The organism is Blautia glucerasea (genome assembly GCF_013304385.1).
In the GTDB taxonomy this organism is placed as follows: domain Bacteria; phylum Bacillota; class Clostridia; order Lachnospirales; family Lachnospiraceae; genus Blautia_A; species Blautia_A ammoniilytica.
In genome coordinates this window covers 1-52,659 of sequence record NZ_JAAITU010000030.1, presented here as the reverse complement: position 1 = coordinate 52,659, position 52,659 = coordinate 1, and the positions used below count along the sequence as shown (strand labels likewise).

At 44.1% G+C, this 52,659-nt stretch carries 61 protein-coding genes and 4 pseudogenes; 60 read left to right on the top strand and 5 right to left on the bottom strand.

Annotated features, from left to right (window positions below; translation table 11 throughout):
- Window positions 1-236: 236 nt before the first annotated feature.
- The 6 genes from G5B11_RS12175 (at window position 237) to G5B11_RS12155 (ending at window position 4,432) form a co-directional block, all read left to right on the top strand.
- Entirely contained in the window at window positions 237-554 is a 318-nt protein-coding gene (locus G5B11_RS12175; protein ID WP_055149034.1) for a hypothetical protein, read from the top strand.
- Between the two features lie 30 nt (window positions 555-584).
- On the top strand, window positions 585-836 hold the full coding sequence (locus tag G5B11_RS12170) for a DUF4314 domain-containing protein (RefSeq protein WP_015513377.1): 252 nt from the start codon (window positions 585-587) through the stop codon (window positions 834-836).
- 23 nt (window positions 837-859) lie between these two features.
- Window positions 860-1,783, top strand: a complete 924-nt coding sequence (locus G5B11_RS19130) for a type IV secretory system conjugative DNA transfer family protein (protein WP_330603130.1) — start codon at window positions 860-862, stop codon at window positions 1,781-1,783.
- 72 nt (window positions 1,784-1,855) lie between these two features.
- Window positions 1,856-3,736, top strand: a complete 1,881-nt coding sequence (locus G5B11_RS12165) for a recombinase family protein (protein ID WP_148462893.1) — start codon at window positions 1,856-1,858, stop codon at window positions 3,734-3,736.
- 26 nt (window positions 3,737-3,762) lie between these two features.
- Window positions 3,763-4,116, top strand: coding sequence for a TnpV protein (locus G5B11_RS12160; protein ID WP_112091024.1), 354 nt, complete (start codon window positions 3,763-3,765; stop codon window positions 4,114-4,116).
- Window positions 4,117-4,132: 16 nt separating this feature from the next.
- Window positions 4,133-4,432 (top strand): hypothetical protein, encoded by a 300-nt coding sequence (locus tag G5B11_RS12155; protein WP_021650276.1) that lies wholly within the window; start codon window positions 4,133-4,135, stop codon window positions 4,430-4,432.
- Between the two features lie 27 nt (window positions 4,433-4,459).
- Here the strand turns inward: G5B11_RS12155 and G5B11_RS12150 are convergent, their stop codons facing one another.
- Window positions 4,460-4,828: a helix-turn-helix transcriptional regulator gene (locus G5B11_RS12150; RefSeq protein WP_021650277.1), complete on the bottom strand. Its 369-nt coding sequence runs from the start codon at window positions 4,826-4,828 to the stop codon at window positions 4,460-4,462.
- A 144-nt stretch (window positions 4,829-4,972) separates the two neighbouring features.
- On the opposite strand from G5B11_RS12150, the gene G5B11_RS12145 reads away from it, so the two are divergent.
- The 10 genes from G5B11_RS12145 (at window position 4,973) to mobQ (ending at window position 12,391) form a co-directional block, all read left to right on the top strand.
- Entirely contained in the window at window positions 4,973-5,152 is a 180-nt protein-coding gene (locus G5B11_RS12145) for a helix-turn-helix domain-containing protein (protein WP_118575730.1), read from the top strand.
- The gene (locus G5B11_RS12140) at window positions 5,145-5,810 is read left to right on the top strand and encodes a response regulator transcription factor (protein WP_014081151.1); all 666 of its coding nucleotides are present in this window, start codon (window positions 5,145-5,147) and stop codon (window positions 5,808-5,810) included. The genes G5B11_RS12145 and G5B11_RS12140 overlap by 8 nt, the downstream gene beginning before the upstream one ends.
- A gap of 84 nt (window positions 5,811-5,894) precedes the next feature.
- Window positions 5,895-6,815 (top strand): ATP-binding cassette domain-containing protein, encoded by a 921-nt coding sequence (locus G5B11_RS12135; RefSeq protein ID WP_015533989.1) that lies wholly within the window; start codon window positions 5,895-5,897, stop codon window positions 6,813-6,815.
- Window positions 6,808-7,614, top strand: a complete 807-nt coding sequence (locus G5B11_RS12130) for an ABC transporter permease (RefSeq protein ID WP_055057437.1) — start codon at window positions 6,808-6,810, stop codon at window positions 7,612-7,614. The genes G5B11_RS12135 and G5B11_RS12130 overlap by 8 nt, the downstream gene beginning before the upstream one ends.
- 14 nt (window positions 7,615-7,628) lie before the next feature.
- Window positions 7,629-8,543: a sensor histidine kinase gene (locus G5B11_RS12125; protein WP_014081148.1), complete on the top strand. Its 915-nt coding sequence runs from the start codon at window positions 7,629-7,631 to the stop codon at window positions 8,541-8,543.
- Between the two features lie 455 nt (window positions 8,544-8,998).
- Window positions 8,999-9,412: an RNA polymerase sigma factor gene (locus G5B11_RS12120; protein WP_014081146.1), complete on the top strand. Its 414-nt coding sequence runs from the start codon at window positions 8,999-9,001 to the stop codon at window positions 9,410-9,412.
- A 103-nt stretch (window positions 9,413-9,515) separates the two neighbouring features.
- Window positions 9,516-9,968 carry an RNA polymerase subunit sigma-24 gene (locus G5B11_RS12115; RefSeq protein WP_097792201.1) on the top strand — a complete coding sequence of 151 codons (453 nt, stop codon included), beginning with the start codon at window positions 9,516-9,518 and terminating at the stop codon, window positions 9,966-9,968.
- A 10-nt stretch (window positions 9,969-9,978) separates the two neighbouring features.
- Window positions 9,979-10,440 (top strand): RNA polymerase sigma factor, encoded by a 462-nt coding sequence (locus G5B11_RS12110; RefSeq protein ID WP_009296689.1) that lies wholly within the window; start codon window positions 9,979-9,981, stop codon window positions 10,438-10,440.
- Between the two features lie 28 nt (window positions 10,441-10,468).
- Window positions 10,469-10,759, top strand: coding sequence for a DUF3847 domain-containing protein (locus G5B11_RS12105; RefSeq protein ID WP_062808218.1), 291 nt, complete (start codon window positions 10,469-10,471; stop codon window positions 10,757-10,759).
- Window positions 10,760-10,945: 186 nt separating this feature from the next.
- Window positions 10,946-12,391: a MobQ family relaxase gene (gene mobQ, locus G5B11_RS12100; protein ID WP_148462896.1), complete on the top strand. Its 1,446-nt coding sequence runs from the start codon at window positions 10,946-10,948 to the stop codon at window positions 12,389-12,391.
- Window positions 12,392-12,497: 106 nt separating this feature from the next.
- Here mobQ and G5B11_RS12095 read toward each other — a convergent pair whose 3' ends face one another.
- Together G5B11_RS12095 and G5B11_RS12090 are read right to left on the bottom strand one after the other, a co-directional pair.
- On the bottom strand, window positions 12,498-12,788 hold the full coding sequence (locus G5B11_RS12095) for a type II toxin-antitoxin system YafQ family toxin (protein WP_003509355.1): 291 nt from the start codon (window positions 12,786-12,788) through the stop codon (window positions 12,498-12,500).
- Complete coding sequence (locus G5B11_RS12090; protein WP_014081141.1) at window positions 12,785-13,063, bottom strand: type II toxin-antitoxin system RelB/DinJ family antitoxin; 279 nt, start codon at window positions 13,061-13,063, stop codon at window positions 12,785-12,787. The genes G5B11_RS12095 and G5B11_RS12090 overlap by 4 nt, the downstream gene beginning before the upstream one ends.
- Window positions 13,064-13,189: 126 nt before the next feature.
- Between G5B11_RS12090 and G5B11_RS12085 the strand changes: the two genes are divergently transcribed.
- The 12 genes and pseudogenes from G5B11_RS12085 (at window position 13,190) to G5B11_RS12030 (ending at window position 23,403) form a co-directional block, all read left to right on the top strand.
- Complete coding sequence (locus tag G5B11_RS12085; protein ID WP_148462897.1) at window positions 13,190-13,588, top strand: cysteine-rich VLP domain-containing protein; 399 nt, start codon at window positions 13,190-13,192, stop codon at window positions 13,586-13,588.
- A gap of 113 nt (window positions 13,589-13,701) precedes the next feature.
- The gene (locus tag G5B11_RS12080; RefSeq protein WP_002596331.1) at window positions 13,702-14,436 is read left to right on the top strand and encodes a phage replisome organizer N-terminal domain-containing protein; all 735 of its coding nucleotides are present in this window, start codon (window positions 13,702-13,704) and stop codon (window positions 14,434-14,436) included.
- On the top strand, window positions 14,433-15,296 hold the full coding sequence (locus G5B11_RS12075) for an ATP-binding protein (protein WP_118575720.1): 864 nt from the start codon (window positions 14,433-14,435) through the stop codon (window positions 15,294-15,296). Before G5B11_RS12080 ends, G5B11_RS12075 begins: the two co-directional genes overlap by 4 nt.
- Window positions 15,297-15,360: 64 nt before the next feature.
- The gene (locus tag G5B11_RS12070; protein ID WP_008978040.1) at window positions 15,361-15,534 is read left to right on the top strand and encodes a transposon-encoded TnpW family protein; all 174 of its coding nucleotides are present in this window, start codon (window positions 15,361-15,363) and stop codon (window positions 15,532-15,534) included.
- A 77-nt stretch (window positions 15,535-15,611) separates the two neighbouring features.
- Window positions 15,612-15,977 carry a hypothetical protein gene (locus G5B11_RS12065; RefSeq protein ID WP_002596334.1) on the top strand — a complete coding sequence of 122 codons (366 nt, stop codon included), beginning with the start codon at window positions 15,612-15,614 and terminating at the stop codon, window positions 15,975-15,977.
- A gap of 84 nt (window positions 15,978-16,061) precedes the next feature.
- Window positions 16,062-16,895: pseudogene (locus tag G5B11_RS12060) on the top strand (VirD4-like conjugal transfer protein, CD1115 family); the annotation flags it as partial.
- A gap of 14 nt (window positions 16,896-16,909) precedes the next feature.
- Window positions 16,910-17,269 (top strand): hypothetical protein, encoded by a 360-nt coding sequence (locus G5B11_RS12055; RefSeq protein WP_019162186.1) that lies wholly within the window; start codon window positions 16,910-16,912, stop codon window positions 17,267-17,269.
- Between the two features lie 75 nt (window positions 17,270-17,344).
- Window positions 17,345-18,184, top strand: coding sequence for a hypothetical protein (locus G5B11_RS12050; RefSeq protein WP_019162185.1), 840 nt, complete (start codon window positions 17,345-17,347; stop codon window positions 18,182-18,184).
- A gap of 13 nt (window positions 18,185-18,197) precedes the next feature.
- Window positions 18,198-18,629, top strand: a complete 432-nt coding sequence (locus G5B11_RS12045; protein WP_055153545.1) for a DUF4313 domain-containing protein — start codon at window positions 18,198-18,200, stop codon at window positions 18,627-18,629.
- A gap of 8 nt (window positions 18,630-18,637) precedes the next feature.
- Window positions 18,638-19,072, top strand: a complete 435-nt coding sequence (locus G5B11_RS12040) for a PrgI family protein (protein WP_055155778.1) — start codon at window positions 18,638-18,640, stop codon at window positions 19,070-19,072.
- On the top strand, window positions 19,065-21,395 hold the full coding sequence (locus G5B11_RS12035; RefSeq protein WP_330603131.1) for a VirB4-like conjugal transfer ATPase, CD1110 family: 2,331 nt from the start codon (window positions 19,065-19,067) through the stop codon (window positions 21,393-21,395). The genes G5B11_RS12040 and G5B11_RS12035 overlap by 8 nt, the downstream gene beginning before the upstream one ends.
- A gap of 31 nt (window positions 21,396-21,426) precedes the next feature.
- The gene (locus G5B11_RS12030) at window positions 21,427-23,403 is read left to right on the top strand and encodes a lysozyme family protein (protein ID WP_055155780.1); all 1,977 of its coding nucleotides are present in this window, start codon (window positions 21,427-21,429) and stop codon (window positions 23,401-23,403) included.
- Window positions 23,404-23,542: 139 nt separating this feature from the next.
- On the opposite strand, the gene G5B11_RS12025 is transcribed toward G5B11_RS12030, so the two are convergent.
- On the bottom strand, window positions 23,543-23,899 hold the full coding sequence (locus tag G5B11_RS12025; protein ID WP_055155781.1) for a helix-turn-helix domain-containing protein: 357 nt from the start codon (window positions 23,897-23,899) through the stop codon (window positions 23,543-23,545).
- Window positions 23,900-24,183: 284 nt separating this feature from the next.
- Between G5B11_RS12025 and G5B11_RS12020 the strand changes: the two genes are divergently transcribed.
- The 32 genes and pseudogenes from G5B11_RS12020 to G5B11_RS11875 all read left to right on the top strand — a co-directional run bounded on the left by G5B11_RS12020 (window position 24,184) and on the right by G5B11_RS11875 (window position 52,240).
- Window positions 24,184-24,801 carry a TetR/AcrR family transcriptional regulator gene (locus G5B11_RS12020; RefSeq protein ID WP_055155782.1) on the top strand — a complete coding sequence of 206 codons (618 nt, stop codon included), beginning with the start codon at window positions 24,184-24,186 and terminating at the stop codon, window positions 24,799-24,801.
- On the top strand, window positions 24,749-25,033 hold the full coding sequence (locus tag G5B11_RS12015; protein ID WP_334291738.1) for a cysteine-rich KTR domain-containing protein: 285 nt from the start codon (window positions 24,749-24,751) through the stop codon (window positions 25,031-25,033). Before G5B11_RS12020 ends, G5B11_RS12015 begins: the two co-directional genes overlap by 53 nt.
- An 84-nt stretch (window positions 25,034-25,117) precedes the next feature.
- On the top strand, window positions 25,118-26,866 hold the full coding sequence (locus tag G5B11_RS12010) for an ABC transporter ATP-binding protein (RefSeq protein WP_009589173.1): 1,749 nt from the start codon (window positions 25,118-25,120) through the stop codon (window positions 26,864-26,866).
- Window positions 26,863-28,611, top strand: a complete 1,749-nt coding sequence (locus tag G5B11_RS12005; protein WP_035304106.1) for an ABC transporter ATP-binding protein — start codon at window positions 26,863-26,865, stop codon at window positions 28,609-28,611. The genes G5B11_RS12010 and G5B11_RS12005 overlap by 4 nt, the downstream gene beginning before the upstream one ends.
- 18 nt (window positions 28,612-28,629) lie before the next feature.
- Window positions 28,630-29,217, top strand: coding sequence for an MptD family putative ECF transporter S component (locus G5B11_RS12000; RefSeq protein WP_055155783.1), 588 nt, complete (start codon window positions 28,630-28,632; stop codon window positions 29,215-29,217).
- Entirely contained in the window at window positions 29,217-29,945 is a 729-nt protein-coding gene (locus tag G5B11_RS11995) for an energy-coupling factor transporter transmembrane component T (RefSeq protein WP_055155784.1), read from the top strand. The genes G5B11_RS12000 and G5B11_RS11995 overlap by 1 nt, the downstream gene beginning before the upstream one ends.
- Before the next feature lie 10 nt (window positions 29,946-29,955).
- Complete coding sequence (locus G5B11_RS11990; protein ID WP_055155785.1) at window positions 29,956-31,455, top strand: ABC transporter ATP-binding protein; 1,500 nt, start codon at window positions 29,956-29,958, stop codon at window positions 31,453-31,455.
- A gap of 2 nt (window positions 31,456-31,457) precedes the next feature.
- On the top strand, window positions 31,458-31,874 hold the full coding sequence (locus G5B11_RS11985) for a metal-dependent transcriptional regulator (protein ID WP_055155786.1): 417 nt from the start codon (window positions 31,458-31,460) through the stop codon (window positions 31,872-31,874).
- A gap of 30 nt (window positions 31,875-31,904) precedes the next feature.
- A complete protein-coding gene (locus G5B11_RS11980; protein ID WP_055155787.1) occupies window positions 31,905-32,624 on the top strand; it encodes a winged helix-turn-helix transcriptional regulator in 720 nt (239 codons plus the stop codon).
- Between the two features lie 328 nt (window positions 32,625-32,952).
- Complete coding sequence (locus tag G5B11_RS11975) at window positions 32,953-33,393, top strand: ECF-type sigma factor (RefSeq protein ID WP_008400020.1); 441 nt, start codon at window positions 32,953-32,955, stop codon at window positions 33,391-33,393.
- A 56-nt stretch (window positions 33,394-33,449) separates the two neighbouring features.
- Window positions 33,450-33,944, top strand: a complete 495-nt coding sequence (locus tag G5B11_RS11970) for a DUF3846 domain-containing protein (protein ID WP_055155788.1) — start codon at window positions 33,450-33,452, stop codon at window positions 33,942-33,944.
- Window positions 33,945-34,469: 525 nt separating this feature from the next.
- The gene (locus G5B11_RS11965; RefSeq protein WP_055155789.1) at window positions 34,470-35,195 is read left to right on the top strand and encodes a DUF4240 domain-containing protein; all 726 of its coding nucleotides are present in this window, start codon (window positions 34,470-34,472) and stop codon (window positions 35,193-35,195) included.
- Between the two features lie 21 nt (window positions 35,196-35,216).
- A complete protein-coding gene (locus G5B11_RS11960; protein ID WP_055155790.1) occupies window positions 35,217-37,193 on the top strand; it encodes an ATP-dependent DNA helicase in 1,977 nt (658 codons plus the stop codon).
- Between the two features lie 168 nt (window positions 37,194-37,361).
- Window positions 37,362-38,492 carry a tyrosine-type recombinase/integrase gene (locus tag G5B11_RS11955; protein ID WP_055155791.1) on the top strand — a complete coding sequence of 377 codons (1,131 nt, stop codon included), beginning with the start codon at window positions 37,362-37,364 and terminating at the stop codon, window positions 38,490-38,492.
- A 6-nt stretch (window positions 38,493-38,498) separates the two neighbouring features.
- Window positions 38,499-40,256 carry a tyrosine-type recombinase/integrase gene (locus G5B11_RS11950; protein WP_055155792.1) on the top strand — a complete coding sequence of 586 codons (1,758 nt, stop codon included), beginning with the start codon at window positions 38,499-38,501 and terminating at the stop codon, window positions 40,254-40,256.
- Window positions 40,246-41,769, top strand: a complete 1,524-nt coding sequence (locus G5B11_RS19470) for a tyrosine-type recombinase/integrase (protein WP_055155793.1) — start codon at window positions 40,246-40,248, stop codon at window positions 41,767-41,769. The genes G5B11_RS11950 and G5B11_RS19470 overlap by 11 nt, the downstream gene beginning before the upstream one ends.
- Entirely contained in the window at window positions 41,735-42,118 is a 384-nt protein-coding gene (locus tag G5B11_RS11940; protein ID WP_055155794.1) for a DUF6262 family protein, read from the top strand. The genes G5B11_RS19470 and G5B11_RS11940 overlap by 35 nt, the downstream gene beginning before the upstream one ends.
- A gap of 151 nt (window positions 42,119-42,269) precedes the next feature.
- Window positions 42,270-43,478, top strand: coding sequence for a hypothetical protein (locus G5B11_RS11935; RefSeq protein ID WP_055155795.1), 1,209 nt, complete (start codon window positions 42,270-42,272; stop codon window positions 43,476-43,478).
- Window positions 43,479-44,072: 594 nt separating this feature from the next.
- Window positions 44,073-44,465, top strand: a complete 393-nt coding sequence (locus G5B11_RS11930; RefSeq protein WP_117539884.1) for a pyridoxamine 5'-phosphate oxidase family protein — start codon at window positions 44,073-44,075, stop codon at window positions 44,463-44,465.
- A 12-nt stretch (window positions 44,466-44,477) separates the two neighbouring features.
- Entirely contained in the window at window positions 44,478-45,164 is a 687-nt protein-coding gene (locus G5B11_RS11925) for a PAS domain-containing protein (RefSeq protein ID WP_173728368.1), read from the top strand.
- Window positions 45,165-45,168: 4 nt separating this feature from the next.
- Window positions 45,169-45,537, top strand: a pseudogene (locus G5B11_RS11920) (DUF4186 domain-containing protein).
- An 81-nt stretch (window positions 45,538-45,618) separates the two neighbouring features.
- A pseudogene (locus G5B11_RS19605) lies at window positions 45,619-45,837 on the top strand (aspartate dehydrogenase).
- Between the two features lie 3 nt (window positions 45,838-45,840).
- Window positions 45,841-46,359, top strand: a complete 519-nt coding sequence (locus G5B11_RS11915; protein ID WP_173728366.1) for an O-acetyl-ADP-ribose deacetylase — start codon at window positions 45,841-45,843, stop codon at window positions 46,357-46,359.
- Between the two features lie 457 nt (window positions 46,360-46,816).
- The gene (locus G5B11_RS11910; RefSeq protein WP_173728364.1) at window positions 46,817-47,584 is read left to right on the top strand and encodes a zinc ribbon domain-containing protein; all 768 of its coding nucleotides are present in this window, start codon (window positions 46,817-46,819) and stop codon (window positions 47,582-47,584) included.
- A gap of 92 nt (window positions 47,585-47,676) precedes the next feature.
- Entirely contained in the window at window positions 47,677-48,267 is a 591-nt protein-coding gene (locus G5B11_RS11905; RefSeq protein WP_173728362.1) for a TetR/AcrR family transcriptional regulator, read from the top strand.
- Window positions 48,268-48,281: 14 nt separating this feature from the next.
- Window positions 48,282-48,905: a GNAT family N-acetyltransferase gene (locus G5B11_RS11900; RefSeq protein WP_191868104.1), complete on the top strand. Its 624-nt coding sequence runs from the start codon at window positions 48,282-48,284 to the stop codon at window positions 48,903-48,905.
- Between the two features lie 193 nt (window positions 48,906-49,098).
- Window positions 49,099-49,560 carry a LytTR family DNA-binding domain-containing protein gene (locus G5B11_RS11895; protein ID WP_173728360.1) on the top strand — a complete coding sequence of 154 codons (462 nt, stop codon included), beginning with the start codon at window positions 49,099-49,101 and terminating at the stop codon, window positions 49,558-49,560.
- Window positions 49,547-49,987 carry a hypothetical protein gene (locus G5B11_RS11890; RefSeq protein ID WP_173728358.1) on the top strand — a complete coding sequence of 147 codons (441 nt, stop codon included), beginning with the start codon at window positions 49,547-49,549 and terminating at the stop codon, window positions 49,985-49,987. Before G5B11_RS11895 ends, G5B11_RS11890 begins: the two co-directional genes overlap by 14 nt.
- Window positions 49,988-49,997: 10 nt before the next feature.
- Complete coding sequence (locus G5B11_RS11885; RefSeq protein ID WP_244093002.1) at window positions 49,998-50,342, top strand: DJ-1/PfpI family protein; 345 nt, start codon at window positions 49,998-50,000, stop codon at window positions 50,340-50,342.
- A 13-nt stretch (window positions 50,343-50,355) separates the two neighbouring features.
- On the top strand, window positions 50,356-50,799 hold the full coding sequence (locus G5B11_RS11880) for a GNAT family N-acetyltransferase (protein ID WP_173728355.1): 444 nt from the start codon (window positions 50,356-50,358) through the stop codon (window positions 50,797-50,799).
- A gap of 192 nt (window positions 50,800-50,991) precedes the next feature.
- Window positions 50,992-51,522, top strand: coding sequence for a hypothetical protein (locus G5B11_RS19115; protein WP_244093001.1), 531 nt, complete (start codon window positions 50,992-50,994; stop codon window positions 51,520-51,522).
- Entirely contained in the window at window positions 51,473-52,240 is a 768-nt protein-coding gene (locus G5B11_RS11875) for a transcriptional regulator (protein ID WP_244093000.1), read from the top strand. The genes G5B11_RS19115 and G5B11_RS11875 overlap by 50 nt, the downstream gene beginning before the upstream one ends.
- Window positions 52,241-52,328: 88 nt before the next feature.
- On the opposite strand, the pseudogene G5B11_RS19600 reads toward G5B11_RS11875, so the two are convergent.
- Window positions 52,329-52,553, bottom strand: a pseudogene (locus tag G5B11_RS19600) (helix-turn-helix domain-containing protein); the annotation flags it as partial.
- Between the last annotated feature and the right edge of the window lie 106 nt (window positions 52,554-52,659).

The window sequence follows — 52,659 nt, the reverse complement described above, 5'->3', positions numbered from 1 at the left end:
AAATGTAAAACGAATAGTAAGATTAGAAGAGCTGGCTATGGAGTAAGCCATAGCTTTTTTGTGCTTTTTCTAAAAAAAATTGAAAAAATATAAAAGAAAAACTTCCACTTAAGAAAAAATGGAAGTTTTTCAGTGCCCTTATAAAAGGGGTTTTTCCGGCTCTTTTGCAGTAGCTTTCCGGGAGGAAGTGTGGTATGTTGTGGTTGAGAAAAAAGAGGAAAAAAGGAGGCTCGCCTATGACAAGAATGCGATATGTAAAGATGGACCGGATCATGAACCATATGCTGATCCATGCCCTCCGGGAAGTGTTCCGGCAGGAAAAAGAACAGGGGCTTCCGGTGGATACCACACGGGATCTGGTTCTGAAGCTGGCAGAGCAGGAAGAAGGAAAGCTCTACCTGACAGAAGCTGAACACACCAAATCTGTAGAAGCTTTAAACAAGCTCCGGGACACATACCTGAAAAACGGACGCTATTCCGATGGGATCGACAGTGTCCTGTTAAAGATCATGAAATCCAGATACCGCCGCCCATACCGTGGACGGGGAAGATAAAGAAAGGATGTGGTACGAATATACAGAAATATGACACAAGAAAGAATAGAAGCCATGAGGAGAAGATATCCGCCGGGAACAGAGGTCACGCTTAACAGCATGGAGGGGGAGAGCCACATGCCACCCGGCTTAAAAGGTAAGGTGGATATGGTAGACGATGCAGGGCAGATCCACGTAAACTGGGAGAATGGAAGCAGCCTTGCCCTCGTTCCTGGAGTGGACAGCTTCCACATTACGGACCTGCCAAGAGCAGAGAGGCCAAAACAGCAGCCATCCCGGTAACAAACAGCCGGAAGTCAGACTGGGTGATCTGGCTTGCCGGACTGCCTGTCATCTGGTGGGCAGCGATCCTGATTGCGGATGCTATTCAGCCGGGCAGGAATCTTTTTGAGCTGATGGAGGTTCTAACGGAAAAACTGAACCACCCCTTCCAGCTTCATTATACGGAATATACCATCAAGTCGGTGCTGGTCTGCACGTTACTTTACGCAGCCGGGATCGGCATTTTTTATTCCAGCCAGAAGAACTACCGCAGAGGGGAAGAACATGGTTCCGCCAGATGGGGTGATGCCCGGCAGATCTGTAAGAAATACAGCCAGAAGCCGTACTCCCAGAACATCCTGCTGACGCAGAACTTCCGCATCAGCCTGGACACCCACGAGCACCGCAGATGTCTCAACATCCTCGTGGTGGGAGGCTCCGGTGCAGGAAAATCCAGAGGCTTTGCCCTGCCGAACATCATGCAGTGCTGCTGCTCGATGGTCATTACAGACCCCAAAGCCGAGCTGCTCCGAAAGACAGGCGGTCTGCTGGAAAAGAAAGGATATGAGGTGCGTGTCTTTGACCTCATCAATCCCGACACATCTTTTTGCTACAATCCATTCGAGTACGTCCACGATGACAAAGACGTACTCCGTCTCATTTCCAATCTGATACAAAACACCACACCCAAAGGTTCCCAGTCCTCCGATCCGTTCTGGGAGAAGAGCGAGACAGCACTGCTTCAGGCACTGATGCTGTATCTGCTCCATGAAGCTCCGCCGGAAGAACAGAACTTCGCCATGATCATGGAGATGTTAGGCTCGGCACAGGTAAAAGAAGAGGATGAGGACTACGAGTCCCCTCTGGACATTTTGTTTGACCGTCTGGAGATGCGGGACCCGGACAGCATTGCCGTCAAGCAGTACCACATTTACAAGCAGGCGGCAGGTGATATATGCTCTAAGTGACTTCTTAATCATGATTGTGTCATGGTTAGTGAAGCAATCACTTAGAGCATTTTTGTTTCAGGAGGTACAGCCATGAGAAATGAAAAAATTACCCCACTGTACGAGCGCCTGAGCCGGGACGATGAGTTACAGGGCGAGAGCAATTCCATATCCAACCAAAAACAGATGTTAGAGGATTTTGCCCGCCGGAATGGGCTGCCCAACCCTACGCACTTTACCGATGATGGTATCTCAGGCACCCGTTTTGACCGCCCCGGATTTTTGGCGATGATGGAGGAAGTGGAGGCAGGGCGTGTAGAGGCAATCGTCATCAAGGACATGAGCCGGTTAGGACGCGACTATCTGAAGGTCGGTCAAGTTATGGAGGTTTTGCGGCAGCGAGGCGTTCGTCTGATTGCCATCAACGACGGTGTGGACAGTCTGAAAGGCGATGACGATTTTACCCCGTTCCGCAACATCATGAATGAATTTTACGCCCGTGATACCAGCCGGAAAATCCGATCTGTGTTTAAGTCAAAAGGCATGAGTGGCAAGCACCTGACCGGCACTGTGATTTACGGCTACTTATGGGACGAAAAACGGGAGCATTGGCTGGTAGATGAGGAAGCTGCCGAAGTGGTACGCCGTATATTCTCCCTCACGCTGGAGGGATATGGGCCTTACCGGATCGCCTGCAAATTATCCGCAGACCGGATTGAAATTCCTGTCGTACACCTTGCCCGCTTCAACGAGGGTGTGAACCGTTCAAAGCCGGTCAAAGACCCCTATGGATGGGGATCATCTACCATCGTGAACATTTTGAAAAAACGAGAGTATTTAGGGCATACCATCAATTTCAAGACCCGCAAGCACTTTAAGGACAAGAAAAGCCACTATGTTTCTGAGGACGAATGGACGATCTTTGAGAATACCCATGAAGCCATTATCGACCAGCAGACCTTTGATTTGGCGCAGAAAATCCGCAGCAATGTACGGCGTTATCCAAACGGCTGGGGCGAAGCGGCTCCCCTCACAGGCTTACTCTATTGTGCCGATTGCGGCGGCAAGATGTATGTCCACCGCACCAACAATGGCAAGCGGATTTCTCAATATACCTGTTCCAATTATACCAAAGTTCCGTGTGGGACACTATGCCCTACACAACACCGTATCAATGAGAGTGCTGTCCTGACATTGGTTTCCGACACGCTCCGGGCTATCGCTGAATATTCGAGAAATGACCGGACGGAATTTATTCACACTGTTCAGGAGACGCAGGTTGCTCAACAGAGTGCCGATATATCGAAAAAGCGCAGGCGTCTGGCTGCTGCCCAAAAGAGAGCCGGAGAACTGGAAAAACTGATTTGCAAAATCTATGAGGACAATGCCCTCGGCAAGCTGCCGGATGCACGATATAGGGCGCTTGATGCACAGTATGCCAAAGAGCAGGACGCACTTGAGATTGAAATTGCGGAGCTGGAAAAGGCTGTTACCGGCTACGAGCAAAGCCAGAAATCAGCGGAGAAATTTATAGCCCTGATTGATAAGTACGAGAATTTTGACACGCTGACAAACACCATGCTCAATGAGTTTGTAGAGAAAATCCTTGTCCACGAACGCGCCAGAAAAGGTAGTCAGGACACCACGCAGGAAATTGAAATCTACTTCAATTTTTTAGGACGCTATATCCCACCATCCTTACAGCCGGTTCCTTTAACCCCGGAGGAACAGGAAGAACTGCGGAAAAAAGAAGAACGCAAGGACAGGCTTCATCAGAATTATTTGAAGCGGAAAGCCAGCGGCGCACAGAAACAGTATGAGGACAAAATCAAGGCGAAGAAAAAAGCGGAAATGGACGCTAAGAAAGCCCTGATCCGGGCTGAGGATATGAAAAAAGGTGTTTTTTCTACTATCGGTCAGCTACCAAAAGAAGAACCGCGCAAAGGCAGCATAGCAGCCAGCGCAGCAGTCTAATCATCACGAAGCAAAGGAGAATGAATATGAGTAAGTTGACTTACATTCGTTGTGGAGATTATGATATACCAAACCTAAAACTTTCTGAACAGCCGGAAACTTCTATCGGCAAGTACGGCAGAATGCGAAAATCCTACCTAAAGGAACATCGCCCCATTCTCTACAACCATCTGCTGATGAGCGAGAAGCTGTATCCACACCTGTTAGAGATTGAGCGGACAGCACAGGGGCGTGTGGAAACTATGTTGCCTCACATGATGGAGACTGCGGGTGTCACGGAAGAACTGAAAGCCTGTGACCCCATGCGTTGGGTGGGGCTGATGAACACATTAACGGCACAGATTGAGGAAATTTTAATCAGGGAACTGATTTGCAGCTGAATGGGAGGTGCGGGAAATGCTGACCTTTGAAAAGATTTTGAAAGTGTTTCAGGCATATCTGGATGATGATCCTCTGTATGAGGTGGTTCAGACCAGCCACGGTTATACATTGATGGCATGGGAACCCCACCGGAATGACTGGTACAGCGCTGAAATACAGAAAACCCCGGAGGATTTACGGAACGCTTTGTTGGGTACATACGCCAACTTTCTGGAAGATAAGATTACCGGAAATGACCGTGACCTGACTGTGACAGAAACCGGAGAAATCCAGCAGAGGTGCCGGGAACTTTTGGAAAAGTGCCGGGAAACATGATACAGAAACGCCAGAAGGAGGCCGCGATTATGCGTCCTCCTTCTGCTTCGCAGTCTGTTCCATTTTGAGCGCCCCGTCTATGGCACCTTCGATAATCGGCAGGTATTCTTCAGGGCAAAGCTTCAGCTTGTGGCTGACCCGTTGCCGCTGTTCGCTTTCTTCTCGTATAATCTCCGGGTTAAAATACCGTTCCACGGGAAGTCCGCAGACCTTAATCAACTGGATCATCACAGGCAGGCTCGGAATCGCACCTTGATTCTCAATGTTGGCAAGATACCGCCATTCAATCCCAACCATTTCTGCCAATGTTTTTCGTGCCAGACGCTTTGCCTCTCGTGCAGCTTTGACATCTGCACCGAAGGTTTCAAAACCGGGACAATCTTCAACTTTCGCCATATAACATCACCCAGTTACATTGTATAATTCATACTTCGCCCGTGGAATGTTGCTATATGCAGATTGGTTGAAGTTTATAATTCACATTTCGTTCCTTGCATTGTTCGAGAAAGAGAACTATAATGTACTCTGTGGAGGTGCGAAATGGACTATATGACATTGAAAGAGGCCGCCGAGAAGTGGGGCGTGACACCTCGTAGGGTAAATTATTATTGTGCTGGTGGGCGTATCCCCGGCGCTGTGAAGATGGCTGGTGTTTGGCTGATCCCAAAGAACGCAGAAAAGCCGACTGATAGACGCAGAAAGGAGTTTCAACATGAATAATGTTTTAATTATCGAAGATGATAAAGAAATTTGCGTTATGATAAAAGACCATCTGGAAAAGTACAATTATCAAGTCTTCTTCACACTTACTGGTGCAAATGCGATTGAACGTATAAAAGAATTATCCCCGGATTTAATTATTTTAGATTTAATGCTTCCTTTTATCAGTGGAGATGAGTTAATTAGAAATATCAGAAAATTTTCAGACGTACCTGTAATTGTTGTTTCTGCAAAAAGTTTAACATTCAACAAAGTCGAACTGCTACGCTTGGGTGCTGATGACTATTTAACAAAGCCGTTTGATTTGGACGAATTACTAGCGCGAATTGAACGCAATTTGCTAAGAAGTCAAAAAGATACTCCCAATCTTTGTTTGACCTTTGGAGAACTTTCCATTAATACATCTTCAAAAATAGTTACTGTTGCAGACGAAATTATTGTGCTTACAGCAAAAGAGTATCAACTCGTAGAACTACTGGCGAAATATCCTGATAAAGTCTTTTCTAAGCAAAATCTTTATGAAAGTATTTGGCAAGAACCATTTGCAAGGGATAATGATGTCATTAACACACATATAAGTAACTTACGAAAAAAATTAAAGGGCGAAGGCTGCCGAATTAAGACCATATGGGGCTTGGGTTACCGATTTGCAAAGTGAGCTTTAGATAATCTTTAGCTTTACCTTTAGATTATTCAAGGAATTGTCTGCGATACTAAATAACAAGAAAGGAGCTGTGAAAATATGAACGTAACAGTTTTTGAAGCTATCAACATCACAAAAAAGTATCGCAATACACTAGCCCTAAATCAAGTATCTATGTCTGTAATGCAAGGAGATATTTATGGGTTTATCGGAGAAAACGGTGCCGGTAAAACAACAATGATTCGTTTACTAACCGGACTGGCGGAACCTACTACTGGCAAAATTGCTTTATTCGGTGAAAGCAATAAGAAACTTGCAAAGCAGCGTGAGCGCATTGGCTGTATTATTGAGAGCCCTTCTCTTTATCTTGATATGACAGCCTATGAAAATTTGGAGGTACAACGTTTGCAACGCGGTATTCCAGGAAAAGGTTGCATTGATAATGCTTTAGCATTAGTTGGTTTGAAAGATACCGGAAAGAAAAAAGCAAAAGATTTCTCTTTGGGTATGCGGCAGAGACTAGCTCTCGCAATCGCTTTGCTTGGGAATCCTGAATTTCTCGTACTAGATGAACCAATTAACGGACTAGACCCTACTGGAATTATCGAATTAAGAAACTTACTCAAAAGACTAAATAAAGAACGTGGAATCACTATTTTGATTTCAAGTCACATTCTCACGGAACTTCATCAATTAGCAAATAGATATGGTATCTTACATGAGGGGAAACTTTTACAGGAAATTACCGCTACAGAGTTAGACAAACGCTGCAAAAAGCATTTGTTGTTGCAAGTGAATGATGTAGCTGCTGCTAGTGTTTTATTGGAAAGCAAACTGAATACTTCAAATTTTTCTGTTATGCCAGACAAAAGTATTCATCTATATGATTATGTTGAAAATGCCGGAAAAGTATCAGCGTTGCTAAGTGCAAATAATATTACGATTTATCAGTTAGCACAATCTGGAGATAGTCTTGAAACTTATTACACTAATTTGATAGGAGGGTGCCAAAATGATTAACCATTTTAAAGCTGAATTTTATAAATTGCGTCACTCAAAGATATTGATAACTATATTAGGCGTATGTGCGGCGGTTATAATGGTCTCTTTTGCACTTGGTGACATGACTTTTTTTGGAGCCGGAGATGGAACAGAAAGTGTAATCGGATTTCAAGCTAAGTGTTATCTATCTAGTGAAATACCAACGTTTCAAACTGTTGCCCGCTCATCTCTTGCATATACAGCCTTTTTCTGGATTATTGGCATTTTATTTGCAACCATATTTTTTACAAAAGAATATAATACGGGTACAATCAAATTATCTGTTGCATACGGCACTAAACGAACTATTCTCTACTACACCAAAGCGATTACAATATTGGTGGTGTCTCTGATAACGTATCTGATTTTTGTAGCTACATTTTTCGTTATTGAAATCATACAATCCGGTTACATTCCAACTGCGAGTGAAGTAATAAACCTTTTGGGATGGGCTCTTGCTTGCGGAACGGTTTTATTAGCATTAGAAAGCATTTCTATTTTTTTATGTGTCGTTATTCAAAATACAGGGATTGTAACAGGGATTTGCTGCTTATATGTATTCAGTGGAGCGTCTGTTTACTTAATGCTATGGAGTGATATGGAGACGGTTTCAATACCCTTAAAATTTTTTGTATATGGAAATCCTATGTACTATTGGATGAATTTCAGCTCTTGTCGCACAATGGGTATTATTGAGCATTTACCATTCTATTTCATAGGGTGCATTTCTCTTTTGATTGTTGGCGGTCTTATTATGATTAGAAAAGAAATCAAGTAAAAGGGAGGTAGAATATGGGTTGGGCGATTATGTTTCTTGTTCTGATAGCATTGGTCATTATCCTTTCAATTTCTTTAATTAACTGGAAAATACAGATATATAAAGTAATCGTCCAACTAAATGCTATTCTGAATAGAAAAACGAAAAAGTTAGTTACAGTGTCTTTATCTGATAGGCGGTTAGAGCATTTGGTTGAAATCATAAATCAGATTGTATCAAAAGATAATATTTATCTGGGCGAAATTCAAAAAAAGGAGAATGAATTAAAAGAGAATATTTCTTGCCTTTCTCATGATTTACGGACACCACTAACTTCCATTCGCGGATATTTGCAACTTCTATCAAGTGCGCCTGATGAAAAAAGAGCGGAATATATTTCAGCATTATCCGGAAAAGCATTGAGATTAGAACGTCTCATAGATGACTTTTATCAAATCTCTCTTTTAGAAGCAGGACAATATCCATTTTACTATGAAAAGGTTGAGCTATGCTCATTGCTTACTGAAATCCTGCTAGACAATTATTCGATTTTCAGCGTTAATGGAATTGAACCCCAAATAGAAATACCTAATATGGACATCTATCTTAATGCTGACAGAAAGGCGTGTATTCGCATTATACAAAATCTTATATTCAATGCGGTAACATCCACTACAAATAATGTTGTAATTCAACTAATTAATATTGCAGATTCTGTACAACTCTGTATTAAAAATCCTGTTGCATCTATTCCTACAGAAGAATATTCAAAACTGTTGGAACGCTTTTATGTAGCAGATGTTTCAAGAAGTAATGGTACGTCTGGACAAGGACTTTACATTGTGAAAAAGCTATTACTTATGATGAATTGTACAAATCCAATAATTGAAATACATGACCATAATTTTATGATTACGATTGATTTTTCGCCCTTACTCATAAAAAAATAATCTGCCGGACGACGGCAAAAGAAAAAAAGCCGTCGTAAAGCAGATCTATTAACGCGCCTATGCTATCTTCCGGCGGCTTTGAAAAAACAGAGCCGCCGTTTCTTTTTGCGAAAAGCAGAAACCCGACGACCTAACACCGTGTAAATCCACGGCGGCATATAGGAGGATTGCCGCCGTGTCTATGCTTGCCTTTTTTCACAGTACCCATGACCTGCACCAGCTAAAAAAAGTCTGTTCCCAGCAGCGGAGCAATGCGGTCAGAAGTATGCACTATACCATGTAACTAAACAGCAAAATATACTCTATTACGCTCGTATGGCTTTATGCCGTCCGGGCGCTTTTTTGTCCCTGTGGAGCCGGAACATCGGGTCAGCATGGCTCGAACTTTATCCCCGGTGCCGCTCCCCGCCGCCCCATTCAGATTTACCCAAAAAATCTGAATGGAGGAAAGGCAGATGGAAGTTACCATCAATTATAACGGACAAGCTGTGGCCGTGGAGGTTACGCTGGAAGTCTATGAATTTCTTGACCGGGCCGATCATAAAACGGAGAACCTGTTCCATGAACAGCGGCGGCATTGGGATGGCCGGGAGTTTGACGAGTACATCATTACCACCGAGGGCGTAGGGGGCTACGGCGAAACGCCGGAGGAATACCTTTGCCGCATGGAAACGCTGCATGAGCTGATGGCTGTTCTGGACACCTGTACCGAGGCCCAGCGCCGCCGGTTCCTGCTCTATGCGCTTGACGGGCTGAGCCTTGCAGAGATCGGTGTGCTGTGCGGCTGCTCCAAAGTGGCTGTGTATCAAAGTGTGGAGGCGGTCAGAAAAAAATTTATAAATTTCTTTGAGAACAGGCTTAACGAATGACCTGTTTTCTGGCTACCAAGTGAAAGGGATTATTTCCCTTATCTCAGCGAGGGGCGGACAGCGGACGAGCTGTCCGCCTCTCCGATTTTCAGGAGGTAAGCCTATGAAAACAATCAATCTGCGGTGGATGTATCCCCACTACCGGCATGACGAGTTTGTGGATGTTACGGACGAGGTATGGGCAGCGATGTATCAGGCCAAGCGGGAGATGGAGAACTATGAGCGTCGGAAAGTCTACCACCGCGCCTACTACTCTCTGGACGCATACAGCTGGCTGGAAAATTACGCACTGGAACACAGCAGATCGCCGGAAGATATTTTGCTGGAACGAGAAGAAATGACCACCCGCCTATACCTGATTGCAGCTCTGCCGGTGGCTCTGGCTCATGCCACTCCGACACAGGCCCGCCGTGTTCACGCCTACTACATTGCCGGTATCAAGCAGCCGGAAATCGCCCGGAGAGAGGGTATCCATAGCAGTAAGGTCAGCGTTGCCATCCACCGGGGGCTGCGGAATATGCGCCGTTGCTATGATGTCCTTTTTCAAACAGAGTGAGGGCGTGCCTATGCAGACCATCAATCTCAAACAATATTATCCATTTTGCAAAGAGGACATTTTTGTGGAGGTGTCCGATGAGATCGTCGAAGCGTTTCTTCTGGACAAGAGAGCCGAGGCCGCCAGAGATCGCAAGATGTTCCGGTATAAGGCGTTTTATTCCCTCGATTGTAACGATGGAATCGAAAATGCCGCCATCGGCTGGGCGCAGCCATCGCCGGAGGACTACCTGATAGAAAAAGAAGAATTGGCCGAATACGAAGAACTGATACGGCGATTGTATGAAGCCATTTCCTCCCTGCCGCCTATGCAGGCTCGCCGTGTCCATGCCCGCTATATGCTGGGTATGAAAGTGAAAGATATTGCCGCAATGGAGGGTATCACGCCATCACAGGCGGGAAAATCCATCCATGCCGCACTGCGGAGACTGCGCCGGTACTTTGCTCGACAGAAATGGACGGTCAATCTATGAGTATTTCCAAAGAAAAGAGGTGCCTGACATGAACGAAAAAATTACAGCCCACCCCCAAAAAGAAGAACGGGAGAAAGTCCTGAAGGAGATTCGGCAGCTTGAAAACCGAAAGAAGATTTTGGAGAACAAGCAGCGGAACGAAGAACGCAGGGTTCGCACCCGCCGCCTGATTGAGCGTGGAGCCGTTTTGGAGGGGATTTTCCCGTTGGCTCCCGACCTTTCCGGCGCAGAGGTCAAAGCATTTCTGATTACCCTGTCCCATCTTCCGGGGGCTGCGGAATTGACTGCAAACCTGCCAAAATCCGGGGACACGCCATAAGTCCCTTGTTTACAAGGGCGCACTTATACACCGTTGCCGGTGCTGTGCGCCCTGCCGGGGGCGTTGCGTACTTCGTCCGCGATGGGAAGCTACGCTCCCCAAACCCCTTGTGCGCTCTGCGCAGCCAAACACCCGCTTTGCGTTTGTCCGGCTCCACAGAGCCTGTTATCCCCTCACTGAAAGGAGGTGTTCCCCATAGATTTCTGTCATATCCCCGTCAGTATCATCAAGCGCAGCGCAGGCCGTTCTGCCGTTGCCGCAGCTGCTTACCGCAGCGGAACCAAGCTGACAAATGAATGGGACGGAATGACCCACGACTACACCCGGAAAGGCGGCATTGTCCATGCGGAGATCATGCTGCCTGCCCACGCGCCGCCGGAATTTGCAGACCGATCTATCCTCTGGAACAGCGTGGAGCAGATCGAGAAAGCCAGGGACAGCCAGCTTGCCCGCGAGATTGAAGCAGCCCTGCCCCGTGAACTGTCCGGCGAACAGCAGCTTGCCCTTGTGCGCGCCTATGTGAAGGACAACTTTGTAGACAAAGGAATGTGTGCCGACTTTGCTATCCATGACAAGGGAACTGGCAATCCTCATGTCCATATCATGCTGACGCTCCGGCCTTTGAAAGAAAATGGACAGTGGGGCGCAAAGTGCCGCAAGGCATACGATCTGGACGAGAATGGACAGCGTATCCCGGATGGGAAAGGCGGTTGGAAAAATCACAGAGAGGATACGACCGACTGGAACGATAAAGAAAATGTGGAGATTTGGCGGGCAGCGTGGGCGGCCTACACCAATCGGGCGTTGGAATCTGCCGGCAGACCGGAGCGCATTGACCATCGCAGCTACAAGCGGCAGGGCATTGATAAGATTCCCTCTGTCCATCTGGGGCCAGCCGCCAGCCAAATGGAAAAGCGCGGCATCCGCACCGACAAGGGCGAAGTAAACCGGCAGATCGTTGCCGACAACAAGCTGCTGAAAGAAATCAAAGCCCGCATTACCCGTCTTTATCGCTGGTCGAAAGCCGAAACGGAAAAACCACAAACACAGCAAAGCAGCTTGACAGCTTTGTGGGAGGCTCAGCAGCAGTTGAACGCTCCCCGCACCCGCACCGGCAAAATCCGGGCTTTGCAGGAAAGCGCTACACTATTCAGCTTTTTGCAGGCAAACGGCATCCAGTCTATGCAGCAGCTTCATGAAAAAATCGCTGATATGAACAGCCGTTACTATGACCTGCGGGGAAAGATCGTCAAGGCTGAGCGCCGGATCGCCATTCTTACCGAACGCGGGGAGATGTGGGAACAGTACAACCAGTACAAGTCCATCCACAAACAGCTTGCCAAAGTAAAGCCGGAAAAGCGGGAACAGTTTGAACAGCGCCACAGCCGGGAACTGATTCTGTATGACGCAGCGACCCGGTATCTGAAAGACTTGAAAGACAACGGCGAGGCAATCACCCCGAAGGCATGGCAGCGGGAGATCGACCAGCTGACCGCCGGAAAGCAGACGGACAGCATCGACATGAAAGCTATGCGGGAGGAGCTAAAAGCTGTGGAACGGCTCCGCAAGGCCGCCGACCAACTGGCCCGGCAGGAACGGGACAAGCCCCGCGACCGGGGGCCGGAGCGGTAAAGGGTACGGCGCTTTGCCGACCCCTTTCAGGTGCGTCGCGTTTCACGACACCCTTTTGCACACAGAAAAACCGCCGTACAGGTTTTCCCATACGGCGGCAGATGGTTTATTTGCCGAACAAGTCGCTGTGCGACCCGGTGCGGGCAAGCGTCAGCACCAGCACATCATCCTCGATACGGTAAATGAGCAGCCAGTCCGGGAGAATGTGACATTCCCGATGGCCCACCCAATCGCCGGACAAATCGTGATCGCGGTTTTTATCCGGCAGCGGTTCGCCCATCGACAGCAGCGCCACGACCTGTTCCAGCAATTCGATTTTCAGGCCGCGCTTGATTGCCCGCTTGTAGTCCTTTTTGAAAGCGGTCGTGTACTTGACGGTGTACTTTGTTTTCCTCATTTTTTCAGGTCGGCAAACAACTCGTCAAGGTCATTGTATCCCTTTACAGACGGGTCTTTTGCAATCCTTTCCGCTTCCAGCATGGCAGCAATCGTTTCCTTGTTGGGCTGTTCCAGCCTTACTTCAAAGGGAATGCCGCCTTCACGAAGCGACTGGCGCACAAAGATGTTAAACGCCGTAGTCAGGTTCATGCCAAGTTCAGTAAACAGTGCGTCCGCCTGCGCTTTCAAATCTGCGTCCATGCGGATACTGATGTTTGTGGTATTTCCAGCCATACGATCAACCCCTTTCTGCTGGCAATTATAGTATATGCCATTTGCACGAAGAAAACAATACTTTGCACGAATATTTAAAAATAAATTCATTCAAGGAGGTTAGCTACACTATGAAAGAAATCATTTATGAAGAACAATAAGTCTGAACCTATCCCTGTCATGGATTACCGCCAGTACCGCAGAGCGCGGAGGCTGGTGCATGAGTGCTGTAACTACATCGACGGAAACTGTATCGCCCTGGACGATGGGGAGGAATGTGTCTGTGTCCAGTCTATTTCCTACTCCCTGTTGTGCAGGTGGTTTCGGGCGGCGGTATTGCCGCAGGATAAGGAACTGGAAACGGCGCTGTTCCACCGGCTGAATGCTAAGAAATGCGCCGTATGTGGGGCGCTGTTTACCCCCGGTTCTAACAGGGCCAAATACTGCCCGGAATGTGCCGCACGCATGAAGCGGATCAACGCCGCAAAGCGCAAGCGGAAACAACGGGAGAAATGTCACGCTTTAGGGGCTGAAAAACCCTTGTAAATCAAGGATTTTTTCGAGGGTGTCAAAGGCAGGCTGATAGATTTATCCTCCGACCCCTAAAACGGCCTTAAAATGCGTACAGAATCCCAAGAGAAACCCCAAGGAGGAACCCTATGTCAGACAACCGAAAATATTATTACCTGAAACTCAAAGAAAACTATTTTGACGATGATTCCATCGTGCTGTTGGAAAGTATGCAGGACGGTGTGCTATATTCCAACATTCTGCTCAAGCTGTATCTGAAATCGCTGAAACATGGCGGGCGGCTCCAGCTTGACGAGGACATCCCCTACACGGCGCAGATGATCGCCACCATTACCCGCCAGCAGATCGGCACTGTGGAGAGAGCCTTGCAGATCTTTTTGAAGCTGGGTCTTGTGGAAGTGCTGGACAGCGGCACCTTCTACATGAGCAATATTGAACTGCTGATCGGCCAGTCCTCCACCGAGGCCGAGCGAAAGCGTGCGGCGAGGCTCCAAAACAAGGCTCTTTCCGCGCCCCGGACAAACGACGGACATTTGTCCGACATTCGTCCACCAGAGATAGAGATAGAGTTAGAGAAAGAGATAGAGATAAAGAGAGAGATAGAGAAGGGACGCTCCGCCCGCGCCTATGGCCGTTACCAGAATGTTTTCCTGACGGACGAGGAACTGGCAGACTTGCAGGCCAGTTTTCCCACTGTATGGGGCCAGTACATCGAAAAGCTGTCCGAATACATGGCCTCTACCGGTAAGCGGTATCAGAGCCATGCCGCCACCATCCGGCGCTGGGCCGGTGAGGACGCGAAGAAAGCAGCCCCGCCCACCCGCAACCGGGATTACAGCGTAAAGGAAGATGAAACCGTATGATTGAGATTACCGCAGAAATCCGGGCGCTGATCGACAAGGCAGCCGCCGGTGTGGAACTGGCCGGGGACGAGTACATAGACCCGGCAGACGGCCTCATTCACTGTAAGAAGTGCGGCGGCCAGAGGCAGACCGTTGTGCCATGCTTTGGAAAACCAGGCTACTTCATGCCCCGCTGCATCTGCCAGTGCCAGCAGGAGGCCGAGGAACAGCGCAAGGCTGCTGAAGAACGGCAGCGCCGCATGGAGCGTATCAAACGCCGAAAGGCACAGGGCTTGCAAGACCGCTATCTCTATGACTACACCTTTGCCAACGACAACGGCCAAAACCCATTGATGGACAAGGCCCGCGCCTATGTGGAGAACTGGAAAGAAGCATATAAGAGCAATATCGGGCTTTTGCTGTTTGGAGATGTGGGAACCGGCAAATCTTTTTTCGCCGGATGTATCGCCAATGCTCTACTTGACCGGGATGTGCCTGTGCTGATGACGAACTTTCCCACCATCCTGAACCGCCTGACAGGGATGTTCTCCGAAGACAGGGCCGACTTTATCGCCAGCTTTGACGAATACGACCTGCTTATCATTGACGATTTGGGTGTGGAGCGCAGTACCGAGTATGCGATGGAGCAGATGTTTTTCGTCATTGACAGCCGATACCGCAGCCGCAGGCCCATGATCATCACCACCAACCTGAAACTGGCCGAACTCAAGAACCCGCCTGACCTGGCCCACGCCCGTATCTATGACCGTATTCTGGAACGGTGTGCGCCGATTCTTTTTGACGGGAAGAATTTCCGGGAAGAAAATGCCGGTGCTACCCGACAGACAGCAAAAGAAATTGTAAACAGTAAGCAAGACTGATTTTTTACCGGGCGGCACAGACCCGTTCGGAGAAAGGAGCGCCATGAACAAAGAACCCCGTACTATGCAGGTGGCAGACGCCGTTACTGCGTCCAGAGCGCCGGAAAACACGCCAGCGATGGTAAAGAAAATCGGTAAGACAACCTACAAGGTTCATGTCCATTTCAGCAATACCAGCACAGAAACCATGAGCGATAAAATCAAGCGTATGCTCAAAAATGAAATTCAGCAGATGTGACAGACTGATAAACGAAGCCGCCTTGTGCTAAACTGATGATGGTACGCACCAAAATTTTTGTCAAGGAGGACACGAAAATGCTTTACACAGAAAAAGAGAAGCATGAAATTGAACGAGTAAAGGAGGTCTTTGAGGAACATCTGCGGCAAAGCCCTGATTTTGAACTGCTCTGGTCGGACAAGGTAGGCTATGTCTGGCTGGCGATTGGCGTAAATCCAGTCTATGTGGATACCGGTATCAGAATCGAATCTGCCGCCGATCTCTGTGGCAGGTGTTTGGACGATGTTGCTACGGATGTTTTGTATATGACGGGCAACGATCATGCACTGGAAGCAGCCGACCCGCTGGAATTAGCCGAAATCAAGCGGCGCTGGGAGCCATATATCAACCAGCTGCCAGACTATGCGTATCTCTGCAAAGACCTGCTGAACGGAAAAATGTAATCTATCAAACGAGGTGTCAGGAGCCATACGGTGCTTCTGGCACCTTTTTTGTGAATTTGATTAAAAAGTCCTTGACAATTCGTCTCTGGAAAGACCGCCAAGTCCATCCTGATCAGTGTTGGTGTCCGTCTGGCAGCCTTCAACCTGCCGCAGATCGCCAAGCTGACCAATACCGATGAACTGGATCTTTCCAGCATGGGCGAAAGAAAAGTTGCCCTTTTCTGCTGTATTCCGGATGCGGACACCTCTTTGAATTATCTGGTAGGTATGATCTACAGCCAGCTTTTCCAGACTCTTTATTATATGGCAGACCGTGTGCATGGCGGTGCCCTCCCGGTTCCGGTCAACTGTATCATGGATGAGTTTCCAAACGTATCCCTGCCAAATGAGTTTGAGAAGATCCTGGCAACCTGCCGTTCCCGTTCCATTTACTGCAGCATCATCATCCAGAACATGAGCCAGCTAAAGGCTCTGTTCAAGGACTCCTGGGAAAGTCTGGTGGGCAACTGCGATGAGTTTTTGTACCTGGGCGGCAATGAAAAAGAGACACACAAATATGTATCAGAATTACTGGGGAAAGAAACCATAGACACCAACACCTACGGGCAGACCAAAGGAAAATCCGGCAGCTACTCCACCAACTTCCAGCAGAGCGGAAGGGAGCTGTTACAGCCGGATGAAGTCCGTATGCTGGATAACCAGAATGCACTTCTGTTTATCCGCGGGGAACGGCCCATACTGGATGCCAAGTATGACCTGATGAAGCATCCCAACATCCGGTATACCGAAGACGGCGGTGCCGGCCCGTTCAACTATGCGAAAGCACCGCTGGCACATGACGATTTTACCTTTGACGAAACAAGATATAACGACTACGAACTGCTTCTGGATGAGGACATCATCGGGGAGCTTTTTTGATTGGAGGAATGCCGATGAATTTACTGAAAAATAAGAAACACACAGAAACAAAAAAAGAGACCACACCGCTGAAGATGAAGAGAGGGCAGAAGAAACTGTTTGCCCTGTATGCGGTGATGGTGCTGACTTTCTGCATTGGGGCAACTTGCGTTTACGCTGCAGGCGATCCGCTGGCAGTCGTCAATAACCTGTCCACGTTTATCTTTTCCCTGATCCGTGCCATTGGCCTGATCCTGCTTGGATTTGGTATCGTGCAGGTCGGCCTGTCCCTAAAGAGCCACGATCCGAGCCAGAGGGCAAACGGATTCCTGACACTGGCAGGCGGTATCATCATTACCTTTGCAAAAGAGATCCTGGATCTGATCATGGGTTAGGATCAGAGACCAGAAGGGGAGCCATGCGAAATGCGGGTTCCCCGCTCACTTTTGCAGGATGGGAGGTGAAACTGTTTGAGTGATAACTGGATCGTACAGAATCTGAATTCTGCCTTGCAGACCTGGAGTGACAAGCTGGCCGAGATCTGGACACTGCTGACGCAAAGCCCGGAGAATTTCAAGGGCGGTGCGATCTGGAGCGTGATGACGAACATCAACGGAGGGCTCCGAGCCATCGGGTACGGCCTGCTGGTCTTATTTTTTGCGGCAGGGCTGGTGAAAACCTGTGGGAGCTTCACGGATATGAAGAAGCCGGAACACGTAGTGAAAGCCTTTATCCGTTTCGCACTGGCACAGGGAGCCGTCATGTCCGGCATGGAGCTTCTGACGGCAATTTTTTCCATTGTGCAGGGAATCGTGGCAAATATTATGTCCCATTCCGGGATGGCAGGTGGAACGGTGACGGAACTGCCCTCAGAGATTGTGGACAAGATCGAAGCAGTCGGGATGCTGGAATCCATCCCTTTGTGGATCGTAACCCTGTTAGGCAGCTTGTTAATTACCGTGCTTTCCTTTGTGATGATCCTGACTGTATATGGAAGAATGTTCAAGCTGTATATGTACACAGCCATCGCACCGATCCCGCTGGCAACCTTTGCCGGGGAACCAACCCAGTCTGTAGGGAAGAACTTTATCCGTTCCTACGCCGGGGTATGTCTGGAAGGTGCCATCATCGCACTGGCCTGCATCATCTTTTCGGTGTTTGCGGCGAGTCCGCCGGCCGTCGGGGATACCAGTCTGTCTGCTGTGACGATTGTCTGGAACTACATCGGGGAGCTGGTCTTTAACTTACTGGTACTGGTCGGGGCAGTGAAGGCATCTGACCGGATCGTAAAAGAAATCATGGGATTATAGGAGGCAGAAAGGAATGGAAGAACCAAAGAAATTAATTTATGACAGTGGAGAGCAACCAGAGGAAGTATTCTTACGGGTCAGCGGCTACTTGGACAGAGACCGCCTGTATGTCGGGATTTACCAGATAGAATATGGCTACCCGGAACTTTTTTCCGACCTTACGGTGAACCTGCACCATGCTCCGCTGAACGGTGTGAACGAAGCCTATATCGACCACAATTTCAGCAAAGAGCATCTGCGTTTTATTCGGAAATACAAGCTGGGCAGGGTACTTCCGGAGACCGCAGTTTCCGGTTACTGCACCTTTCAGAAGGTCGCCTTTGACCTGAAGAAACTGGCAGAATATGATCCGCAGGGAACCAGAGAATTTATGGAAAGCCACGGCATCCAGATTGCGGATGCACCAAAGCAGAAACCAAAGAACAAATCACAGAGAGAAAGGTAGAAAACAACATGGAAGTGAAAATGAATAAAGAAATCCGAGACTATCAGGAGTCAATGTTCTGGGGCTTAAGTTTCCGGCAGTGCTTATTTTCGGTACTGGCGATCCTGGCAGCCCTTGGGATCTATTTCCTCACCCGGAAATATGCCTGGGAACAGGTAACCGGATGGCTGTGTGTGCTTGGGGCGGCTCCCTTTGCAGCCTGCGGTTTTTTCCGTTACCACGGCATGACGGCAGAACAGTTCGCATGGACAGTCATCAAATCCGAACTGCTGTACCCGAAACGGCTGGTATTCAAATCGGAGAACCTGTACTTTTCCTGCATGGAAGAGAGCCTGCGGCTGGGTGAAAAAATGATGGGAAACGGAGCGGAGCTTCTGGAGAAGAAGCGGACGAAACAGAAGAAACCAAAGAAGCCAAGAGGAAGGGGTGATGCCTTTGATTAAAACCCTGAGTCAGACACTGAAACAGGACAAAGAAAAATTTAAAGTACCGAGGTCTGTCCAGCAGGCAATCCCCATCCGCAAGATCTGGCCGGATGGGATTTTTCAGGTAGAGAGTAAATTTTCCCGGACATTCCGGTTTACGGATATCAATTATTCCATTGCCAGTAAAGCGGACAAGACAGAAATGTTCCTGGATTATTCCGAACTTTTAAATGCACTGGATTCCGGCTGTACTGCGAAGATTACCCTGAACAACCGTAAGATCAACAAAGAAGAGTTTGAACAGTCCCTGCTGATCCCAATGAAAGGGGACGGGCTCGATGAATACCGGAAGGAGTACAACGACATGCTCTTGTCCAAGATCTCCGGTACTAACAACAGCATCTACCAGGAACGCTACCTGACCGTCAGTGTCCACAAGAAGAACATCGATGAAGCCAGGACCTATTTCGCCCGTGTGGGAACGGATATCATCACCCATCTGGCCAAGCTGTCCTCCATCGGGGAAGAGCTGGATGCAGAGCAGAGGCTCCAGATCTTCCGGGACTTTTTCAAGGCAGATGTTCTGCAGAGTTTTCCATTTGACATGAAAGCCTTTGCGAAAAAAGGGCACAGCTTCAAAGACTGGATCTGCCCGGACACGATGGAATTCCACAACGATCATTTTAAACTGGGTGAGCAGTACGGAAGAGTCCTTTTCATGGAAGATTACGCCAGCTATGTGAAAGATGAGATGATCTCCGAACTGTGCAGCCTTGGCAGGAACCTGATGCTGTCCATTGACATCATCCCGGTGCCGACAGATGAAGCGGTGCGTGAGATCCAGAATCGACTGCTGGGTGTGGAGACAAACGTGACGAACTGGCAGAGACGCCAGAATGCAAATAATAACTTTTCTGCCGTAGTTCCCTATGACATGGAGCTGCAGAGAAAAGAGACCAAGGAGATGCTGGACGATCTGACCACCAGGGATCAGAGAATGATGTTCGGTATCCTGACAATGGTACATATGGCAGACAGCAAGAAACAGCTGGATTCCGATACGGAAACCCTGTATTCCATTGCAAGAAAACATCTCTGCCAGATGGCAACCCTGAAATGGCAACAAGTCGATGGGCTGAACACCGTCCTGCCGTATGGCCTGCGGAAGATCGATGCGGTGCGTACCCTTACCACAGAGTCCACCGCTGTATTGATTCCATTTCATACGCAGGAGATCATGCAGCCGGGCGGCATCTACTATGGGCAGAATGCAGTCAGCAAAAATATGCTGGTGGCAGACCGCCGGAAGCTGTTAAATGGAAATTCGTTCCGATTGGGAGTCAGCGGTTCCGGAAAGAGCTTCTCGGCAAAAGAAGAGATCGTAGACCTTGCCCTTTCCACGGAAGATGACATCCTCATCCTCGATCCGGAGTCGGAGTTTGCTTCTCTAGTGGAAGCCTTAAACGGAGAGGTCATCCGGATCTCGGCAACCTCGGATACCCATCTGAATGCACTGGATATGGATTCTGCCTATGGCAATGACCGAAATCCTCTGATTGAGAAGTCAGAATTTATCCTTTCCCTGTTTGAGCAGCTCGTAGGAGCCGGAAACCTTTCGGCAAAGGAGAAATCCATCCTTGACCGCTGCACCGCAGATGTGTACCGGGATTATATGAGGGGCGGTTACAAAGGGCAGGTGCCGACCTTAAAGAACCTGTACCGACAACTCATGCTCCAGCCGGAGGAAGAAGCCAGAGGGCTGGCTCTGTCTTCGGAACTGTTTATCAATGGCAGTCTGAACACCTTTGCCCAGGAAACCAATGTCAACACGAAGAGCCGTATCATCGACTATGACATCCGGGAGCTGGGCGAACAGCTGATGCCCCTTGGCATGCTGGTCACACTGGATTCGATTTTTAACCGTGTGATCCAGAACTGGAAGAAGGGAAAAACGACATGGATCTTTGCGGATGAGTTTTATCTGCTGTTCCGCTATGAATACAGTGCGGACTTTTTCTACCGCCTGTACAAGCGTATCCGTAAGTATTCCGGATTTGTAACCGGACTTACCCAGAACGTTGAGGAACTTCTGAAATCCGATACCGCCCGCCTGATGCTGGCGAACAGTGAGTTCCTGATCCTTTTGAATCAGGCTACCACCGACCGGGATGAGCTGGCGGCACTTCTGAATATTTCAGACAACCAGTTATCCTACATCACCAATGTGGGTGCCGGCCATGGTCTGATCCGCTGTTCCGGAAATCTGGTGCCGTTTGAAAATTCGTTTCCAAGAAATACAAAACTGTATCGCCTGATGACGACCAAGCCGGGCGAAGCGTAAGAGCGGGACAAGCCGGGACTGGAGGTGTGAGATGAAGGATATCAAAACCAAAGAAGTTACAACAAAACCAAAGACCAAAAATCCTGCCTCCAGAATCCCCAAGGAGCTGATGCGGACGGCCATACTGGAGAGCAAGGAAAAATCCCAGACCATCGCAAATGCCAGGGACAATGACATGGGAGAACAGTCCCTATCCGAATATGCCAGTGGGAAAGTCACATCCGCAGAGGAATGGGCTGCAAGAAAGACAGGCAGAACTGTAACCAGAGCCGGAAAGACAGCTGCACAGACTTCCTACGAGAAGATCAAACTGAGAGTTACTGGTAAAAAAGAAGCGCAGAAAGAAGCCGCCAGAGGAACAGGGGACACACAGGCTCCCGATCCGGTCAGTCGGGAAGCACCGAAGCAAAAAAAACGGGAACAGGGGGCATCCCGTGTGAAGGTCAAGGAACGGGAAAACCAGGAAGTCCAGATTCAGAAAGCCAAGCGGCAAAAGGCGATTTCAGATGCCGTCAAAACGAAAGAACAGAAGATCCGGGCAGCTAGGGAGACACCAAGAATCCAGAATGGACAGGAAATGTCGGAAGGTGGATCGCTTTCCATCAAAAGACAAAACCAGAAAAGCAAGGCCGAAGATACCGCAAGGCAGAATGCCATCCGCCAGAAACAGCCGGAAAGCATCCGGATCAAGGAAAAGCCACGGAAACGGTTGGAGCCGAAGACCATACAGCGGCGTACTATTAAGACCGCCCCTCCATCTGTGAAGATCAGCATCCAGCCAGAGCAGAAGCTCCGGGTGGCCAGTTCCAACGCCTTGACAGCCCGGATGCAGAAGCAGATGGAACGAAGGGCAGCGAAGCAGGCGGCGAAGAAAGCCGCCTTGCAGACTTCCGATGGAGTCCGCCGGATACAGAAAACGGCAAGGGCAGGAGAGAATACCTTCAAGGCAGCTAAGGCCGCTGTAGAAGCGGCAGCGAAAACGGTGCAGTCCATGATGGCTGCACTGGGAGCCGCCGGAGCGGTCATGGTTCTGCTTCTGGTTATCATGGTCGGGATCATTGGCGGTGCGGCATTCTCTGGAAGCTCAGAGAGCAACGAAGCACTCAGCCAGGAAGTACTTTCCTATACGGCAACCATCCAGAAATACGCCAACCAGTATGGAATCCCCGAATACGTTTCCGTGATACAGGCAATCATGATGCAGGAATCTGGCGGCCGGGGGACCGATCCCATGCAGAGCAGTGAGTGCCCATACAACACCCGGTATTCCAACAGCCCGAATGCCATCCAGGATGCGGACTACTCCATACAGGTAGGAATCCAGTATTATGCGGACTGCCTAAGAGAAGCCGGATGCACCAGCCCACAGGACATGGACAAGCTGAAGCTGTCCCTGCAAGGGTATAACTACGGAAACGGGTACATAACGTGGGCTCTCCGAAACTATGGGGGCTACAGTGCAGAAAACGCTTTGCAGTTTTCCAATGAACAGGCGGCTTCACATGGCTGGAGTGCCTATGGGGATCCAGAATATGTCCCTCACGTCCTGCGGTATTATTCTAGCGGCGGATTGTTTGCCGGCCTGTTTGGAGGCAACGGCCAGATTGTATCCGTGGCACTTACCCAGCTTGGAAATGAAGGTGGCCAGAAGTTCTGGTCGTGGTATGGATTTGACAGCCATGTAGCATGGTGTGCCTGCTTTGCCAGCTGGTGTGGAGATCAGGCAGGATTAATCGAAAACGGTAAGATGCCGAAGTTCTCTCTGTGTGATGACGGAATCGCATGGTTTCAGAACAAGGGAAAATGGAAGAGCCGAGGATACTCGCCAGCGCCCGGAACCCTAATCTTTTTTGACTGGAACGGAGATGGAACCTCAGACCATGTAGGAATCGTGGAGAAAACCGAGGGCAGTACCGTATACACCGTAGAGGGAAACTCCAGTGATGCCGTGAACCAGAGAAGCTACGATATCAATAACGGAACGATCATGGGATATGGTATACTTTGAAAATTAAAATAGAATATAAGTTATAACCTATGAAAAGAAATTTGATATGTGTAAGTTGACTTTTTTATTTGATTGAAATTTTAATTTTATATGAAATGAAAAGAACCAGTGAGAGAATCGTTAAATTTCACTCACTGGCTCAATTCGTTTCAAATTTCTCGGACAATTCTGTCAGTTCTTTCACCGTTTCCTGGGTGTGATGCAGAAAGGTGTCACGCATTTCTGACGGACAGCTGGAATAAAGCATTTTCATCTGATTGATACCTTTATCCTCCAGAGAAATATCTGGATTTATAAGCGTATCTAAAGAGATGTGCAAGATTTTTGCCAATGCTCTCAAAATCAAATAGGAAGGATTCATTTTTCCTTTTTCGATATTGGCGATTTGCTTTACAGAAACATGGCTCAGATCAGAAAGTTCTTGTTGTGTCAGTTCTTTATTCTTTCGGGCTTCCCGCATTTTCTGCCCTAAAGCAGTTAAATCATCAATCGGCATAATTGTTCACCTCAATAATATTGTATCGTTCCGGTTTATGCAAAGGAATAACCTTATTGTACCGATGAAAAGGTGCGATTATACCTATTTTGCCGTTGGAGTAATACTACAATTTGAAGCGGAGGTTTTGGATAGTCGATAAACAGTTTATATATCTATTTCAAGGTGTGTCAAGAAAGAGAAAAGTAGCCTCTTGACAAATAAATCTTCTCTGCTATAATTAAAACAGCGTTTTGAATACGATGTTTTGAAAACACCGTTTTAATAAGAAAGGTGGATGAGCGATGGCAAGTAGGATTGAAGGATTTGACGAGAAAATTCTTGCCTGTGCGAAAGAAGAATTTTTAGAAAAAGGCTATACGGATGCTTCGATACGGACGATTGCTCAAAATGCCGGTGTCAGCACCAGCACAATATATACGCGGTATTCAGATAAAGAGGGATTGTTCCGCTTTCTTGTGGAACCGGTGGCTAAAGGTCTGAAAGAGTTATTGCGGCAATCATTCAGTGATTTTTCTTCTTTGACGGGGCATGAGCAGAACGAAAAATTTATGGAATACTCAGATCGTGGTTTTGAAGCCGTGATTGCATATATCTATGAGTATTTTTCTGAATTTAAGCTGCTGATTACCGGAGCGCCGGGAAACTACTATCAGGAATTTTTAGAAGGGCTGGTACAACTGGATACGGACTGTACAAAGAAATTCTTGATTCAAGTGGGAAGTAAAGCCCTGGCGGAAGGACGAGTTACAGATGGATTCTTACACGTTGTTTCCAGTGCTTTTTATTCTGGTATATTTGAAGTAGTCATTCACGATATGCCGATGGAGGAAGCAAAAAATTATATCAATGAGCTGCGCACTTTTTATGGGAATGGCTGGAAAGAATATTACCGAAAATAGGAAAGAAGGTGCAAAGGAAATGCAAAAAACAGAAGAATTTTGTGTGGACGAAAGCGGATGGATACACTGTCCTTTTTGTAAATGCAGAACGCGGACAAAGATACGCGCAGACACTTCGTTGAAGAACTTTCCAATATTTTGTCCGAAATGCAAACAGGAATGTTTGATAGATGTTGACAATATGAAAATACGATTATCAGTAGTGCCAGACGCAAAGACGCAGAGCCGATAATTTGTTTGTGTAAATCACATGACAGATTATCGGCTTATTCTTTTGAATAAGAGTTAGTAAAATCTAACTAAAGGAGGGATTTATATGGATCAGTCGCAAGGCGGAAATCCATTTGGCAGACTTATTGAGTTTGCCAGGCCGCATAAGACTGGCTACATCGTTTCTGTTGTTCTTGCTGTGTTGGGAGTTGCCTTTGGTATCGTCCCCTATTTTGCAACAGCCAGAATGACGATTGAGTTACTCTCCGGGAATCGGGATTTATCATTTTACATGGTGTGGTGTCTGATTTCCGGCGGCTGCTTTGTCCTAAAAGCAATATTGATGGGGATTTCCACGAGGGCATCCCATGAAGCGACCTTTGAAGTGCTGTCCGAGGCAAGGCGAAAAATTGCTTCAAAACTTACCAGAGTGCCTATGGGCTATATTCTCAATACTCCGTCCGGGCAACTAAAAAATGGCATGGTGGAACGAATTGAACAGTTAGAGGTTCCCCTTGCTCATGTAATCCCGGAAATGACTTCAAATCTTCTCGTACCAATCGCAATCATCGTTTATTTGTTCGTTCTGGACTGGCGAATGGCGTTAGTATCGCTGATTACCATTCCTGTTGGAATGATGTGCTACATGGGAATGATGAAGGAATATCCCAAGAAGTATGGGGAAGTTGTAAAAGCTGGAAATCACATGAGCGCAACAACGGTAGAATACATCGGCGGCATTGAAGTCATTAAGGCGTTTAATCAGGCAGATAATTCCTATCAGAAATTTACAGATGCCGTCCATGCAAACGCAGACCTGATTTTAGACTGGATGAAAGATACACAAAAATATTCGGCGATTATGATGAGTGTATGGCCCGCGGCGTTGATTAGCGTACTTCCCGTCGGGTGCCTGTTTTACATGAGTGGTTCCCTGTCAGCCGCAACCTTTATTACGGTAACTGTCCTGTCGTTGGGAATTGCAGGCCCGCTTGTAGCCGCAATGTTCTTTACCGATGATATTGCAAAAATAGGCACCGTAATGGGTGAGATTGACGGTATATTAAACCAGCCGGAGCTTGTCCGGCCGGAGAGGAAATGTGATTTACAGAACCTTGATATTGCTCTGGAAAATGTCCATTTTGCATACGAGGAAAAAGAGGTCTTGAAAGGAATTGATCTGACAATTCCGCAGGGAAAAATTACAGCCTTTGTAGGGCCATCCGGCAGCGGAAAATCAACGATTGCAAAATTGATTGCGTCCTTTTGGGATGTGACCGGTGGGCTGATTACGATTGGCGATAAGAGCGTAAAAGAAATTTCTAACGACCAACTGAATGATTTGATTTCCTATGTATCGCAGGACAATTATCTATTTAACGATACGGTGCGCAACAATATCCGTATGGGCAAGCCAGAGGCAAGCGATTCCGAAGTGGAACAGATTGCAAAGGATTCTGGCTGCCATGAGTTTATTATGAACCTTGAGCATGGATATGAAACCGTGGTTGGCGGTGCCGGAGGGCATTTGTCTGGTGGAGAACGCCAGAGAATCGCGATTGCCAGAGCTATGCTGAAAAACGCCCCGATTGTAATCCTTGACGAAGCCACTTCCTATACTGATCCGGAAAATGAAGCGGTAATACAGGAGGCCATCAGCCGACTGACAAAGGGCAAAACATTGATTGTAATTGCTCACCGCCTGTCAACAATAACGGATTCCGACCAGATCGTTGTTGTGAAGGATGGAACAATCCAGGCAAAAGGAACGCACGAGGAACTATTAAAAGAGTGCAGCCTTTATCATACGATGTGGACAGCTCACATGGACGCGAAGGAGGTGAAAACAGCATGATACGTTCTTTTCGGAAATTCTTTGAATTTGCAGGCCGCCAAAGCCGGAATTGGTATTTGGGGCTCTTTTATGAAATCATACGCTGCATTTTAGAAGCTCTGCAATTTGCCGCACTTCTGGTAGTTTTGGATGGATTGGTTCGTGATAATATCACCGCACAAACCGCGCTCCTTGCCTTTGGCATTATGTTAGTCAGTGTGATCGGCACCATTATTTTCTGGTATCTGGCGCATGGTAAAGAAGGCGAAGGTAGCTATCGAATGTGTGAGGACAAGAGGATTCAAATTGGCAACCGCATGAAGTATATGCCGATGGGCTACTTCAACAGCCATAGTCTGGGAAATCTCACATCCGTTTCAACAGCGACCATGAGCGACCTCGAAAGTATGTCCTTTGCTATCATCGTGCGGACTTTGGTGGGTGTAATCCACGCCAGTATTTTTTCTGTTGCCATGTGCTACTTTAGCTGGAAAATCAGTTTGATCTTTTTGGCTGGCGTGATTTTGTTCATGGTAATCAACACAATGCTCCTGCGCTGCTCCAAAAGATTATCTCCCGTACGGTTAGAGACGCAGACGGAGTTCATGGATGCCGTACTGGAATACATACAGGGAATGGGCGTTGTGCGGGCGTTCCACATGGCAAAGCAGTCAAATACTACGCTGGAAAAATCCATTGATGAAACACAGAAGAAAAACCAGCTTATTGAAAGACAGCGGATTCCCTATATAGCTGCCGAACAGGTTGTCCTTCGGATTGCCAGTGCCGCCGCTGCTTTCTGCTCTATCGCACTTTTTATAAACGGTACGCTGGAATTAACATATTGTCTGATAATTTTAGTATCGGCGTTCATGATATATAGCCAGTTGGAGAGTGCGGGAGAAATGTTCTTTATGCTTTCAATGATCGATGCTTCTATTGATCGTGTGGAGGAAATCAACCAAAGTCCTCAGATTGACATTGATGGTAAAGAGCAAGCTCCAGACCGGCTGGATATTGAAATGCAGGATGTGAGTTTTTCCTACGGGGATAAAAAAGTGATCGACCATGTATCGCTCACGATTCCACAAGGAACCACAACGGCGATTGTCGGTCCGTCTGGTTCTGGAAAAACCACGCTGGTGAATCTGATTGCACGTTTTTGGGATGTTGACAGCGGAAGCGTCCGCATCGGCGGCATTGATGTAAAAGATTACAAGCTGGACAGCTTGATGAAGAATATCAGCATGGTATTCCAGAATGTGTATCTGTTCCCGGACACGATTGAAAACAATATTAAATTCGGTTCCCCAAACGCCACCCATGAAGATGTAGTGAAGGCAGCAAAGGCGGCAAGATGCCATGACTTCATTTCAGCATTGCCAGAGGGCTACCAGACGGTAATCGGAGAAAGCGGTGCGACCATTTCCGGCGGCGAAAAGCAGAGGATTTCTATTGCAAGAGCGATTATGAAAGATGCGCCCATCATTATTCTTGACGAGGCCACAGCAAATGTCGATCCCGAAAATGAAGCAGAGCTTCAGAAAGCGATTGAAGCGCTGACACAGGGGAAAACAATTATTATGATCGCCCATCGGTTGAAAACCGTAAAAAATGCGGATCAAATCATCGTTATCGACCGTGGTAAAATCTCTCAGCAAGGTACGCATGATGAGCTTATCAAGCAAGCAGGTATTTATGCGGATTTTGTTGGCATGAGAGAAAAAGCTATCGGTTGGAAAATCAAGGCAGACAGCCTTGCATAAAAGAAAGGAGTTCCTACAATGGACAAGAAAAAATTGAACGCAAAAGACTTTATCAACATTGGTATCTTTACTGTCATCTACTTTGTGATGTTCTTTATCACGGGTATGCTGGGTTACATTCCTATCTTTGCAGTTATCATTCCATTGGTGTTGGGAATACTGGGCGGCATCCCGTTCATGCTGTTTCTGACAAAGACAGGGAAATTCGGCGCGGCTACTATTATGGGTACGCTGGTCAGTGTCCTCTGCTTTCTGATGGGACAAAGCTGGATTTCAATTCCGTTTGGAATTGTATTCGGTTTCCTGGCTGATTTGATCTTCAAGGCAGGCGAATATAAAAGCTGGAAACATACTGTGCTGGGATATTGTGTGTTTACCGAATGGGTAATCGGCTCCATGCTGCCTATGTGGATTATGAGAGATACCTTTTTTGAGGCTTATAGAAGCAAGGGAGGTACGGATGAATACATCAATGCCGTTATGGGCCTTACCGCTAACTGGATGCTACCGGTAGTTATTGTTTTAGGCATCGTCGGCGGAGTGATCGGCGCTTATTTAGGCAAGGCAATTTTGAAGAAGCATTTTGTAAAGGCGGGCATTGTTTAATGAAACCAGAATTATTACTGTCGGTTGATTCTAAGCAGAGCTTTTGGATTGATCCGAGAACAAAGCTGTATATGTTAGTAATATTCAGCATTGTAATGATTGATGGAAAAACGGACGGTATTAGTTTCTGGTTAAAGCCGATTTTGGCATTGATACCTTTTTTCCTCCTGCTTTCGGGCAGGAGGAAAAAGATTGCTATCATTTATTTAATTGTTTTTATTGTTTCGTGGACGGTAAATGTGTTTCTTGTTCCGTATATGGGATTAATAGGAACAATTATAATATCGCTGTTGGCTCAATTTGGGACAAGATGGTTTCCAAGCGCCATGATGGGCTATTATCTTCTCTCGACTACAAAGGTTAGTGAATTTGTCCTTGCCATGCAGCGTATGCATATACCAGAAGCATTCATTATCCCGTTTTCTGTTATGTTCCGGTTCTTCCCTACAATTTCCGAAGAAGCGGGATCTATTGGAAACGCTATGCGTATGAGAGGAATCACGGGGAAAAATTTTTTCAAGAATCCACAAGCAGTATTAGAATATCGAATTGTCCCTCTTATGATGTCTGTAGTAACAATAGGGAATGACCTGTCTGCGGCAGCTTTGACAAGAGGGTTAGGAAACGGAAAAAAGCGTACAAGCATTTGTAAGATCGGTTTCCATTGGAAAGATTTTGCGCTTATGATTATTGTTACTGCTGCCCTGTTGGTGTTCCTGCTTTTTTAGGAGGGCTGAAATGATAGAGTTTAAGGATGTAGCCTTTCAATATGAGCAAGGCAGTTCAAAAGGAAAAATCGAAAATATAAATTTGACTATCCATGACGGAGAGGTTGTTTTGATCTGCGGAGAATCCGGCTGCGGAAAGACTACACTCACACGTTTAATAAATGGGCTTATCCCGCATTATTACGAAGGAACGCTTACCGGGCAGACGATTGTGGAAGGGATAGATGTAAAAAATGTATCCCTTTATGCTTTGTCTGGTGTGGTTGGTTCTGTTTTTCAAAATCCAAGGACACAATTTTTTACAGTGGATACTACCAGTGAAATTGCATTTGGATGTGAGAATTTGGCAATCGACGCAGACGAAATCAATTTGCGGATAGAAAAAACGGTAGGCGCGTTAAAAATCGAAGATTTACTGAATAGGAGTTTATTTGCACTGTCCGGTGGCGAAAAACAGAAAATTGCCTGTGCGTCCGTTTCCGCAATGGAACCGGATATATTTGTACTGGACGAGCCATCTTCCAATTTGGATATTAAATCAATCAGAGAATTAAAAGATGTATTGCGGAAATGGAAAGCACAGGGGAAAACGATTGTGATTGCGGAACATCGCCTGTATTACCTGATGGATATTGCAGATCGCGTTCTATATATGCAGGGCGGGCAAATAAAAGAAAACCTTTCCATCTCCGACTTCAAAAAGAAATCTACAGGCGAATTGCACGCGCTGGGTCTTAGAACTTTACAGTCTGAAGATTTTAGTAAAATGCAGAGCACAGTGTGTGCGACAAAGCAGCTATATATCAGGGACTTTGAAGTTTCTTATAAAAATGCTTCCGGAGGTAAGACGAAAAAGCGGAAGGTGCTGGATATATCAGATTTGATGATTCCGCAAGGTTCGGTGGTTGGAGTAGTCGGCAACAATGGAGCCGGGAAAACGACTTTTGCTAACAATTTATGCGGATTGCTCAAAACCGCAAAAGGCTGTATGAGCATGAATGGAAAAACTTATATGGCAAATCAGAGAATTAAGACCTGCTATATGGTTATGCAGGACGTAAACCACCAACTTTTTACGGAAAGTGTAATGGATGAAATCTTGCTTAGTCTGGATAATTCAGATGAAGAAAAAGCGGTGCATGAGGCAGAAAGTATTATGGAAAGTCTGCACATTTCAGAATTTAGAGACGCCCATCCTATGTCGTTGTCCGGCGGACAGAAACAGAGGGTAGCGATTGCCAGCGCGATTGCGTCTGATAAACAGGTTATTGTTTTTGACGAGCCTACAAGCGGATTGGATTATCGGCACATGAAAAAAGTGGCAGAGAATTTGCGAGAATTGAGTTCGTTGGGGAAAACCTTGTTTATTGTTACTCATGACCCGGAGCTGATTGCGGAGTGCTGCAATTACTTTGTCTTTATAGAAAACGGAAAAGTGCTATGGAGTGATGGATGGAACAGAATAAGCCGGGAACGGTTGCAAAAGTTCTTTGCCTTTGAGGATGACTAAAGATGAAGATTCATGCATCTGGGGAGGACTATCTGGAAGCTGTATTGGTACTTCAAAAGAAGCTCGGTATGGTGCGTTCGGTGGATGTTGCCCGGTACATGGAGGTTTCAAAACCCAGCGTATGTTACGCAGTAGGAACTTTGCGAGAGGGCGGTTTTTTGACAATGGATGAAAAGCATTATCTGCACCTGACAGAACTTGGCCGGGATATGGCTGAAAAAATTTACGAACGCCATTGTTTTTTTACTCATCAACTTATATCCGTTGGAGTTAATCCACAAATTGCAGAAGTTGATGCTTGTCGTATGGAACATGCAGTCAGTGATGAAAGTTTTCAAAAACTGAAAGAGCATGCGATGAGAGAGATTGCTTCACAAAAAATTGACAATATATTTGATGATTTTCCTGTGAAGAAGTAGAAAAGGTTGCTTTGCTAAAATAGATTAAATATGAAAGACACAAAATACAAGATATTAGCATATTTTGACAATCAATCATATCGAAAACTATTCAATGAGGTAAACTCAGATTATGCAGAAAATCTACAAATTTTACTGCATAATTTGAGTTTATTTTCTTATGATGTGCTTATAATAGGAGTGATCCTTTATAAAGAGAACATAAGTAATATTATATCTGCTATTAGAAAAATAACGCAGATACCAATTATTATTTTGGCGGATGCTTCTTCTTTATTGTGTATGTCATGGAAAAAAGAATCAATATACGCTGGTGCAGATTGTGTAATGGATATAAATAGCACTATAGAAGAAGTAGATCTGCAGATTTTTTCATTGGCACGACGAAACAATAAACAAAAAATAACTCAAAAGCAATCCGAAACGATGATTAATAAGGGAAAACTTGTAATGGATCATAAGAAACATAAAGTATTTTGGAATAGAGTAGCGTTACATTTAACACGACAAGAATATAATTTTTTATACTTATTAGCGGTGACACCGATGAGAGTATACACATTTGAACAGATTTACCAGCTTGTATGGAAAGATTATTCCGTTGGTGATATTAAAAATATCATTTGGTGTCTGGTAAAGCGATTAAGAAAAAAGCTGAATGCCGTTGAAGATGGTGCCGGGAATTGCATTGTCAGTGTGCGAGATATAGGCTACAAATTTGAATTGAATAAAGAAAACGAACAGCAGTAGTATCCGAAATACAGGTTAAAAATTTGAATTGAATAATGAAAATGAGCAACAGTAAGGCGAATGATCCGTAAAAAGATTGTCCGTCTTATTTTTATTTATTCTGGAAAGAAGGTGATAAAAACTGACCGTCAATTGACAGGTTTCTGACCGTTAGCTGACAGGTGCATCCGATACACTGTGCCTTTGTAAAGATATGATTACAAAGGAGATCCGTGTTTGCAGGGAGACAGCAGAGATGCCGGACATTCCTGTAGACAGGAAGAACGAGCCAGGTCACCGCCACACTCCGATTTGATTTCGCAAAAATTCAGATCGGAGGAAAACATAAGTGGCTTACAATAAAGCAAAAGAAGAATATAGATGGAACCAGTGGAAAGCAGAGGAAGAGAAGATCCTGCGTGAACAGGGCGTGGATGAAGAGACGATCCAGAAGCTTCGGGAGTATGACTGGGACGATTTCAATGCAGAGCGGAGATTCCGGGAACACCAGACCTCGCTTCTGGACTGTATGGAACTGCTCCTGGAAGAAAAAGAAACCAAAGAGTCCCAGCCGGAGAGCGTAGAAGCCCTGCTGGATACCGTGGAGAACGAAGAACTGCTTCAGATTCTGTTATCAACTGATAAGAAAACTCTTCAGATGATTGTCCTGAAGATGATGGGATATGCACCAAAAGAGATCAGTCATCACATGGAACTGCCGGAGCAGACGGTTTATACAAGACTGCGGAGATTAAGGGAAAAGATCAAAAAGTCCATGAAATTTGAATAAAACAAAAGGTTCTCATCGGCTGACTATTAGAACGAACAGACAGGAGGATTGATACGATGGATGAGAAAGAAGTGTCCGAAATGCAGGAAGAAATGATGACGGTACTGGTAGTCGAGCCGATGAAGGCCCCCTATGTCAAGCACATCCCAAATGAGCTGGAGGATCTGCAGCAGGCGGTAGGCGGTGACATTGAAATGACCTATCCGTTTGATGATGAAGTTGGAATCCTTTTAAACGGCAATGGAAAATTTGAGGGATTGCCACTGAACCGGGCGTTATATGATGATCATGGACAGGTCTATGATGCGATAGCCGGGACTTTCCTTGTAGTAGGGCTGACAGAAGATGATTTTACTTCGCTGACACCGGAACAGATTGAAAAGTTTAAAGAAAAATACCAGTCACCGGAAATTTTTACTCTGTTTAACGGAGAACTCCATGTGATGAAGATGCCGCCGGAAGAAGAAAAAGAACAGAAAGAAAGCCGGAAGAACGATGCAAAACAAAAGAATCCGGCAAAGAAGAAAAACAGATCCGGGGATGCAAGATAAAATATTTTTTTGTGAAGTGAATAAAAAAATACAATGCCATCGGCTAGTAAGCAGAGGGACATCCCTCGGCTGTTCTTTGGCAAGTGAATATCGGCACTACAGGTACGTTCCCAACCGTAGAAGCGTGACAGTATGAGCGCCATGATTAAGTATAGGGTAAAGATTCTTAGACTTGGAGCGAGAAAGCATAGCTGTGAATAAGGCGGTGGCAGCCTTTCGCCAGGATCACGGATGGGGGATAATGATACACGTTACCAGCCAGAGAGCGGAAGATGGACTCCGGGTTGTAATCAGAAAGACCCCTAGGACATCTGTGAGCGGCGGCAGGCCAGCCGCCCGCCTGTAGTGTCCCCTTTCCCAGAAGAAATACAGGAATAGTTCCGGGGGTGCGAGGTCAAATGCGGAACAGCAAGATAAAAAAGAAATCAATGAAGAAGTGTGTCGTTGATATCAGATACCATGCGGCTGTAGGAGACTACAGCCGTATTCTTGTGGTATTAACGTCACATCAAGGGGAGAGAACAGATGGAAGAAACAAAAAGAAGTGGAATGAGCAAGGATCAATTCTGGAATCTGATTGAAAAAGCAAAGGAAGTGTGCGGCACCGATCTGGATGCTTCGGTAGTGTGGATCAAGCAGCAGCTCTTCTATATGACACCGGAGGATGTCCTCCAATTCCACAATCTTGTTTACAGTTACCGGGATGCGGCTTATAAGTACGGCTTATGGACAGCGGCAGGTATTATGATGGAAGCAGGGTGCAGTGATGACAGTTTTTCCGATTTTCGGATGTGGCTGATCGCCCAGGGAAAAGAAGTTTATCTGAATGCCTTAAAAGATCCGGATTCCCTTTCCGGCGTGACTCCGTATGGGTACTGTAGTTTTGAAGCGTTGGGATACATCTCATCGCAGGTCTACAGTGCCATGAAAGGGAAAAATATCTATCAGGACAGTACGGCAAGAATGCAGATGGAATGTTATGAGCAGGTGATCCGGGATATTGTGTACCATCCCATGATCGAGTATCCGCTGGAATTACCGGAAGCAATGGTGGTATATCCGAAACTCTGTGAATGCCATTTGTCCGAGCAGGTAAGGAAAGCTCCTCAGAAAGTAAGGACATGGAATGTTTCCCGGACGGATATCCGAAGGATGATGGCAAGAGGGAATGCTGCCATAAAGAAAATGCAGGAACAGGAACAGAATACACCGGAAGCGACCAGACCCGTCCGTAAGGGTACGGTAAGATAAGCTTTCTGGCAAGGAGAAGTAATGTGTTATAAAAATGAATATCAGAAAAGGGCACATGGCGAAGTGGAACAGATCTTTCGGGAGCTTCTCCCGGAAGCCGGGCTTCATGTAAGGGAAGAACAGATCCGTCTCTGCCATGAAATGCTGGATGCCCTTATGAAAAATGAAATCACGCTCTGTGATGCAGGCGTCGGCATCGGAAAGACCTATGCCTATCTGACAGCCTGCATCCTGATGCGGAAATATAGTGTACTGCATTCCGGTTATTCGGGATGTGACAGGCGGTCTGTAGTGGTATCCACTTCCAGTATCGCCTTACAGAAAGCCATCATAGAGGAATATGTTCCTTTCTTATCGGATGTACTGTTAAAAGCAGATCTGCTTCAGGGAGAATTAAAAGCAGTCGTCCGCAAGGGAAAGGAACATTTTGTATGCGATTACAGGCTGGCCCAGAGATTAGAGGCAGTCCGGGACAAGAATAAAAATCAGGCACAGATGGAGGCATTGAAGTCCCTCCGGCATAACTTTGATTTAGATTCCGTACATAACCTGAGCGGTTTTGACCGCAGGCTGGTGTGCGTACCAAAATTCTGCCCTAGGGAGTGTCCGGGAAAAGTAGAATGCCGTTATCAGAAGCATCTGGATAGTTCCAGGAAAGAGGACATTTTTTTACAGATTTGCAATCACAATTATCTTCTGGCAGATGCCATGCACCGGGCAAATGGGTACCGGCCGCTTCTGGCAGATTACAGGGCGCTGGTTGTGGATGAGGCCCATAAACTCCCGGAAGCCGCCAGCCAGATGTATGGAAGAAGCATTGGAAGGGAAGATGTGCAGGAGATTGCTTACTTTTTAGGCAGAGAGCATAAAGGCACGGATGGAAAACGGCTGATGGAAGGGTTTTCTGCACTTCAGGCGGAGATCCGAAAGCATCGGAAAGATGGCACAGAGGACATGGCTGGAAAAGAAAGTTTTTATTTTCCGCCGGGAGCTGGCACAGCCTTAGCCCAGATGCAGGAAAGGCTTCAGCTTATGATCAAAAGGCTTGCCGGGAATATTCCTTACTGGATCTTTCGGCGGATGGAAGAGATGGAAGAGCTGTTCGGATGGTTTTTAAAGAACGACAAGCGATATATTTTGTTTTTACAGCAGGACAGCCGGGGACATTTAACCTTTATGGCAGTCAACCGGGAGATCCCGAAGTATCTGGATGCGACTTTATGGAGCCGGGGATTTCCGGCGATCTTAACCAGCGGCACCTTAAAAGCCGGGAACGGGTTTGCAAGAACCAGACAGATGACCGGGCTGGAAAAAGAAACGGGCGTCCGGGAGTGTGTGGCAGAATCCCCATTCTGTTACAAAGAGAACTGTCTGCTTTACATCCCGGAGCATTTAAGACCTATGAAAAAGGGAAGCAGGGAAGAGGCCGAGCAGCTTGCCGGGCAGATCCGTGATCTGGTGTGTTCCACTTACGGGCATACGCTGGTACTGTTCACATCTTATACCCTGATGGGAAATGTGCATCAGCTTTTGCGGGATCAGATCCCGTTCCCGATGGTGCAGGTATGGAGAAACTCCCAGGAAGAGATTGCACGGTTTAAGAAGATGGAGAATGCAGTGCTGTTCGCAGCCGGCTCCTGCTGGGAAGGTGTGGACTTTCCGGGGGACATGGTATCGTCTCTCATCATCGTAAAACTGCCATTTTCTGTTCCGGACCCCATCCATGAAGCACAAAAGGAGCAGTACCGATCCCTGGAATCCTATATCCAGACCATCGTAGTCCCGGATATGCAGAAGAAGCTGCGGCAGGGATTCGGCCGGGCAATCCGCACGGAGCAGGACACCTGCGTTGTGTCCATTTTGGATCACCGGACAGCAAAGAAAGGCAGGTATCGGAGTGATGTTCTGGAAGCACTGCCAAAGTGCCAGATGGCAGAACGGATCGAAGAAGTAGAAAATTTTATCCGAAGCCGGAAAGTGGAGCGGTACTATAGCTGAGAACATCCGTGGCGTTATTGGTTCTGCCCAGATCCGGGTAGCAGACAGGACAAAAAGTTTAGTGGTATTTCAGGGGCGGTTTGGAGCGAATTGGTGGTATTGGTGATAGCTTTATTGGCATGAGTTGGGTATACTGTGTATAGCGTTAGAGGAAAGGAGGCAGACAACATGAAGCGATATAAAGTGGAAATGCAGCGAGAAGGTTCCGTAAAATATTTCTTTATACGGGATATGGAAACACTGGAAATTGTGTTGCTGCCAAGCAAGTATCTAATGCATCAGGTGCGGGCAAACCGTTCCCCGAATACTATACGGAGAAATGCATTTGCCCTTGCCTACTACTGGGAATATCTGCTGGAAGAAGAACATGAAGCAGAAGATGTCTATGGAATGGATTACGAAACGCAATATGATTTTTTCGCAGAATATCTGAAATGGCTGAAAGCCGGGAAACATACCGACAATTTGGATAAAGAACCGCAGAATAAAACCTGTAACGCTTACTTAAAAGAAGTGTTCAGGTTTTATTCTTTTTTAGAAGTAGTCAGAAATAACGGTTCCTGCCTGTCGGTATTATCCTATAATCAGCCGATCACAAAGGCAAATGCCATCGGGGTCAGAAGAACCATCCGCTCCCGGTCATTTAAAGGATACTTAAAAGAAGAGGAACGAAACGTCCGGGCAGCCGAACGGAACGAAATCGTAACGATTTTAGAAGCCTGTACAAACTGCAGGGATCAGGTGTTGATCTTACTGACATCGGAACTGGGATTCCGCATCGGTGAAATTTTGGGAATTGATTATACCAAAGACATCGATTACGAAAACCATGAGATCCGGGTAGACTTCCGGGATGATAATGAAAACGATGCAAGAGCAAAAAATGCCGAAGAGCGAAGAGGACGGGTGAGCGATGATACCTTTGAATTCCTGCTTTATTATATCGGGGAATACTGGGACATCCTGCAAAAACAGGAATACCTGTTTATTAACATCAAAGGGGATACCATAGGGAAGCCGTTAAGAGTAGACAGCGTCTACGATATGTTTGAACGCATGGAGAAAAAGACTGGGATCAAGATCACACCGCACATGCTTCGAAGATATTATGCAAATACGAGGTGGGAAGCAGACTGGCCGCTGGAAATGATCAGCCAGGCACTGGGACACAAGCATCTCGATACAACCATACGATATCTGAATGTTTTAGATGACAAGCTGAAAACAGCAAGTCAGGAATTTTACCGCCGATATTCCAAACTTTACGGAGTAGAACAGTTTTTGGAAAGCAGGAGGTGAAGATAGATGCCGGCAAGAAGGGTGTTTGCTTGGGAGCCGGAAGAACAATGGACATCAAGTGAAGAACGGGAAAAGAAGATAGAAGAACTGAGCCGGGAATTAGATGAAAGCATGGACAGCAACTCTGGAAAAGGCTGTCTGAAAGCATACTTGGTAAAAAATGAAGTGTGGCATATAGCAGACATCGATTATGAGCTTAGAGTGGATTATAAGAAATATCTGAAAAGCACTTATTCTGATTCAGTAGTACGCAGCTATTTACGTGGAATGGATAAGGCAAAATTATATGCAATCAGAAAGCATGCCAATACGTTAAAAGGAAAACAGGAGATAGCAAAGAATACAGATTTAATCCAAGAACTGCTCTTTTTACCATATCACCCAAATCCGGCAATCGCAGAAAGATATGACTGCAAAGTTGCTATTGATAAATTAGTTTGGGATTTTCGTGTAAACGGCTCAGAACTATGCAAGCGTCAGCTTTTAGAAATTATCGAAGATGTCGTACTGCGTGACATAATGCTGAGAGAATGCACAATGCGGTTAAACGGTTTGAAGGTGGTATATCAATTTTGTATGCAGGAACATATTGAGGATTTAAGATATATTACACAGGTACAGGCCGATAAACTTGAAAAATATGCAGATACGGCATATGCAAAAGAGCTTGCAGAAAGAGAACTCCGAGAATGTCAGAAATATCTTTTCTGCCATGCCAAGAATATTTTATGGGATTCAACAGTCTGGTATTTGGAAAGACTGCATCTGGAACAATATAGAGTCAACCCATCCAATCCTGTGAAAAAATTTTCCTTTATGGGCATAGAAAAAAGAGAGAACCGGGAAATTTTGCAGGAATACATGAAATACTGTCTGGGTGTTACACATTTGGCAATGAGTGGCATACAAGCCGAATTCTACAGGATTCTGGCATTTGCCATGTGGATGGAAAAAGAAACCGCGATGGAGCTGAAACTTGCATCAGAAACCGAAATAAAAAAATATTTCCAGACAATTGAGTTAAAAGAAGCTTCTTATTTTAATGATATTGTTATAGCAATCTATCAGCTATATGAATATCTGCAGACGAAAGAAATCATAGACAGGATACCATTTCGTTATGAGTATTATTTGAAAAAAGAAATACATTGTCATAATAACCGAAGCGTAGAGATGGAAATATATGAGAGGATTCTGAGAGAATTAAAAAATTTCCCTGAAATTCCAAGATTGATCCTTTTACATTCTATGCTGATTGGACTAAGGATCAGTGAAGTATGCACCCTGAAAGGGGATGCTTATTCCTGGCAGGGAAGAGATGCGTGGATACAGGTTTATCAGATGAAAATGCGAACATACAAAAGAGTACCGATTCCAGATGTTCTTTATAAGATTATGAAAAGATATTTGGAAAAATATCATATTGGAAGTGAGGATTATGTTTTTCAAAACAAACGGGGAGGGGCATATCAGTATGGTTCGTTTAAGTGGCAAATGAAAGAACTGTTTAATAAGAGGCAGGATATTTTCAAAGGGTATGATTTTAAATCACATGATTTCCGCCATACGATAGCGACTCTGTTATATGATGACGAAGTCCCTCTTCAGAGTATCCGGGACTATCTGGGACATGATTATGAAGAGATGACACAGCAGTATGTGGATTTTATGCCAAAGAAAATTTCAGCAGCGAATCAGGAGTTTTTCAAGAAAGGAGAAAACAGCCTGGCATCAGGAATCAAGAAGTGCAAACGTGGAAAATAAATTTTACATAAAAAAATTGGACTCTTATGAGAAAGCAAGTGAAATTTCAAAAATACGAATGGGAACAGAACCTTCGTATGACCTTGATTTACTGCCGTCTGTACAGATGCAGAAAGAAATGAGGGAGTTCCTGAAATACAGAGGACAACAGCTTGGGGCGGAAAAATTTTATACTGAGAGAAGATTTTACCATCATTTATGTAAAATGCTGCAAACCAGAAGAGACAGACCGGAAAGTTTTTTGGACTGGGACAAAGAAAAATGGAAGCAGCAGATGAAAATATGGCTTTTACAGCAGAGATTGCCCCTGACAGAAATTGCAAAATCCCATTGTGGGAATGAAACGGTATCACAGGCAAAGACATTGCACTATATTGACCGATTAATAGATTATTTCCTTGATTTAAGAGATGCTGATGTAGATGAGATGACAAAGGATGTCTGGCAACTTGAAAAACTTGATATACAAGTGAAACAGGATTTGACGCGCACGACCAGAATTATAAATTTTAAGGAAATCTCCCAGCAGGATCTCAGAGAGGAAGTAAAAAAGGCAATTTATTTTCAACTGAAAACAGAAAGCATCGGTACTGTAAAAAAAGAAATGACTGCCATTCGAAGGTTTTCAAGATATCTGAAGGAAAACAATAAAGAAGTAGATTCCTGCTCAAAGCTGGACAGGAAAATCATGGAAGAGTATTTGATATACATGAAAACAGAAGATACCGGGACAAAAAGATATCGGGCGGAGCTGACGAGACTGCGGGCATTGCTGAATATGGTAGCTGACGTCTATCAATATCCGCAGGTAAAGGATTTAATTTTGAATCGGGATATTCCACCAGATATAAGGGGAGAAATCAAAATTTATTCCGATCAGGAATTAAAGCGATTTAATGCTTTCCTTACGAAAGTGGATGTGCAGACGGCGAGACTTATGCTTATTCATCAAATGCTTGGAACAAGAATGTCAGATACACTGACACTCAGGACAGACTGCCTGATTGAAAAAGACGGTGAAACCATAATACAGATTCACCAAATGAAAACACATTTTTATGAAAAACCGATTAGTCAGGAACTGGCTGTCTTAATAAAGGAAGCGATTCGATACAGAGAAAAGGAGCACGGAAAAGGTAAATACATTTTTACAAGTTTAAGTGATCCTTCAAAACCAATGAAATATGCTACAGTCCAGCAAAAAATTACAGATAAAATATATCAGGAAAATCTCCGAGATGATAAGGGAGAATATTTTGGATTCGGTTCTCACATGTATCGGCATATTTATGGCATGAAGCTTGCCGAGATGCATGTGGATGACTGGACAATCGCAAGACTACTGGGGCATAGAAGCCTGAGAAATGTAAAGTATTACAGAAAGATGAGCAACAAAATACTGGCAGATGATACACGAAAAACAAGAAACCGATTATCTAAGATGGTACTGGAATGTCTGGAAGGATGGGAGGAAGAATATGAACAAATACGATTCGATGATAGCCTGCAATAAAAAAGCCAGTGAAGAAAAAGTAAACAGGGCAGTGACAGAAATCAGGCAGATGCTGACAGAACGGGAAAAAGTGACGGTCCCAAAACTGACAAAGAGGACAGGATTGTCCAGAGGATTCTTTTATAAGAATGAAACGGTCAGAAAAGAAATGGATCGTGCTCTGGAGCAGCAGGCAGGAATGATAGACCCCAAAAGATACATAGGTGACATTGTACTGAAGAATCGGATCAATGTATTAGAAGAACAGATCCGGGAGCTGAAACGTGAAAAAGAGCAAATGGAAAAAGAAAATGTAAGATTGAGAAAAGCCTTAAACAAGAAAGACCTGAACGTATTAAAAACTTTATAATCTGAATTAGAAAATAATCTGCAACGACCGGGAAGAATTTCCCGGTTGTTGTGGTTGGAATATAAAAGTGTAGATAACAAAAGGTGTGCATAAATTGTATTTATGATATACTTATCGATAAGTTAAATTCGAAGAAAGAGGATGATAGAAGATGGAAAATCCGTTTGAATTTCATGAAGAAGATACAATTATTGCATGCGTAGGTGACAATGGGGGAACTACCGATGAGGATATAAGAAATGGGTTCAAGCGTACCGTTGAACTTCTGACGGAATCATTGAAAACAGGTTCCGAAGTTGAAGATCTGTTAGTATATCCTATCGTTTATAACGCCAGACACAGCATTGAGCTATCTTTGAAGATTGTCATAAAAATGTTATGGCGAATAGAGGAAAAGAAAGGGATATGTTATTCTGAGGAAGTCTTAAAGGAAAGAAAAAAAGAATTACACACGCATAGTATTGAATGCCTATATAAATTAGCATGTGATAAGAAGAATATTGACAGAAGAATTCCTGCATATTTTGAGAATATAGAAGATATGATTTACTTTTATTATTTCGATGAAGAGGGGGATGCCTTCAAATATGAACTAAATAAAGAAGATGAACCACATATGATAAAAAACAAAATTTCTCATGTAAGTATTGAATTGTTAGAAACAGAATTTAAGGAAGTAATGAAAAAATTTGATGATTTGATATATTTTCTGGATAATTGTATCTTTGAATATTCGCTAGGAACATTTACCAAGAGCTTGTCGAGAGCAGATATATGGGATATTTCGAAGCGGCTTCCTGTATATGAAGAATGGAGAACAGAGAAATTCAAAGAAGTCAAAGATGAGATTAAGCAAGAATATCATCTCGGAAGTAAAGAATTTTCAGATGCTGTAAATCTAATTAAGGAAAATAGAGAGTTTTCGGTAAATATTGGATGCGAGAAAGTATTCGGGTCAATTACAGAAAATGAATTAAAAGAATACGCTTCATTGGTTAGATACTATTCTGAGAAAAGTAAATCTGACAACAAGGGTAAAGAGATAGGGTTCGATTTACGCAAAATACAAAAGAATGGGGAGATTTTGAAAAAATATTTATCCAGCATTTCTATGAATACATTAAATACACTATTATGTTTTAGTGAGATGAGTAATAGTTTCTTAGCGGTTGAACATTTGGAAGAGGTTCATGATGACATAGTCTCTAAGGCGTTTGACGGAACATATCTCATAAGAAAACTAAAACAAAGAAATATATGTTTAAGAATCTTATATGGAATGAAAAAGTGTGGACAGGTGACTTATGCAAAACAGTTGAGTGCTGCACTGGAACAAGAAGGAGTAGAGCTAACGCTTTGAGAATAATAGTGAACACGATACACTCGTGTCTCTGACGTTAAAGCCAGTGTTTTAGAGGGCTGGGAGAGGGATGCCCAATTTTATCGATGAACCTACCAGTGGACTGGATTTTAGGCATATGTGTCAGGTGGAAAAATTGATGAAACGGCTGGCAGAAGAAAAATATATTATTATAGTTGTAGCACATGACTATGAGTTTTTGAATCGAGCTTGTAAGAGGTATATTAGAATAAATAGTTGACTTTTAGGAAAGGAAAACGGATTAAAGGAAGGAATTACTCATTCATGAACAGCTGAGATTATGAGAGAATCAATTAGGAAAAACAGGGAAAAGATAAGCCAGAGAGAATATGATCAGGATATAGGACGGTATAGTATAAGCAGAACAAGTCGGAGGTCGCAGATTACATGGTGACTTCCGGCTTTTTTGCGTGAGCAGTTACTGTGAAAGAAAAGTAACAAATCTCAATGTGTAAGGGCAATCTTCTCATAAGGCAAATTATTGATACTTAATAAAGCAATATATGCTATACTGAGAACAGTTGAAATTCATTATAATTATCAGATAAACAGTTAAGGCAGGAGGATTATACCATGGAACGAGTAGTAAATTTTTTGAAAGAAGCAGAAACATATTATTTGGCAACAGTGGAAGGAGACCAGCCAAGGGTAAGACCTTTTGGAACAGCACATATTTTTGAAGGAAAACTGTATATTCAGACCGGAAAGGTGAAAGATGTTTCAAAACAGATTCATGCAAATCCAAAGGTAGAAATCTGTGCATTTAAGAATGGAGAGTGGCTTCGTGTAGCAGGAGAACTTGTAGAAGATGATAGAAGAGAAGCAAGACAGTCTATGCTTGATGCTTATCCATCTTTACAGAATATGTACTCAGCAGATGATGGAAATACAGAGGTGTTTTATTTTAAGAATGCAACAGCTACATTTTCATCATTTACACATGAACCGGAAGTAGTGAAGTTCTAAGGATAACATAAGATGGCAAAAAGTAAGAAGACAAAAATACATAAAAAGATAGATGGTCAGCTTTTACAGATGAACAAGAAGTTTAGTGATCTCAAGATGAAACAGAAGGATAAGATTACAGGCTGGGTGTATGAAGAATATAAAAAGTATGTAACAGAACATGATAAAGCACCTGATTCGCTGGCAGATGAACAGATTGTTGAAGCTGTACTTGATAAGATAAATGAGGCACAAATCTGGATACCAGGTGGAGAAATATACGATTATTATCGAAGAAAGAAACCACAACTTCAAAAGAGGCAGGATAATGAAAAAGTGATTAAGTTTAAATCTTATGTCAGCTTTTATAAAAGTATTGTTGATCAGGATAAGGCATCCGTTGTTATATGCAATCTTAAGCATGAGATTATTTACATGAATCCGGCAGCTGTTATCAGTTATGCGAAGCGAGGTGGCGATAAACTTATTGGAAAAAGTCTGTTAGATTGTCACAATCCGGAATCAAGAGATAAAATACAGCAGGTAGTGGACTGGTTTGCAGTAGATGAAAGTCATAATATCGTTTATACTTTTCACAATGAGAAACAGAATAAAGATGTTTATATGGTGGCACTCAGAGATGATGGGAAGTTGATAGGATATTATGAGAAACATGAATATCGAAATGCAGAGACTATGAAACAATACGATTTGTGGTGATGATATGACGAAGGATAAATGGTACAAGCAGTTATTTGAGCGACTGAACAATTCCAAGTTCCGAAGCAGTTTCCATCTAAAGCAGAAAGATATTGATTACATAAACGAAAAAGGACTGGAGAGAATCAGACAACATGCAGAGGATTTTATCTCAAAAAGAGAAGCTCCGGCATATATAGCAAATGATGGCAAGCAGACACCAATGCGTGGTCACCCGGTATTTATTGCCTAGCATGCAACTGCAACATGTTGCAGAGAGTGCATCCGGAAGTGGCATAAAATGCAACCGGGAAAAGAACTAAGCCAAGTGCAGCAGGAATATCTCGTAGATGTAATTATGACATGGATTCAAAAAGAAATGGAGAGGTACTAGTGCAGATATTTGTAGATGCAGATGCATGTCCGGTAGTAGGTATTATCGAGACAATGGCAAAGTTAAAAGAAGGTGCACAGAGTGGGTCTATTTAAGAAAAAGCCAGCTACAAAGACATATGATAAAGAAAATAAGAAACCAGTAATCAAAGTGAGCATATGTAATGGCGAGTAAGTAGCTGGGTTTAAAGATATTCATACAGGTAAAATAGAGGAGGTTATGCTGATTAAGAACCAAGCAGACCTTGATGCATTCAAGAAAATGTATGGAATAGATGGCGAGATAAAAAAGGAATATTAAACAATGTATTTGATTAAGACGATTAAAGGTGACATAACAAAAGTTACCGATGTGCAGGCAATCGTAAATGCAGCAAACAACTCTCTTCTTGGCGGAGGAGGTGTAGATGGTGCGATTCACAGAGCAGCAGGACCGGAACTTCTGGCGGAGTGCAGGACACTTCACGGATGCGAGACAGGAGAAGCAAAGATAACAAAAGCCTATAAGCTGCCATGCGATTACGTGATTCATACTGCAGGACCGATATGGAACGGCGGCAGGAATAGAGAAGAGGAACTTCTTGCTAACTGTTATTTTAATTCTATGAAGCTGGCAATGGATAATGGAATCAGGTCTATTGCATTTCCTTCCATATCAACGGGAGTATATAGTTTTCCGGTTGAGTTGGCGGCAAAGATTGCGATACATACAGTAAACAGATTCTTGCAGGATAATCTAAATTGTTTTGATCTGGTGGAGTGGGTACTTTTTGATGCTCATATTGAAGAAGTGTATAAAGCTGAGGTTGATAAGATATATTAAAAGATTAACTGATATGGATCAAACAAGAAATCCGTAGATATTTTATACTCTACGAAGCGTAGAATCCGCATATATTCACCATTCTCTACGCTACGTGGGTGTTCAGTGATAAAACAATATCGAAATGGGAATGTGAAAACGGCTTTCCGGAAGCATCACTGCTGTTACCATTGTGTAATGAATTAGAAATAACAGTAAATGAACTTCTGACCGGAGAGAGAATTTCCCAGTAAAATTATAAGAAAAAAGCGGAGGAAAATATGGTGAATATGATTAGAGAAAAGGAAGAGAATAAGCACAAGATACTTAAAATGTCCTCACTGTAAGACAAGAACCTGGTGTAAGAAAGTCATGACCAAAGAGTGCTGATCAAATCATATAGACATGGTATGGCAACAGCAGGTTGCTTTTCAGAACATGAATTTATCTGTATGATATGGTTATGGAGGTGACGACGATGGAAACAAAAAATATTATTTTGAAACTTCGTACTGAAAGAGGAATGTCACAGGACGAGCTGGCAGATAAAATTATGGTAACAAGGCAGGCAGTATCACGTTGGGAAAATGGAGATACCGTTCCCAATACGGATACATTAAAGCTCTTATCGAAAGAATTTGATGTTTCAATCAATACGCTTTTGGGAGAACCCAGAAAGCTGATCTGTCAGTGCTGCGGGATGCCAATTGATGATGATTCCATATTGGGACGTGATAAGGATGGCACATTAAATGAGGAGTATTGTAAATGGTGCTATGCAGATGGAACATACACATATAACAATATGGATGAATTGATTGATGTATGTGTAAAGAATATGGTAAATGAAAGCTTTACCGAAGAACAGGCACGCACTTATCTGAAAGAAATGCTTCCAAAGTTAGATTACTGGAAAAGATATGATGAGCTTAGTGACAATGGGCAGTTTGAAGAGTTTAAAAAGCAATTGATAAATGAAATTAATGATCTACATATAGACGGACTTCCAAGGGTAGACAAACTAAATGCACTTGTGGGGAAATATGTGAATCTGGATTATACTCTGCCTAATGGTCAAAAAGTGAAATTCCTTGATGATCAGAAAACCTATCTGGGGAATCAACTGGAGTCTGAATTTGGAGGAGACAGGTGCTTCGGTATTCTGGCAGGTATGGATTTTATTCTAGTATGTACATATGAGAAAGCTGGTGAAAATCCAGAACTTCTGATTTATAAAAAGAGATAATATAAACAAAAAGAAAAGTCTTGACAAATAAACGACCGTTTACTATTATAAAAATGTAAACGGTCGTTTATTTTAACTTGGAGGTTATCAGCGTGAGTAATAGAAAAGAAGAAATATTGATTGTAGCACTGCATTTGTTTGCCAGAGATGGTTATGAGGCAGTCTCAGTCAGCCAGATAGCAGGAGAACTTGATATGACAAAAGGGGCATTGTACCGCCATTACAAAAGCAAAAGAGATATTTTTGACTGTATTGTGCAGCGTATGGAACAGCAAGATGGTGAACAGGCATCCGAATATGATATGCCGGAAGAGGAAAAAGAAAAAATGCCTGAACAGTATGAGAATGTGTCTCTGGATGATTTGGTGGAATACAGCAAGTCAATGTATGAATACTGGACAGAGGATGATTTTGCATCATCGTTTCGGAAGATGCTGACAATCGAGCAGTTTCGCAGTAAAGAGATGCAGAATTTATATCAGCAGTATCTCGTAGCTGGACCGGCATCCTATGTGAAAGATTTATTTGATAGCATGGGATTTACAAATGCTAAGGATAAAGCTGTCAGATTCTATGCTGTCATGCATTTTTATTACAGCCTTTATGATGGAGCAGAAGATAAGGAAAATGTAAAAGATGAATTTGTATCAGCTATAAAAAGCTTGGTACAAGATTTGAAGTGAAGGAGAATCAGATCATGAAAAATAATATAGTAATCCGTTTAGAAGAAAAAAGTGAATATCGAAAAGTAGAAAATCTGGTAAGGGATAGTTTTTGGAATGTATACCGCCCCGGATGCCTGGAGCATTATGTCCTTAACCAGTTAAGAAATGATCCGGCATTTGTACCGGAGCTTGATTTTGTTATGTATCAGGACGGAGAACTTATCGGACAGAATATCTTTGTGAGAACTGCAATCACAGCAGATGACGGAAGAAGCATTCCCATTATGACGATGGGACCAATCTGTATCAAAAACGAATATAAACGGAAGGGATATGGAAAAATTCTGCTTGATTATTCATTGGAGAAAGCTGCAGAGCTTGGCTGTGGAGCGCTGTGCTTTGAAGGAAATATTGATTTTTATGGAAAGAGCGGTTTTAAGCAGGCAAGCGAGTATGGTATCCGATATCATGGATTGCCGGAGGGGGAAGATACATCATTCTTTTTGTGTAAGGAACTGATACCGGGTTATTTTGATGGAATTACAGGAGAGTATGCAACACCGGAGGGTTATCTTGTAGATGAGCAGGAAGCAGAGGAGTTTGATAAGCAGTTCCCATATAAAGCGAAAAAGAAACTGCCGAGGCAGATTTTTTAGATATGAGGTTGGCAGTACGAATCTGATAAGGTTTGTACTGCTTTCGTATTATTGACGAAAACTGGGATTATTATGCATCTTGGCATCGGTTTTGCGCATGTTAGTTGTCTGCATATGGACAATGAAATTGAATCACGATAGAGTAATTATGGTAGCAAATTGGTAATATGATTTAGCCGGAAAGGAAATACACATGAGGGTAACGGAAAAACTTGTAAAAAGTCCGGAAGAAGAAGGAGTGACCCTTGCGTACATAAGACTTACTAAGGACTTTGAAGAGATAAAAGAATATGTACAACATAAAGGGGATACTCTGACCGGATATAAGAAGGCAAGGGAAAGGGCATCTGTCAGAATAGAGGATATTCTGTATTTTGAGACTGTGGATGGTCTGGTATTTGCATATACTGTGGACAGTGTTTATGAAATAAAAGGCAGATTGTATCAGGTAGAAGACAAGGTCAAGAGAAGAACTATATGCAGAGCGTCCAAAACAATGCTTGTCAATGTAGAGCATATTACTTCCGTACGGACTGCATTGAACGGAAGACTATATGCCAGAATGGAAAACGGTGAAGAAATATTGATTACAAGAAGGTATGCAAAGGAAATTGAAGATTGTTTTATGGAGGATGATGACGATGAAAGAATTTGATCCGAAGAGAGAGTTTCTGTTTGATTACATAACGGTTGTGGCAGAGTGTACATTTGCAATTGCAGTGATTGGCAGTCTTTTTGCAAGAAATAACAGCATCAGTTTTATCTGTTTTTTCCTACCGTTTGGGTTGGCATTCATTTGTATGATTCCATGTATTCCTATCTATCTGAAGGACGACATGACGATTCCTCAGATCATGTGGCAGAGAGGTATAGAGCTTGTAGTTCTGGAAATTGCAATGTGTGCTGTGATTTATCTTATTATGGGTGACAGTGTTTCCATAGTAGTGTATGTTGCAATACTGATTTCCACAGCAGTATGCGATGTGCTGTCCTACCTTGTGAAGTGGTATTTGGAAAAAGAAGAGGCAGATAAGATCAATCGAAGGATTGCAGAGCGCAGAAGAAAAAAAGAGAATGAATAGGGGGATAAGGATGAAAGATCAAATCAGAAGTTTTATCCTTCCGGGTGGAAACATCGCTGAAATTGATACTCGAGAGGTGAAAGCGTGTCTACAAGCCTTAATGAAACGTGAGATTTTGATTGCCGGGATCTGTGCAGGGGTTGATGTGCTGGATCATGCTGGGATTCTGTGTGATGTGAAATCAACCCATTTCTCCGATGCGGACCTAGTAACAGATAAAAATGTGATAACTGCACGAGCAAATGCATATGTTGATTTTGCAGTTGAAGTTGCGAAGAAGCTGAACCTGTTCGCCAGTGAAGCTGATCTTCAGGAAACAATCAACTTCTGGAAACATTATCAAAGAGTGCAGTAGTACGGAGGTGGCTGTGGAATATCTAAGGCAAATTACAGAAGATAATTTTATGGAAGCATTTCATTTGAAACTTGCAAACGGACAGGAACGCTTTGTTTCCCATCCAATTCGAAGCCTTGCACAGGCTTATGTTTACAGGAATCAATGTCAGCCGTTTGGAATCTATAAGGATGATACTATGATTGGTTATGTCATGGTGATTTATGATTATGATATTCCGGAATACAATATATGGCATATGATGATTGACGAATCTAATCAGGGACAGGGGTATGGAAGTATTGCATTGGATCTGACGATTGAGTACATTAAAACGAAACCCTTTGGACCATCAGACAAGGTAACATTAACCTGCAATATGGACAATATTCATGCATTAAGTTTATACAAGAACAAAGGCTTTAAAGAGACTGGAACGATGGATGAAGATGAGATAGAGCTATCCTTGATGTTATAGTAAAAGCGCAGAATTTGTTATGGAAATTTGGGAGAAAAGAGAAATTTATGATTGAGTATAGTAAACTTCAGATAGGCTGTATGTTTATTGTAATTTATATTGCATTTATATATTTCCGTGAGCGATATGCCTATAAGGTTCAAAAGAAAGAAATCGTGTTTGAATTATTGCTTTTTACGGGAATATTCAGCATTGCCGTTTGCAGTAAATATGGCTGCTGTGATCTTGTTTATGCCAAAGATTACATATTGTCATGGAGAGATTACAAATTATTCGATGGGAATTCCGGTGTATACCTGTTACATTATGGTAGCTGTTTATATGCTTGGTAGTGTTATATTACTGATATGCGGAAGAAAAAATATGGGGTATAATAAGCTCATTACAATAACAACCTGTATTGTGGCGGCATTAGCAGTTACAGTATATCAGATGATACATCCGCAGGCGCTTCTTACAAGCCTGATGTCAGTTTTTGTAATCATAGGGGCTTATCTTAATATGGAGAATCCTTTGCTTCAGAAGCTGCGTGCTCATAATAAAGAGATGGTAATGGGATTTGCAACTCTCGTGGAAAACAGGGATGGCAGCACAGGAGGTCACATACGCCGTACAACCACTTATTCTGTTTGTTTCGAGGACAGCTATTTCGAAGTGGGAATCGGGAATCTGTTTGCCGGATGTATCAGCATACTTAGAATTATGCGAAATATTAGGTATTAGTCTTAATGAGTTTTTGGCTGGTGAAGATATTGAGATAGATAATATTGAAAAAAAATCAGAAGATACATTGATACAGATAACAAAGGACAGTGGCCGCAAACAACGATACTTAAAGAGAATCATTATAGTGCTTCTTATTGTAGTGGGAATATCTATGGTTACTTTTGGATCCATCGTATGTAATAAATTGCGGCAACCACAAAATTATATAGAAGCAGTAGATCCGGATAGTGTAGAAATGAAAACGGCTGAATTGTTGTCCGGAATTGATGGAACCATGATGTTTCGATACAATTCAAAAGATACATTTCAAGCATTATACGTTTACTTGTCAGAATATCATTCTGGAAAACGAGTTTCTCATAAACGAGTTTTGGAACTTTCCTATGAGGACGTGAAATCTGCAAAAAATGGATTGATTGTCATTACACCGGATTTTGATAATTTTACTGCAAAGCTTATTGCAGCAGATGAATATTCAAAATATATGACAGAAACGCCAATCTTGGAAGGTGTTGCAAACAGAGAATATTATGGAAGATCTGCGACCTCTATAGAGAACAAAAGCACGATAGAGTACGGAACAGAGCAAGGATTGGCAGTACTGATTTATGGAGAAAAAGGGTTAAGTTCATTGCCAATACAGGATATTGCAGGGGAGCATATAAATACAGATAATGAGTACATGTATTACTATTCGGTTGAATTTATAAAATAGCACTAATAAAAAGAAGAGGATGTCACGTAATCTGCTTTGATTCGTTGGCATCCTTTTTTGACATTTAGTTTTTATGATATTATAGATTTCATAACTTATTTCTTATTTTTCGGTATTCTCTTGGCGAATATCCTTTCAGCTTGTGAAAAAGCCGGCTGAAATAAAGCTGGTTATCATATCCGACAATCTTAGAAATCTCATTGATGGAATAAGTTGTTGTTTCAAGTAACATCTGAGCATTGTTGATGCGGATTCCCACAATGAATTGCATTGGTGTAGAACCGGTATATTTTTTGAAATTTCGGATAAACCAGCGAGACTATGAAGAAAAGTCTGTAAATAATAATCTTCTATGATAATGATTGGGGTTGTCGGGAAATAGACAGTTCTAAGAGAGGGAGGGTGTGACTCATACCAAG

Bases quoted from the DNA above. Each gene is read 5' to 3' on its own strand.
- G5B11_RS11985 (WP_055155786.1), top strand. From the start codon at position 31,458: ATGAAGATTCATGCATCTGGGGAGGACTATCTGGAAGCTGTATTGGTA.
- G5B11_RS11955 (WP_055155791.1), top strand. From the start codon at position 37,362: ATGAAGCGATATAAAGTGGAAATGCAGCGAGAAGGTTCCGTAAAATAT.
- G5B11_RS12015 (WP_334291738.1), top strand. From the start codon at position 24,749: ATGAGCTGCGCACTTTTTATGGGAATGGCTGGAAAGAATATTACCGAA.
- G5B11_RS11950 (WP_055155792.1), top strand. From the start codon at position 38,499: ATGCCGGCAAGAAGGGTGTTTGCTTGGGAGCCGGAAGAACAATGGACA.
- G5B11_RS12120 (WP_014081146.1), top strand. From the start codon at position 8,999: ATGGAAGTTACCATCAATTATAACGGACAAGCTGTGGCCGTGGAGGTT.
- G5B11_RS12080 (WP_002596331.1), top strand. From the start codon at position 13,702: ATGTCAGACAACCGAAAATATTATTACCTGAAACTCAAAGAAAACTAT.
- G5B11_RS12160 (WP_112091024.1), top strand. From the start codon at position 3,763: ATGAGTAAGTTGACTTACATTCGTTGTGGAGATTATGATATACCAAAC.
- G5B11_RS12140 (WP_014081151.1), top strand. From the start codon at position 5,145: ATGAATAATGTTTTAATTATCGAAGATGATAAAGAAATTTGCGTTATG.
- G5B11_RS11965 (WP_055155789.1), top strand. From the start codon at position 34,470: ATGGAAGAAACAAAAAGAAGTGGAATGAGCAAGGATCAATTCTGGAAT.
- G5B11_RS12085 (WP_148462897.1), top strand. From the start codon at position 13,190: ATGAAGAACAATAAGTCTGAACCTATCCCTGTCATGGATTACCGCCAG.
- G5B11_RS11990 (WP_055155785.1), top strand. From the start codon at position 29,956: ATGATAGAGTTTAAGGATGTAGCCTTTCAATATGAGCAAGGCAGTTCA.
- G5B11_RS11930 (WP_117539884.1), top strand. From the start codon at position 44,073: ATGGAACGAGTAGTAAATTTTTTGAAAGAAGCAGAAACATATTATTTG.
- G5B11_RS12135 (WP_015533989.1), top strand. From the start codon at position 5,895: ATGAACGTAACAGTTTTTGAAGCTATCAACATCACAAAAAAGTATCGC.
- G5B11_RS12005 (WP_035304106.1), top strand. From the start codon at position 26,863: ATGATACGTTCTTTTCGGAAATTCTTTGAATTTGCAGGCCGCCAAAGC.
- G5B11_RS12070 (WP_008978040.1), top strand. From the start codon at position 15,361: ATGCAGGTGGCAGACGCCGTTACTGCGTCCAGAGCGCCGGAAAACACG.
- G5B11_RS12045 (WP_055153545.1), top strand. From the start codon at position 18,198: ATGGAAGAACCAAAGAAATTAATTTATGACAGTGGAGAGCAACCAGAG.
- G5B11_RS11900 (WP_191868104.1), top strand. From the start codon at position 48,282: ATGAAAAATAATATAGTAATCCGTTTAGAAGAAAAAAGTGAATATCGA.
- G5B11_RS12155 (WP_021650276.1), top strand. From the start codon at position 4,133: ATGCTGACCTTTGAAAAGATTTTGAAAGTGTTTCAGGCATATCTGGAT.
- G5B11_RS12165 (WP_148462893.1), top strand. From the start codon at position 1,856: ATGAGAAATGAAAAAATTACCCCACTGTACGAGCGCCTGAGCCGGGAC.
- G5B11_RS12105 (WP_062808218.1), top strand. From the start codon at position 10,469: ATGAACGAAAAAATTACAGCCCACCCCCAAAAAGAAGAACGGGAGAAA.
- G5B11_RS12030 (WP_055155780.1), top strand. From the start codon at position 21,427: ATGAAGGATATCAAAACCAAAGAAGTTACAACAAAACCAAAGACCAAA.
- G5B11_RS12000 (WP_055155783.1), top strand. From the start codon at position 28,630: ATGGACAAGAAAAAATTGAACGCAAAAGACTTTATCAACATTGGTATC.
- G5B11_RS12065 (WP_002596334.1), top strand. From the start codon at position 15,612: ATGCTTTACACAGAAAAAGAGAAGCATGAAATTGAACGAGTAAAGGAG.
- G5B11_RS11995 (WP_055155784.1), top strand. From the start codon at position 29,217: ATGAAACCAGAATTATTACTGTCGGTTGATTCTAAGCAGAGCTTTTGG.
- G5B11_RS12020 (WP_055155782.1), top strand. From the start codon at position 24,184: ATGGCAAGTAGGATTGAAGGATTTGACGAGAAAATTCTTGCCTGTGCG.
- G5B11_RS12110 (WP_009296689.1), top strand. From the start codon at position 9,979: ATGCAGACCATCAATCTCAAACAATATTATCCATTTTGCAAAGAGGAC.
- G5B11_RS12115 (WP_097792201.1), top strand. From the start codon at position 9,516: ATGAAAACAATCAATCTGCGGTGGATGTATCCCCACTACCGGCATGAC.
- G5B11_RS12125 (WP_014081148.1), top strand. From the start codon at position 7,629: ATGGGTTGGGCGATTATGTTTCTTGTTCTGATAGCATTGGTCATTATC.
- G5B11_RS12145 (WP_118575730.1), top strand. From the start codon at position 4,973: ATGGACTATATGACATTGAAAGAGGCCGCCGAGAAGTGGGGCGTGACA.
- G5B11_RS12010 (WP_009589173.1), top strand. From the start codon at position 25,118: ATGGATCAGTCGCAAGGCGGAAATCCATTTGGCAGACTTATTGAGTTT.
- G5B11_RS11915 (WP_173728366.1), top strand. From the start codon at position 45,841: ATGTATTTGATTAAGACGATTAAAGGTGACATAACAAAAGTTACCGAT.
- G5B11_RS11910 (WP_173728364.1), top strand. From the start codon at position 46,817: ATGGAAACAAAAAATATTATTTTGAAACTTCGTACTGAAAGAGGAATG.
- G5B11_RS12175 (WP_055149034.1), top strand. From the start codon at position 237: ATGACAAGAATGCGATATGTAAAGATGGACCGGATCATGAACCATATG.
- G5B11_RS12090 (WP_014081141.1), bottom strand. From the start codon at position 13,063: ATGGCTGGAAATACCACAAACATCAGTATCCGCATGGACGCAGATTTG.
- G5B11_RS11925 (WP_173728368.1), top strand. From the start codon at position 44,478: ATGGCAAAAAGTAAGAAGACAAAAATACATAAAAAGATAGATGGTCAG.
- G5B11_RS11885 (WP_244093002.1), top strand. From the start codon at position 49,998: ATGAAAGATCAAATCAGAAGTTTTATCCTTCCGGGTGGAAACATCGCT.
- G5B11_RS11960 (WP_055155790.1), top strand. From the start codon at position 35,217: ATGTGTTATAAAAATGAATATCAGAAAAGGGCACATGGCGAAGTGGAA.
- G5B11_RS11895 (WP_173728360.1), top strand. From the start codon at position 49,099: ATGAGGGTAACGGAAAAACTTGTAAAAAGTCCGGAAGAAGAAGGAGTG.
- G5B11_RS11940 (WP_055155794.1), top strand. From the start codon at position 41,735: ATGAACAAATACGATTCGATGATAGCCTGCAATAAAAAAGCCAGTGAA.
- G5B11_RS11980 (WP_055155787.1), top strand. From the start codon at position 31,905: ATGAAAGACACAAAATACAAGATATTAGCATATTTTGACAATCAATCA.
- G5B11_RS11890 (WP_173728358.1), top strand. From the start codon at position 49,547: ATGAAAGAATTTGATCCGAAGAGAGAGTTTCTGTTTGATTACATAACG.
- G5B11_RS12150 (WP_021650277.1), bottom strand. From the start codon at position 4,828: ATGGCGAAAGTTGAAGATTGTCCCGGTTTTGAAACCTTCGGTGCAGAT.
- G5B11_RS12170 (WP_015513377.1), top strand. From the start codon at position 585: ATGACACAAGAAAGAATAGAAGCCATGAGGAGAAGATATCCGCCGGGA.
- G5B11_RS12075 (WP_118575720.1), top strand. From the start codon at position 14,433: ATGATTGAGATTACCGCAGAAATCCGGGCGCTGATCGACAAGGCAGCC.
- G5B11_RS12095 (WP_003509355.1), bottom strand. From the start codon at position 12,788: ATGAGGAAAACAAAGTACACCGTCAAGTACACGACCGCTTTCAAAAAG.
- G5B11_RS12055 (WP_019162186.1), top strand. From the start codon at position 16,910: ATGAATTTACTGAAAAATAAGAAACACACAGAAACAAAAAAAGAGACC.
- G5B11_RS11935 (WP_055155795.1), top strand. From the start codon at position 42,270: ATGGAAAATCCGTTTGAATTTCATGAAGAAGATACAATTATTGCATGC.
- G5B11_RS12025 (WP_055155781.1), bottom strand. From the start codon at position 23,899: ATGCCGATTGATGATTTAACTGCTTTAGGGCAGAAAATGCGGGAAGCC.
- G5B11_RS12130 (WP_055057437.1), top strand. From the start codon at position 6,808: ATGATTAACCATTTTAAAGCTGAATTTTATAAATTGCGTCACTCAAAG.
- G5B11_RS11970 (WP_055155788.1), top strand. From the start codon at position 33,450: ATGGATGAGAAAGAAGTGTCCGAAATGCAGGAAGAAATGATGACGGTA.
- G5B11_RS12040 (WP_055155778.1), top strand. From the start codon at position 18,638: ATGGAAGTGAAAATGAATAAAGAAATCCGAGACTATCAGGAGTCAATG.